Raw genomic sequence first — 43,054 nt, forward strand, 5'->3', positions numbered from 1 at the left:
GGCTTGACTGCCATCAGCTTTCGAGACCCGTGCGTATCCGATCAACAATGTCATTTATACGTCCGTTTGTGTGACATTCTTCATTTGGTCGCGCCAAAGTCTGTAGATTGTCACATAACCCGTCTTGCAATGTAAGCTCCATGAACGGTTATCTCCGATCTTTTTGTGACGAACGGAGTACCCATGCCCCGCCGGATGATTTTGACGGATGCCGAACGGCAGAATTTCCTTGCTCTTCCCATTGATGACGACACTCTGATCCGGCATTGGTGCCTCGATGACGATGATCGCCATCTTATCGAAACTCGACGCCATGATGACACTCGGTTGGGATTAGCGCTTCAGCTCTCTGCTCTTCGTTATCCCGGCCGCCTGATTCAGCGGGGGGAAGTCATCCCTTCTGTGGCGCTGTCGTTTCTGGCCGAACAACTCGGGATCGAGCCAGAGGCACTTTCCACTTTTGCACGGAGAGCACCAACCCGCTATGAGCAGCTCGCCATCCTGCGCCAGCACTATGGCTTCACTGAACTGTCACACCCGTTGCGCGCCGATCTGCTTGCATTTGCACGCGGCATTGCGATCGCTTCGACGAAAGACAAATTTGTCGTTGCAACACTGGCTGACGAGATGCGGCGGAGGCGCATCATTATTCCCGGCATTACCGTGCTCGAACGGTTGGCGGGGCAGGCTTGCACTGAAGCCGAGGAGGCGCTGTATACCGATGTCGCCGGAAGATTGACGCCGGACCTTGTTCTTCGGATGGAAACATTGCTCGGCGCGGGACGACGCGCAAAACAGAGCGGCATATCCTGGTTGCGAGAACCTCCCGGTAAAGCCGGGGCAACGGCCATGCGGGGATTGATAGATCGACTGGAGGCCGTGCGTCATGTCGGTGTCCCCAATGATGTGCTTCAAGCGATCCCGGCTCACCGTGTTCGTCGGATGGCACAGGAAGGTCGTCGTCTGACTGCCCAGAATTTTGAGCAGATGCGGCCAGGCCGCCGTCACGCGACATTGGCCGCGTTTTTTCTGGAAATGGAAATAGCACTCACCGACGCGGCGATCAGCATGTTCGAGACGTTGATTGGCAAGAGTTTTCGGCAGGCAGAGGCAGCCCGTGACAAGCAACTCCTCGAAACCGCATCGTCGGCGACATCCGCACTCGATTTCTTCGTCAATTTTGGCGAAGCCATAACCGCCCAACGCGAAGCTGGGCTTTCTCTTGATGAGGCGGTGACCACTGTCGCGAGCTGGGAAGAGCTCATTCAGGCAACAGCTTCGGCGAAGGCAGTGAGAAGGCCTCGCAGCGAGGATGATTTGATCACCTACCTGCCGGCTCAATATGCTCGCATCCGGCGGTTCGCGGCTGCATTTCTGGCCTCGTTCACCTTTGAAGGAAACCGCCGAAACGTACATATCATTGAAGCTATTGTGCAGATGGAAACTGCCTGGAGGAAAGGGGCCAGATCAAACGATCGGCCCTGGATCCGCAAGGCGTTGCTGCTGGCGAATGCGCGATGGCGCAAGGAAATCGTCGGCGCTGATGACGTGATCGACCGGAAGATGCTGGAACTCTTTCTCATCGTCGAGCTGAAAAACAGGATTGCCGCCGGCGACATATGGATCAGGGGTTCCCGCGCCTACCGCGCACTCGACGAGTACATGATCTCGCACCAGACGTTTGCCGTCATCAAAGCCGAGGCCCGCATTCCGGTCGCGATTCCGATCGATGTCGAGACCTATCTCGCCCAGAAGGCCGACGCTCTGGATCAAAAGCTGCGTGAGGCGACACGTCGCCTGGAAACTAGTCGAGGCGATACCCGCATCGGCGCAAAAGGATTGCGGGTCCCAGCGGTCAGAAGCACGGAAACCGAAGCCGCAATCGCGTTCGCAAGGCGGGTGGCGACAGCCATGCCGCCAATCCGGTTGACGGACCTTGTGGCCGATATCGACCGGATGACCGGCTTCAGTTCGTTATTCGAGCACCTCCAGACCGGTCGGTCACCTTCCGATCTGCGGGTGTTCTATGCGGCGCTGATCGCCGAAGCCACAAATCTCGGCTTCTCGAAGATGGCGCATGCCTGTCCCGGCATCACGCGCCGCCAGCTACAGCAGATGGCAATCTGGCATTTTCGCGAGGAGACATTCGCTCTGGCGCTCGCCAAACTGGTTGAGGCTCAACACTCTGCCCCGTTCTCAACAGTGTTCGGCTCGCACGCTGTTTCCTCGTCGGACGGACAACATATCCATCTTGGCGACGGCGGCGAAGTCGCAGGCGGCGTCAATGGCAGGTATGGAAACAACCCGATTATCAAGCTCTACACCGCAATCTCTGGTCGCTACGCGCCCTTTCATACCAAAATCATCGCCGCAACGGCAAGTGAAGCCGTTCACGTGCTTGACGCATTGCTGGAAACCGACGCTGGCCTTAATATTGTCCGACACCACGTCGATGGCGGCGGCGTCAGCGATCTTGTATTCGCCCTCTGTCATGCGCTCGGCTTCGCATTCGTGCCGCGCATCCCCGATCTCGACGGGCGATGCCTCTACGCCTTCGGACTGGCCAAACAATACGGAATTCTTCAGAATGTCATGGGTGACCGGATTGACGCCGATCTGATCCGGACGCATTGGGATGATATCTTGCGCCTGATGACCTCGCTACGCACGCGCACCGTCAGCGCCTCGCTCATGCTGAAGCGATTGTCGGCGACAACGAGGCAAAGCGGTCTTGCCCAGGCGTTGCGCCAGATGGGACGGATTGAACGAACCCTCTTCACCCTCGACTGGATCAACGACGAGCAATTGCGAAAGACAACTACCGCTGAATTGAACAAGGGCGAAAGCCGGAACAGCCTTGTTCGGGCAGTCAATCTTCATCGTCTCGGCCGTTTCCGCGATCGCAGTCAGGAAAACCTGTCGATCCGGGCATCCGCTCTCAATCTGGTTGTCACCGCCATCATTCACTGGAACACAATCTATATCGGCCGCGTCATCGATGCCCTGCGCAGTGCAGGACAGGCTATCCCGGATCATCTGCTGTCCAGCCTGTCGCCTCTCACATGGGAGCATGTGAACCTGACCGGCGATTACCTCTGGGAAGAAAAGCCGGCTCTCGACAAAAACGGGTTCCGAGCCATCCCGTTCAACCCATGATCCGCCTGCCGTATATCTGTGCCCCTTTAATGTTCAGGGGCCTCCGTTGCTTTCGCCTGGCGCCACGCCAACACCATGTGGCGCGCGACAGCGGACATCCCTAAGCGATGCGCTCTTCGATCGAGAACGCAGACGCGATGATGACTTCATGCCTTGTCAGAAGGCGGCGCAACGAATATCGTAATGGTCACTACACTTCACAAGGCGCGATACGCCAAAATATGTAGCGATCGATACATAACGGCAAGGTAGCTCGTTCGCTGACGGACAAAAAAGGCAAGGCGTCATGCGAGGTCCCACTAAGAACAGCACCACGCGAAACAGAAACAGAGGTCGCCCGCGGACATTCGATCGCGATGTCGCGTTGGCACGGGCTCTGAATGTCTTCTGGCTGAGAGGCTATGAGCCTGCATCCATCGCCGAGCTCTGTGCGGCGATGGAAATAAATCCGCCGAGCCTCTACGCCGCTTTTGGCAACAAGGCGCAACTCTTCCTGGAGGCCGCCAGACATTACAAGAATTTCTACTGGAGTGCCGCCTGGGATCGACTGGCGGCAAATCCGGATATTCACGAGGGCATGGCTGGCTTTTTCCACGAGGCCGCCAGCATCCTGACCTCGCAGGACGCGCCGTGCGGATGCCTGATCATTCTGGCCGCCACGAACGTCTCTGCCGAGGGGCAGACCGTCAACGACGCGCTCAAGGAATTACGCGAAGAAGGCCTTAATTGCTTTCTGACCCGCATCAAGCGGGCGATCGTCGACGGACAGTTGCTCCCCGACACGGATGCCATTGCCATGGCTGCGGCGTTCAACACCATGCTGGACGGCATGTCTCTGCGGGCGCGGGACGGCGCATCCCGAAGCGACCTTGAGCAAGTCGGCACTATTGCAATGAGCATGTTTCGCAGCGCCATTCCGTCATCATCCGATCCACTAGGAGTTCAGCCATGACGTCACCGGCAGCAATCCGCACCACCAATGGCCGAGGCCGGCTTTTCGACAGCGTCGTCGACACGGTCGGCGATACGCCCGCGATCCGGATCAACAATCTGGGTGTTGAGAACCGCACCCTCTATGTGAAGGCCGAATTCTTCAATCCGGCGTCCTCTGTAAAGGACCGTCTCGCGCTCAACATCATCGAGGATGCCGAGCGCCGTGGCCTTCTCAAACCGGGGCAAACGGTGGTCGAGGCCACCAGCGGCAATACGGGCATCGGGCTCGCCATCGTTTGCGCCCAGAAGGGCTATCCGCTGGTCGTGACGATGGCTGAAAGCTTCTCGGTCGAGCGGCGCAAGCTGATGCGCATGCTGGGCGCAAAAGTGGTGCTGACGCCGCGCGCGGAAAAGGGTTTCGGGATGTATCGCAAGGCGGTCGAGCTGGCCGAGGCCAATGGATGGTTCCTTGCCCGCCAGTTCGAGACCGAGGCCAACGCCGACATTCACGAGGCGACCACGGCGCGTGAAATCATCAACGATTTTGCCGGATCGCGTCTCGACTTCTTCGTCAGCGGTTATGGCACCGGCGGCACGGTCACCGGTGTCGGACGCGTGCTGCGGCGCGAACGGCCGGAAACCCGCATCATTCTGGCCGAACCCGAGAATGCGCAACTCATCGGCAGCGGCAAGGCCCAGGAGCGAGAGAAGAACGGAGCCCCGGCGGGCAGCCATCCGGCCTTCGAGCCGCATCCGATTCAGGGCTGGACGCCCGACTTCATCCCCGAAGTCCTGCAGGAGGCGATCGACGCGCATCTCTATGACGAGGTGGTGTCCGTGTCGGGTGCCGATGGCCTCAAATGGACACGCGAACTGGCAAGCAAGGAAGGCATCTTCAGCGGAATCTCCGGAGGCGCGACCTTCGCCGTGGCACGGCAGATCGCCGAACGCGCACCGGCCGGTTCGGTCATCCTGTGCATGCTGCCCGACACCGGCGAGCGCTATTTGTCAACGCCGCTGTTCGAGGGCATCGAGGCGGAGATGGACGCCAACGAGATCGCCCTTTCACGATCCACACCGGGATTCCAGTTCACGTCATGAGCGGACCAGGGATGCCCTGAGTTCTTTGATGAAGCTGCGCACGCGTGACGGCATGTGGCGGCGGGTGGGCAATACGGCCCAGATGGCGAGGCTGACCGGATCTGCGTCCTGCAATGTGACCTCGACCAGGTCGCCACGGGCGAGGTCGTCCACGATGTCCCAATAGGTGAGCAGTGCTAATCCGGAGCCCGCCAGGCAGGCGGCGCGCAGGGCATCCGCGCTACTGGCCGACAAGCGGCCGCTAATCGGCCGGGCGATCTGTTGCGCATTGTGCAGGAACAACCAGGAGCCGATGCCGTGGAGTGTCAGGCAGGCGTGGTTGTCGAGATTCCCCAGTGTCTGCGGATCTCCATGTGTTTTGAGATAGACCGGGGATGCGCAGAGCATCCGTGGGTTGTCGGCCAGTTTCACGGCGATCAGTTCCGAGGCCTGGAGGGGCGCGACACGGATGGCGACATCAATGCCGGCCGCGACGATATCGATGATCCCGTCGGACAAAGTGACGTCGGCCTGCAGCAACGGGTTGGCGGCCATCAACCTCGCGACCACCGGAACGACCAGCGCGCGCCCGATGACGTTCGGGGCGGTCAACTTGAGCACGCCGCTTAGCCCTTCAGCCCGTTCGGCGAACGCCGTGACAGCGGCGTCCTTGGCGTCGAGCATGGCCTGCGCCAGCGGCAGGAAGGTTTCGCCATCTGAGGTCAGCGCGAGTGATCGCGTGGTGCGATGGACAAGGCGCACGCCGAGTTCGGTCTCCAGCGCGGCAAGCCGCCGGCTGACAGCCATTGGTGACAGCCCGCTCTGCCGCCCAGCGGTGGAGAGGCTGCCGGCCGAGACGATCGTGCAGAAAAGGGCGACATCTGAAAGGTCCATCATTATAACAATAAACGATAAAGTGCCTATCGTCTAGCCCCGTCTAATTCGCCGCCTCCGGGGTGCCCATCTACGTCTCCGACGTGCAATTCCGCTCGCCCTCATAGGGTGCGAGCGTTGCGTGCGCCTTTTGTACGGAGGACCAATTAATGAGCAATGCCGCCAACGCAATTTTCACGAAGATCGATATAAATGGGCTCACGCTTCGCAACCGCTTCGCCCTCGCGCCGATGACCCGCGTCAGCGCCACCGCCGACGGCAAGGCGACGGAGGAAATGAAGTCGTATTACGAACGCTTCGCGAAGGGCGGCTTCAGCCTCTTGATCACTGAGGGCCTCTATACCGACAAAGCCTGGTCGCAGGGTTATATCCACCAGCCCGGGATCAGCGACGACGCCCAGGCGCTTTCATGGCGGCCCGTCGTCGAGGCTGCCCACAAACACGGCGGGCGCGTTTTTGCGCAGATCATGCATTCGGGTGCGCTCAGCTACGCCAATGGGTATCGCGAGGGCACCGTCGGTCCCTCGGCGATCAAGCCCAAGGGCACCCAGAGCGAATCTTACTACGGCAAGGACGAGTTCCTGACGCCGCGCGCCATGACCGACGAAGAGATCGCCGACGCGGTCGACGGTTTCGCCGACTCCGCTCAGCGCGCAATCGAAGTCGCGGGGTTCGACGGTATCGAACTCCACGGCGCCAATGGCTACCTCATCGATCAGTTCCTGACCGATTTTTCCAATGAACGCACCGATCACTGGGGCGGAAGCACCGAGCGCCGCGTCGAATTCCTCCTTGCTGTGTTCAAGGCTGTTCGCGCCAAGGTCGGCGATGCCATTCCGCTCGGCGCGCGCATCTCGCAGGGCAAGACCAACTATTATTATCACAAGTGGCAGGGTCGCGAAGCGGACGCGGAGATCATCTTCGGCGCGCTTGCTGACGTTGGCGCTGACTTCATCCACGTCACCGAATTCGAAGCCTGGCAGCCGGCTTTTGAAGGTGGCAGCGAAAGCCTCGCTGCGCTGGCGCACCGCTTTGCGCCCCATATCCCGATCATCGCCAATGGCAGCCTGCATGATCTCGTCCGTGCCGAGGAAATGATTGATCAGGGCATGGGCCTGGTCGCAATCGGCCGTGGTGCGCTGGCCAATCCCGACCTGCCCCGCCGCGCCGAGGCGACCCTTGATCTTGTCGAGTTTGACCCTGGCCTTCTCGTTCCCGTCGCCAACCTCAAGGCGCGCGAACTCGAAATGGCCTGACGAGATCTGGCTGGCCCCACCAGAAGGAAAGGACGGAACGATGACCAACGAGCAATCAACAACGCTGAGGCTCGTCATGCCGCAGATCGTCGCCGCCCGTGCGCCGCCGAGCCGATCCGGAACCGCCCCGAAGAAGACGCGCGCCACCATCAGCGCGATAGCGAAGGCGGTGAAGGGCAGCCAGGCCGGTTGCCAGCCCCGTTGCGCGAACAGGAGCACGGCGAAGGAACACAGCCGATTGTATTGTCATGTGCCTCACCGGGCGTGAGAGCGAGATGGACCGGCATGCCATTGGTGTCCACCACCGCGTGAATCTTGCTGGTCAGGCCCCTCGCGAGCGACCCACACCCTGGCAACGACGCTCGCCAACGACGTTCCGACGGTCTGCATTTCCCTTGACGGGGCCTGGCTCAGCATATACTTTAAGAAAAAATAATTGCCTATACGATACACAGCCAGGACGAGGATCGCGTTATGAAGATTGTTGTGGTCGGTGGTGGTGCTGCGGGTTTAGGAGCTGCGGGCGCGGCGTTAGGTGTCGATCCTTCTGCCGAGATGGTTGTTTACACCCAGTTCGAAGACGTTGCCTACAGTCCTTGCGGTATTCCCTTCGTCCACGGGAAGGAAATCGAGTCCTTCGATCGGCTGTTTCTCGCCACGAAGGAGCAGTATCAGAAGCAGGGCATCGATGTGCACTATACGACCACGGTCGAGAGCATCGACGTCAAGCGCCATGTGATCAAGGTCGCTGGCGAAGGCGAGGTTCGATACGACAAGCTCGTTCTCGCCACCGGCTGGAATTACCGCGATCCCAATCTTCCCGGCGGCGATCTCAAGGGCATCTACCGGGTCAAGAACATCCAGCGCGCCAGGGAGTGGGACTCGTTCCTCGACACGGTCAAGTCGGCCGTCGTGGTCGAATGCGGCCTGATCGCGGTCGAGATGGTAACTGCCCTGGTCCACCGCGGCATCAAGGTGACGGTGGTTGATCCCGGCCCCTGGCCGATGGCTGAAGTGGTGGACCCCGACATAGTCGATCCGGTTCGCGCCGGCTGGGCGGAAGCAGGCGTGACCACGCTCTGGGGTGAGCAGGTGACCGCCTTCGGCGGCGATGGCACCCTTTCCTATGTCGAGACCACGGCAGGCCGCGTCGAGGCCCAACTCGCGATCATCGGCACCCGCAAGGTGCCCAATAGCGACCTGGCCCGGGCCGCCGGAATCGCGCTGGGCGGCACCGGTGGCATCGTCGTCGATGCCCGGATGCAGACCTCCGCGTCGGACGTCTTCGCGGCGGGCGACTGCACCGAGATTCCCCACGGCGTTTCCGGCGTGCCTCTGCAAGGCCTCTCCGGCAGCCATGCTTATGCGCAGGGCAAGACCGCCGGCATCAATGCCGCCGGCGGCGTTCGCGAATACGATCCGGTCTATGTGCCCTGGGCGATGCTCGCCGGCGAATGGATGATCGGCGGCGTCTCGTTTGGCGAGACGACGGCGAGCGCGGTGGGCATGAACTATGTCAGCGGCGTCGCGAAGGGGATCACCCGGGCGCGCTACTATCCGGGCGTGAAACCCATCACGGTGAAGCTGCTCGCAGATCCGGGCACGCGCTGTCTGATCGGCGCGCAGATCGTGGGCGGCGAAGGTGTGAAGGAGCGTGCCGACTTCCTGGCGGTCGCCGTACGCGCGGGCATCACCATCGACGATCTCGCGACGATGGAGAACGTCTATTCGCCGGCGATCGGTGCGCTCAATGAGCCGATCCAGATGGCCGCACTCGCCGTCCAGCAGAATATGCGGAGGTAAGCATGTCATTCTCGCAGTGGCTGCGCACCAATTCGCAGCAATATCTTCTTGCCGATGCCCAGCAGCGCATCGGCCGGAAAAACGGCGTCACTGTCTACGGCAAGCCGCGCTCCCTGAAGGACCGCTTCTGGCGCTACATTTTCGTGCCGACATACAAGATTCTGCCGGACGGGCTGCGCCGGAGTCTGATCCACGCGATGCCGGGGAGCCATCGCCAGGCCTGGCCCAAGCAGAGCGCGCGCCCCCGTCCGCCTCATCCGTTCGTGCGGAGCAACGGGCAGGACCGATCGCCCAAGAAATGAACCCCTGAACTGCCACCCTCGGGCGATGCCCCGACGATTCTTGTAAGGAGAGACCAATGCCGAAGACAGTGAAGATCCCTGCTGCGAAGGAAGGCGATATCCTCTTCAACGTGGAGGAGAAGGTATTTCCGGACGTCAAGGCCAACGAGGGCGACAAGGCCTTGATCCTCATGCACACCGTCCCGTTCGAGGGCTCGGTGGGCTTCGTGAACATGCTGACGGCAACGCGCCTGCGCCGCAAGGGTTTCGAGCTGTCGTTCGTGCTCTACGGCCCGGGTGTGCTAATGGCCGCGGCGACGCGCGGTTATCCGGCCGTGGGCGCCGAGGCTTTCCCTGGCAATCTCCAATATAATCGCCAGATCAAGACACTGATCGACGAAGGCGCAAAGGTCTATGCCTGCCGCTTCGCGATGGGCGCACTGTACGGCATGCGCGAGGACGACCTGATCCCGGGTGTCATCCCGATCAACCCGCTCGACGTCCTCGACATCAACATTCAGGCATGGCGCGACCGCGCTCTGATCTTCTCGACCTGGACGGTCTGAGTTCAGCCCCCTGCCTGCAAAAAGCAGCAAGCCCGCCCAGGCTTGCTGCTTTTTCTTTGTCGCGGGTGCGTTATCCTCTGCTGAAGATCTCGCGTTTTTCGTATCGGTATCCTCCCCCCGTGCATAAGACGATCGAACGATGAACCGCCACGACCAAGGCCCAGAGGCTCGCTTGCCCGGTGAGGTTCGCGTTATCAATATCGGCTTACCCATTTTCGCGGATGTGCTGCGCGATCAGGGCACGCCGGTCGTGGATGTCGACTGGCGCATTCCTGGCGGCGGCGACAGCAAATTGGTCGCCGCGCTTGCGCGGCTGCTCGGACCCAAAGCGGCCCGGATCGACGCGGCGAATACCCAGGTGCTCGGCCATCTGCGCGCCAGCCCTATCGTCAGGACCATCGAGCGTGCGGGCGCGGTGATCGCGGGACTTGGCGAGCGGACCCTCCTGCATTGCGGTCCAGCGATCACCTGGGACGACATGATCGATCCGCTGCGTCGGTCGGCGACCGCCGCGATCGTCGCCGAAGGCTGGGCCGATACCGTCGCGGCCGCGGCGGAACTCGCGCAGGCTGGCGAGATCGCATTGAAGCCCGCCAATGATCACCAGACCGTGGTTCCGATGGCCACCGTGATCGGTCCGTCCGCACCAGTCTATGTCGTGGAAAACGCGCACGGCGGCACAACCGCCTTCTCGAGCATTAATCAGGGCGCCGGCGATGCCCCCTGGTTCGGGGTCAACAGCGATGCCGCCATCCAGCGGCTGAAGCTTGTGCGTGACGTGGTTGGACCGGTGCTGGCGGAGGCGCTGAGGCGCCGCGGCGGTATAGAGATCCTCGACCTCGCCGCACAGGGGGTCGCCATGGCAGACGACGTCCACATGCGCGTCCAGGCCACTACCAACCTTCTGCTGCGCGACCTGTTGCCTGCCCTGCTCAGATCGGCCCATCCGCTGACTGCGCTCGCCGCAGATTTCCTCGCCAGTAATCCGCTCACGACGCTGAACATGGCGATGGCGGCTGCGAAGGCGTTGGCTGATGCGGCCGCGAAGGTCGATGGCGCCAGCCTCGTGACGACCATGGCGCGCAACGGGTCGTCGTTCGGGATACGGCTGGGCAATCGTCCCTGGGTCGTGACGGACGCCCCCCCGGTCCGGAGCGCGCTGTTCCGACCCGGCTTCGGCCCGGAATGCGCGGCTCCCGACATCGGGGACAGCGCGGTTCTCGAGCTTATCGGGCTTGGAGCCGCGGTCGCGGGAAACACGCCGGCCGTGGCGGCCTTCCTAGGCGGATCCGCCGATGCGCTCGCACTGACCCAGGCCATGGAGACAATCAGCGCGGGCGAGAGCGACCGTTTTCGGATGCCCTATCTGTCGAACAAAGGGTCGCCCGTGGGTCTCGATGTCCGGCGGATCGCCGAGCTGTCGATCACGCCGGGGATCAGCACCGGGATCGTGCATGCGACAGATGGCCTCGGCCAGATCGGCGCGGGCATCGCCCGCGCGCCGCTCGCTTGCTTCGTGCAAGCGGCACTTGAGCTTGACGAGAGGATCGTCTGAGTGCCGGATGCAGCACGTGCGGTCCATCAGGGCGAGGCGATCACCGAACTATGTGCCGAGGCAGCTCATAGCGATCGGTTGTCCGGGAAGATCGTGGGGCGTTTCACGGGCGGTTTTTACGCTAGGGTCGATGACAGCATCTTCGCCGTCGCGGGATCGCGGATCTGGCCGGGTCCGATCCACCTGGTCCTCGATCGCGATCCTCCGGCAGTTGCCGAGGGCGCAGACGTCCATCTGGATCCCCTTCGTCTCTCATTTCCTGGGGGGACGATCGATCTCGCGCCGGCAATTCTCTACTTGCCGCGCGCGCCTTCGGCGAGCGATCTCGGCATCGCCGCCCCATGGATGGCATCATGGGCCGCTGCGAAGCACCGCCCCGATGATCTTGCCGCGGTCTGGAATGACACGCGAGCCGCGGTTGAAAATGGCGACTTGGAAAGCGCGGCGGCGGCCCTTGAGGGACGCGGGACCGGTCTAACGCCTTCGGGAGACGACGTGCTCGCGGGCCTCCTCCTGTTTTGCAGTTGGTCCGGACATTCGCTTGAGCGGCTCATCTCGATCGCAGCGCGCGCCCGGACCACGGACCTCAGCCGAAACTTCCTGCGATGGGCCGCACGCGGGCAAAGCGTCGCGCCGGTCCATATGCTCTTCACGGACAGCAGCGATGCCCTCTGCCGACACGGCCCGCTACGCCGTGAAGCGTTCGAAGAGGCGGCGCACATTGTGCGCGGCATAGGCCACCGGTCTGGAGCCGCGCTGCTCGCAGGACTCGGGCTGGCGGCCACAACCTGGAAAGATCGGGGCCGCGACGCTCTATGAATGCGTGTCGCCGCCCCCGGAGTGCGTGACCTTTAAGGCGGAAAGGCTGACCCGGTCGGGCGCGCCCATCTCGCCCCAGATCCGCTCATAGTGCGCGATATGCTGGCGCGCGGTCCGATCCCAACCATAGTTGCCGACGAGCGCCGTGCCTTCCGCGGCGAGCCTCTGGCGTGTCTGCGGCTCGTCCATGAGCCGTGCCATGCCGAGGGCAAGCGACGCACTATCGCCTGCGCCTGTGAGGATGGCGTTCTCGCCATCGTCCAGAAACTCCCGAAAGACGTCGATGTCGGACGCCACCACAGGGAGGCCGGCACTGGCCGCCTCCATGATGACCAACCCCCACCCCTCGTTGATCGAGGGGAAGACGAAACCATTGGCGACCGCCAGCCATTCGACCAGCTCGGCCTGGGCAACGGTCCGGAGCAGCACGACATCGCGTCCGAGCTCGAGCCCCAGTCCGGGCAAGGAAGCGAGCACCTCTTCGCTATAGGCCGAATAATCCTGGAAGCTGTGGCCTCCGATGATGGCCAGCACCGGCGAGACGGCGCGCTGCGCCTTGATCTGGGAAAGCGCCTCGACCAGGAATCGGCTTCCCTTGCGCGGCTCGATCCCGCCGATCGTGAGAAAGAGGAAGCGGTCTTCGGCGCCGACCCTGCGTCGGAGCTCCTTGCGGCGGGCATCGTCGAGCTCGCAGCGGAAATTTTCGGGCCAGACCCCGTTCGTGACGATGCTGGCATCCACGCCATATTCGGCACGCAGGCGATCCTGCCAGACCTTGCTCACCACCAGGACGTCGTCCGGCTCGAGGATAGCCTGGCGCTGGCATTCGATGAGCGCCTCGGTGGTGAAATCGTCGACATGATGCACCGTGCGCATCAACCGAAAGGGAGCGCCCGCGTCACGGATCCGGGCTGCCGCGCGCGCCGAAATGCAATCCTGACTGTGCACGATATCGAAACGGTCGCGCAGGGGCTCCAACCCCTTGATCAGCGTGTCGATCCAGCTGAAGACGCGCGCCTCGAGCGTGTCCTTCACCTCGGGCGGTCGAATATATTCGACCGGAACGCTGACCTCGCGAAACAGTGAGCCCCGCTCCCCCATCGTGACCACCGTCACATCGATTCCCTGCGCCTGCAGCGCCTCGGCCAACTCCAGCGTATGCACGACACCGCCGCGCGGCTTGGTGGAATAGGTGGTGAGCGCAATGCGCGGGCCGCGCGCGGAGTGGGAGGAAGGCAGAGAAGACATTGCGGGTTGGTCCATTCGGATATCGGGATCAGGAGTGTCGAGTTTCGGTCTTGCTCGCGATCGATGGCTTGCGAAGCGCGATCGCAAACGCGGCATATGCCGCGCGTGCGGTGGTGGGGGCCAGGATGCAGCCTGCGCCTTCGAGTTGATGGCGCTGCTTGTTCAGATCCTGCGGATCCGCCGCAGTACCGATGACACAGACGATAACAACCGCGCCGGATTCAACGACCCTGGCCGCCGCAGGCGCCAACACATTGGCCGGATCAGGGTGAGAACCTTCACCGATGACGAGGTCCAGAAGAACGACTGCGACCGTGGGGTCTGCCGCCTGCTCCAACAGGAGTGCCGATCGCGCCGCGGCGTCGATCATCGGGTGCGGCCTGCCGCGCGTATGATCCTCATCGCCCAGATCGAGCAGCAGATGCGCGTGACGTGCATTAGGATCGAGTGGTGGCGGTGCGGTGCGCGCAATCGGCGCGAGATGGCGGACCGCGATCGCTGCTGCCTCCTCGCAGAGAGTTCCACCGCTGAACAGGCCGACCACACGCGTCCGATCCGGCGACAGTCGCGTTGCAGCCGCTTCGATTTGGTCGACGAGATGGGCATCGAGCGTTATTTGCGGCGCATATCCGAGCAATCCCGCGACCGCGTATGCGCCCTGCTCAAGCGTGGAATAGACGTCCTTTCGCGCCATCAGGCGAACGTCGCCCGTGCCTAGTAGAACTGCCACGATCGGTTTGCTCGCGCCGTCGAGCAGCCTGGCCGCCGCCGCCGCGTCGGTCTGCTTCGATATGAGAATGATGGCGTGCGTCTTCTCGTCGGCCTCGAAGGCCTCGAGCGCCATCTGCGCGGAAAGACCGCCTATCTCGGCCGTGAGGTCGTGCGCGCCGACTCCGATCACCTGCGATATTCCGATCCCCATGTGATCGAGGAGGCACATGACCGCCTGCGCACCCGTGCCGGAGGCGGCGATGATGCCGACCTGGCCGGATCGGACGCGGTTGGCGAATCCGAACCCGATGCCACCGATCCAAGAGGTCCCGGCGCCAGGTCCCATGACGAACAGGCCGAGCGTCCGCGCACGCTGCTTGAGGGCGAGCTCGTCTGCCAGGTCGACGCCATCGCTGAACAGCATCACATGGAGCCCCTCGGAAAGCGCCTTCTGGGCTTCCAACGCGGCATAGGGTCCGGGCACCGAAATCATCGCGATATTGGCGGTGCGATCCTCGCACAGCGCTGCCCGCAGATCTGCCGGAGGCGACTCCTGGACGCGGGTGGTATCAGCCCCAGCGGCGAACAGGCCGGCCTCGGCCAGCGCCAATGCGCGCTGTGCCGAAGCCTTATCCTCCGCCCGAACGGCGAGAACGAGATCATTCGCCTGCGCATTGATCTCGGTGTCCGCGAAACCCTCGGCGTGCAATTGTTGAAGATTGGCTGGGGTCGCCATGAAGGCCCCCGCCCACTCCACGCCGCTGGCCTCCAGCATCGCGCGGGTCGCGGCCATCTGACGGACGCTGTCCTTGTAAGCGCCTCGGCGCACGGTGAGGAGAAGGGTCAAGGCTGCCGCCATCATGGCCAACGGACAGAGATTGAGCTGGTATTCATGGCAACGATGCGCCTCGCCTTTCCCGCCACTGGAAATCTCGCCGTCGGCTCTTCTGTTCCAGCGCTGCGCGCCCCCATGACACGGAGCGTATCTTATAGTGACTTAACTTTTCCTATGCGATATTAGGATGTCAAGTCAAACGTGGTTGCGGTCGTGCGGGATGGCCGGACCACCAAGGAGACTCCGCTTCATGCACGGCGCGTCGTCGACCATAACCAGGCCTGTTAAAGACGAGTGGGCGGAGTGCGAGCGGGAATTGCACGCGACCGCGATGCCCGACGTGCAGCGTTACGAAAGCGATCTGAGAACGCTGCGCGCGGAGGTCGATCAATTGCAGGGTCTGGGGACGCTCGATCAACTCATCAGCGCCTGGCCGATCACCTTGGATGGCACCGCCGATCGGCGGATGAGGCTGATCCGGGGCGCAGCCTTCGCGCTCCGCGCCCGGGAGATCCAGGCGCTCGCGGACGCGCGTGCGACCGAAGACCGTATCGCCCGCGCCCGCGCCGCGGGTGAGACCTGGGTGGTGCTTCAGGAGACCGGAGATCCGAGCGCCCTCGAGGGCGCTGCGTTCAGCATCGCGACCATGCATCTCGCCAGCGGCCTGACGACGCTTTCGATGGCGCAACATGCGACCATGGCCATAGGCCTCGTCTATTCGCTCTCGGTCATTCGCCTCGAGACGAAGTCCGGCGTGCTGATCGATGCGACGCCGGGGCTCGAAGATTGGCTGGAGATAAAGGATCGCAGTGAGTTGGACGCCGCGACCGAACGGTGGCGTCGGAGCATCGAGGCCGGAGATTTCCAGCTTTGAGCAGGCGACACGAGCGATTGCCGCGTCCGTCCGGCCTCTGCGGTAGCCCGGTGGCTGACGTTTCGCTGCACCGGCCCTTGCTTCACCGCGTTGAATGACGCACGTCTGCAACATTCACAGACCGTTGGATTGCCCTGGAGAGAATATTGGCGACACGCGCAAAGAAGGAAGGCGGGACCAAGCCGCGAGCCAACGCTCCTGAAAAGGCGCCAGCGCCCGCGGCCAGCGAAAATGTCGACGTCATCGTCAGCAAGGTCGGCGAGAAGATCGCGGCGCTGCGCCGCAAGAAACGGCTCTCGCTGCAGGGTCTCGCCGATGTCAGCGATGTGGCGCCCGCGACGATCCACAAAATCGAGCGCAGCGGGATGGTCCCCACGATCACCACGCTGCTGAAGCTCGCGACCGCGCTCGGTGTGACCGTCGGTTATTTCGTGGAAGAGGACGAGAATGCGTCGGCCCCCTTCCAGTTCACGCCGACGGATCATCGTCAACCCATCTACACGCCCCACAAAGGGCTGAGCCTTGGCAATATCTCCGGGTCCTATCGCCAGTTCGTGACCGCCGCCGCGGTCGCGACCATGGCGCCAGGCGCGTCCAGCGGCGACCAGATCCTGCACCACACCGGCGAGGAGCTGATCTTCGTGCTGTCCGGAGAGGTCGTATTCCGGATGGACGAGGACGACTATGTCCTGAAGACCGGTGACTCGCTCCATTTCCAGGGAGGCGTTCCTCACCACTGGGAGAACCGGAGCAAGGAACCTGCCCAACTCATCTGGTATGTCTTCCGCAACCGCGAGAATGCCTGAGCTTCGAGGAAATGCCGCCGATCGTCCGCCGCGATGCGAACGACCGGCGGCGTGAGTCCCGCTATAGCGTTTTCGAGCGAAGCACGTTCTCGGGCTTGACCCGAGGATGGATACCGGTTCGCGTGAAGAAAACGCGTCAAAACAATATCCAGAGCTTCGCTTCTGATTCAATCAGAAGCGAGAATGCTCTAGCCGTTGACGAGGGTCTCGACGCGCTGGAGCAACTGCTGCTCTACCTCGTCGAAATGAGCAAGCTGCGTGCCGGCCTGGCACCCCAGTTCGGTCGCACTCTGCGCAAAGCGAGCCGCCATGTCGGCAACGACCGCCGGTGCCGCTCCACCGTGGGCAGAGCGACTGGCGACGATTTGGCGCGGATCCAGCGCGGCGGCGAGCTTGCCGGGGTCAAGCGCAAGGTCGAGGCCGGCCACCTGTTGCGCGGCCCGCCTGATCCCTTCGGCATCGACATCGACGCCGCGCCGGCCGGCGGCGCTGGCTTCGCGGACGGCCTGGCCGACAATCTTGTAGGCGCTCCGGTAATCGATACCGCATTCGACCATGACATATTCGGCCAGATCCGTCGCCTGGCTGAAGCCGGCCTCGAGCGCCTTCCACAACCGATCTTCGTTGACCGTCAAGGTCTTGACGACGCCGCGGCTTAGGTTGCTGATCTTGACCGCATAGTCGAGCGCACGGGGCAACTCGCCATAAGCGAAAATCAGGTTGTCGCTGCGCGCCGAGGGGGTCTTCACGACCGCGAGGAAACCCGACAGGCGGCCGATGAGCATGCCGCTGCCGCCGCGGATGATGGTGAGCGCATAGGGGTTGCGCTTCTGCGGCATCAGCACCGACGAACGGGTATAGGGACCGGCCAGGTCCACATAGTTGAACTCCTGGCTCGACCAGATCTCGAGATCCTCGGCGAGCTTGGACTGGTTCGACAACAGGCTGACGCCGGTCGACAGGATGTCGATGAACGTGTCGACCTGCCACATCGCGTCGCGGGTATGCTCGATGACCGCCTCGAAGCCAAGCAACGAAGCGAGATAGCCGCGATCCGCGAGCAGATGGCTGCCATTGACGCAGCCGGCGCCGCCCGGGCTGCGATTGACCGCGTGAAGCGCCGACAGCAGCCGCTCACCATCTCGCAATGCCGGCGGGACGAAGCCGAGCAGATAATGTCCGAAGGTCGAAGGCTGGGCCTGCTGAAGATAGGTCTGGTCCGCCATGAAGCTTTCACGATGGCGGTCCGCGACGGCGCAGGCGGCCTCGGCGAAGGACGCGCCTGATTTTAGCAACTCCGCCGTCAGCCGACGCAGAACGATGCGGAAGGCGACGCGAGCCGCCTCGCGGCGCGGCCGGCCGGCGTGAAGCCAACCCGCGCAATCGCCTATGCGCTCCGCGAAGAAGCGCTCGCGAGAATTATAGGCTTCTCCATGATGGGGATCATAGGGGAAGTCGCTCGCATCCCTGCGATGGGCCTCCAGCAGCACCGAGAGGAGCTCGCGCGCCACATCGTCGGAGATGATCGCGCGGTGATGCAGGTCGAGAACATGCGCGAAATCGGCGATGTTCAGGCCATGATGCAGCACGCCCGCATCGGCGATCTCCCATCCGAATCCAGCTTCGATCAGCTCCGGCGCCGGCCCATCGGCGGAAGGGCCTTCAACGCGGGGGGCGGCCCGTTTTTCTCCGGCGGCGAGCATGGTCATTTGGTCTCCTGATGATAAGGCGAAGGATGGCGGGGGCTTCCCAGCCGATCGGCGACCGCGAGCGCACCGCCGGTATGCCAGTAGAGGATCGACCGGTCGGTTTGTGGCAGCAGGTCGCGCAGCCAGCGCAGCGCCTTGCCGTTATAGGTCGTGTCGATGAGCAAGCCCGACCGGCGCATCAGCTCGTCGACGAATGCCGCGTCGTCCGCGTCGTAGCGATTGAAGCCCGCGCCGCGTCCGTCCACCAGCTCCCAACGGCAGCGCACGTTCGCGAGGCGCAAACGCCTCTCCCCGCATCCCCGCGCCTTGGCGTCGATTTCGTCGCGCAGCGCTTCAGGCGGACGAGAGACGCTGACGCCGATCAGTTCGACGTCGAGCGGGCTTTCTTTGTCGTCGCCTTCAAAGTCAAACAGAAAGCCGGCGAGCAGCCCAGCGATGCTGCCGCCCGATCCCACGGGGATGACCAGCGTGAGGGCATCGATGCCGGCCAGTCGTAGTTGGCGGCGGACTTCGCCCGCTGCATGGGCATATCCGAGTGCACCGATCACCGTGGCCCCGCCGCGTGGTACCGGATAGGGACGCCGGCCCTGCGCCCGCAGGACATCCGCGAGCGCGTCCGCCGCGTCCTCCATGGTCGAACGATCAACGGATCCGGTATAGCGGATCGTAGCGCCTGCCGCCTCGCCTACCGCGAGCGCCGCGGGCTTTGGGCTGGGTTCGGTTCCATAGCTGACCTGGACGGTCTCCAGACCATGCGCGGTGCATGCGGCCGTCATCAGCGCCGCGAAATTCGATGTCGGGCCGCCGCAGAGCACGACCATGTCGCAGCTCTGCGCTTTGGCATCACCCAGCAGATATTCGATCGTCCGGACCTTGTTCCCGCCCCAGGAATGGCCGGTGAGATCGTCTCGCTTCACCCAGAACGCCTTCCGCCCCAGCGCAGCGCCAAGATCGGGACGATGCTGAAGCGGGGTCGGCAGGGCGGCGAGCGGCAGGTGTGGCGGCACGATCATTGCCAATGTTCCGGTTCGGTCTCGCGGCGTTGCCGGGAGGCCGCGACCACGCGATCGACCATCTCCGGTCCCGCGCCCAGATCGACATCTGCGATTGCCGCGAGTTCGGCCGGCGTCGCCACGCCGTCCAGCGCGTCCGCAAGCGAGAGCCGCTCGTCGCGAGCACGCCGATAGGCCTGTTGAAGCGTCTGCTGCGCGGCATGTTTGCCCAGGCGTGTCGCCATGAGGCTGAGCAGATGCTCCGATGCCGGTACGAGCGCGAGATTGCGCGCCATGGCCTGAGCGTCGACTTCGAGCCCGTCGAGCAGGGTTCGGGTGAGCGAACAGGCAGCGAGGACGGAATGGGAAAGCGTGGGAAAGACCGACCATTCGAGCTTCCAGGCGCGACCGTCGCGTTCATGCTCGTGAACCATGGCGTCAGCGAGAAGCGCGTTTTGTGCGCGCGCCAGCTGGGCGAGCGTAACAATCTGTTCGCTGTTCTCCGGATTGCGCTTGTGCGGCATGGTGATGCTGCCGACCGTGCTGGCGGACGGGCGCTCGCCTAGCTCGCCTATTTCGCGGCGTTGGAGGCCATAGACCTCGTTGGCGATCCGGGCGAGTGTGTTGGCCGCCATCGCGGACACGCTCGCGAATTCGACGAAGCGGTCCCTGGCCGACAGCCAGGAAATGGACGGTTCGGCCAGCCCGACATGCCGGCAAAAGGCTGCGCGCAGCGCCAGACCCTGGGGTTCGAAGAAGCCGAGCGTCCCGACCGCTCCCGCGAACTGTCCTGTCAGCCAGCGGTCGCGGCCGTCGTGCAATCTGGACAGATCTCGGCCGACCTGGTCGGCCCAGCTCGCGATCTTGAAGCCGAGCGGGATGGGTGAGCCGAGCTGGCCATGGGTTCGGCCCGCCATCGGCGTCTTCCTATGCGTCACGGCGAGATCGAGAAGCCTGTCTTCGATCGCACGCAGGTCCCGCCAGAGGACCAGGCCGGTCGCGGCGAGCTCAAGCACCTGCGATGTGTCGGTGATGTCCTGGACGGTGGCGCCATAATAGACGAACGGCGCCGCCGACGGCGGCAGCAGATCCTGCAGGACTTGGATCATCCCCAGGGTCGAGTGGCCTGTCGCGCGCGTCGCCTCGGCGATGCGATCAATCGGGAGATCGCGATCCTGAAGCGCGGTTATATCGCGCGCGGCCGCTGCCGGGATGAGGTCCAGCTCGGCTTGCGCTTGTGCCAAGGCGATGATGACGCCGAGCCAGCGGCGAGCCCTGGCCGGTTCGTCGAAGATGGCGTGGCTTTCCGGCGTCGACCAGCGATGGCCGAAAATCCGGGAGTCGATCAGGTGCGCGTCCACGGCACATCCACCTTGGAAAGGATATGGACGAGCGCCTTGCGCACCTCATCCAGGGACGAACCCCAGGGGACATAGGTAGCGAGGTCACGTGCCTCGACGCCCTCCTGAATCAGGCAGCAGCGGGTGATGGTGCGTGCCGGATCGAGGTGCTTGCCGAGAAAGCGGGTCGGGCAGATGTCGACCACCGGTGCGTTCGCGCCATAAAACCAGCGGTGGATCTGCTGGGAGCGGTCGCAGCCGAGCAGGATCCAGTCGACCTTGCGCGGGCGCTCATCAAGATAGGCGACCTTGGTCTCGGCAAATTCGAGACCCGATCCCCGGCAGGGCACCAACACCTCGGCGGGCAGCGGGCTGACATGAGCCGCGAGTTCCTCGCGGCTGTCGATCAGCATCGGCACAGGCACGATCGGCGGCAGATCTTCGGCAACCGCGAGAACGCGCTCCACCTGATCCAGCAGCTTCGAGGGAAAGGGCGGGACGATGTCGAAGACATTGAGGAGCAGCGGCGCGGGATTGAGGATGAAGCTCACATGGCCGTACTCGCCCTCGACGATCACGCAGGGCACATCCGGGTTCTTGACCGCCACGAGTGCGAGCTGGGAGGGAATGGCCGTGTCGATATCCGGTTCGTAGAAATATCGGCAGCTCGCCGCCGGAGCGAGAACCCTGACGGCCTGGATCACCGAGAAGATCGCCTTGCTCTCGGGTCGGTCCACCTCGATCAGCGCGCATTCCTCGCCGAGCCGGGCGACGATGAAGCGCGTTCGCATATAGGCTTCGCGCCCGAGGAAATGCTGTTCCAGCCAGGCCGGTTCGAGGCTCTCGACATCGCTGCTGATTGCGACCTGCCGATAGCGTGTCGGCATGATGTTCCGGGCTGAAGGGTCAAGCGCGAACAAGGTGGGGGCCCTCGCTATCGGCGTCGGCCAGCAGTTCGAGCGTGTCGGCGCGCAGCCCGAGGCGGAGAGTCTCGAGGCTGATCACGTCGCCGGGCAGGATGTTCCCCAGATTGACCTCCGGACCGAACTCCCGGATCAAAAAGGCCTGTTGCGCCCGCTGCGGCGCCTCGAAGACGAGCTTGTCGGCGAACATGCTACGCGTGATCGCGTGGAGGATGTCGTTCCTGACCTTGCCATATTCGTCATAGAGCCCGACGGTTCCGCTTTCGCGCCCTTCGATCACGATCCAGCGCGCGCCGGCACGGGCATCCGTTTTGAGCTGATTGACCCATTCTGCCGAGCTCAGCTGCTTGGTGGGATCCTTGCTTCCGATTTCGGAGAGAACCTCGAAGCCCAGGGCATTGGCACGCTCGATGAGCGCGAGCTTGTCGCGCGAGGGCATATGGGTCGCGCCATCGGATACCTCGACGCAGTCGAAGCCGCGTTCAGCTGCAAACTCGAAAAACGCCTCGGTGCGGCCTCGCAACCATGCGATTTCGAGCAACGTACCTCCGGGACACGTCTTGATGCCGGTGGTTTTCAGCAGCGCTATTTTCGCCGTTACTGTCGGGTCGACATAGGAGATGCCGAAGCCGAACTTCCAGATGTCGATATAGCCGGCTGCGGAGGTGAGGATCGCCTGGATATCCGCCGTGGTGCTGCCTTTATCGAGGATATGGGTGATACCGGCCTTGCGCGGCTGCGTTGATCTTGCCGGGAGGTCAAGGAAGGTGGGAAGCTGGTCGGCGGACATGAGCGCCGCTCTCCTTGCGCGATATTTTACTATAGTGTATAAGATAATCCTCATACGACATATCGTCAATGGCGAGACTCGGGACCAGCACCCAAAAATCCCTCTCGCGGCATCGCCTCGACTGGCGGCCACTCCTATCGAGCCATTGCTGTTTCCTCGAATTCCCAAGTCCGGGGTGCACGCGGACTCGCACATCCGCCGGCCGAGGATCACTATAGGAAAAATGCGATGACAGTCGTCGGGACATACGTGGAGGTATCTCGCCCTCTCGCTGCAAGACCGATGCAGACATGCTCGGCTTCGGTCACCTTGAGTGGAGCTTAGGCCGTAATCAGTTGCGGGGCGATTACAATGTCCAGATCGGATTTCAGCGTATTGGTGAAGTAGCAGACGCGCTCGGCCTGTCGGATAAGGCCATCGAGCGCGGCGGGGTCGCACGCGACCCGCGCATCGATCCGGACGGCGCGGAAACGCGGCCCATCATAGAAGCCGGTCGCCGTGACATTGATCGCGTCCACCGCGATCGACCGGCGGCGCGCGCTGAACGCCAGGGCCAGCGTGAAGCAAGAGGCGATCGAGGACAGGAAGAGTTCGGTAGGTTGCGGTCCGCGGTCCGTACCGCCGACGCTTTCAGGCTCGTCCACCACCAGGGTGAAACGTCCTGCCTGGACTTCGCAGGAGAGGCCTCCTCGCCATTCGCTGACAACCGACCGCTCATGGTTCGCGGACATAGTCTCTCCTGATTATGAGCGGGCTTCCGGCGCGCGCAGCCATTTCGCTCGGCTGCGGGTCGGGTCCGCCCGTTATAGGAAGGAAGTCACTGTTGCCGGCATCACCTCAAGTGCGTGTGCCGCGCATTCGAGCGCTCGTTTTATGGTCGAGCGAGGTGCTGGTCCTCCAAGGCAGATGCGCACCGCTTCGGGCGGAATTCCGGACACGGTGAACGCGTCGCTCGGGACGATCCCCACACCAGTCGAGCGCATGTGACCGACAAAGGCAGACCGCGTCCATGCGGCGGGAAGCGACAGCCAGATGTTGAAACTGTCAGGATCGCCTTCGAAGCGTTGGTCGGCAAGGATCCGATGCGCGAGTTTCTGCCGCTCCTCGGTCTCGACGCGGACGGCGCGCAGGATGGCGTCGGCAGTTCCATCCTCGATCCATTGCGTCGCAAGCGCCAGGGTGATCGGCGAGGCAATGACAGCGGCGGAACGCACCGCCGAGGCGAACGCCCAGGCCGACCGCTTTTCAGGCACCATGACATAAGCGGTGCGCAGGCCCGCCCCGATGCATTTTGCGAGCGAGGCGACATACCAGGTGAGATCGGGCGCAAGCGACGCGATCGTTGGCGGCGGTCCCGGCGCGATAAAGCCATAAGCATCGTCTTCGATGATCGCGACGCCGAAGCGGCGCGCGATCTCGACGATCTGCTGGCGGCGCACAAGGGAGATGGTGACGTTGGTCGGGTTCTGCAGCGTCGGATTGAGATAGAGAGCCTTTGGCGCTAGGCGCTTGCAAGCCTCCGCAAATGCTTCGGGCTCGATTCCTTCCTGATCCATCGACAGGCCGTGTAGGTCGACCCCGACCAGCGCCACGACGGCCCTGATGCCTGGATAGGTCAGATTTTCGCTGAGCAGGACATCGCCTGGCTTGGTGAGTGCGCTCAATATCCCCAGCAACGCAGCATGTGCGCCCGGGGTAACATAGATCTGTTCGATCGCCGGTACGAGCCCTCGACGCGCCAGCCAATGCTGCGCCGCCTCCTTGTCACGCACTCCCCCGCCGAAAGACTGGTAGCGCAGCATCGGAAGGATATCGCGTCCGATCATGTCCCAACCAGCGCGCATGCGCTCGATCAGTTCAGGCGAGTGCGGCTCCGGCGGCAAATTCATCGAAAGATCAGCGTCGTCGCCATGCGTGCGCGACGGCGCGGTCATGTCGGCGTGCAGGTTTGCGCGCTGGATCGGCAACACGAATGTTCCGTGCCCCTGCCGGGCCTCCACGAGGCCGCGTTTCTGGGCTTCGCCATATCCTCGGGCCACTGTCGTGAAATCGATCCCGAGGCGCTCTGCAAGCAAACGCTGCGCCGGCAACCGGTCTCCTGCGACCAGACGACCGGCCTGCATGTCGGATGCAATACGATCGGCGAGAGCAAGATAACGGGGCTTCGCTGAAGTGGAGAGATCGGGCGTCCAGTCGTGCATGAGCTCAGTGTTTCGAAACCTCGGATGGATTGACTGTACAATGTTGCACGCGCGAAAGCCAGCCCGTTGACCGCCTCGCGTGACAGGACTGAAACCCGCCAATGACTGGATGGTGCGGTGCGGAATGATAAGAAGCAAAGGCAGTTGTTGACGGCATTCTGCAAAGTGTTTACGCTAGATGATCGGATAGTGAATGGACGTAAAGACAGCATTATGAGCCGATACATCAGCAGATATGATGCGTATATTGAATGCATTATATCCGATCATGTTCCAGTCTCCAGATCACGGGTCAGTTGCCCGTGCCAAAAGAGGCAAATTGTCCCCGCATCACGAGAGGAAAGCCATGTCTGAAAAACGTGTGATCCGCGCTGCCGCCGTACAGATTGCCCCCGATCTCGAGACTCCGTTGGGCACGCTCGACCGTGTCCTCGCAGCGATCTCGGACGCCGCGGACAAGGGCGTCCAGTTTATCGTCTTCCCCGAGACATTCGTTCCCTATTATCCCTATTTTTCGTTCGTGCGCCCTCCGATGACCAGCGGCGGCGATCACATGCGCTTTTACGAGAACGCCGTCGTGGTGCCAGGTCCCGTCACCGAGGCCATCAGCCAAGCCGCGCGGCGCCACAAGATGGTGATCGTGCTCGGCGTCAATGAGCTGGACTATGGCTCGATCTACAACGCGCAGCTGATTTTCGACACCGACGGCAAGCTCCTGCTGAAACGGCGCAAGCTCACCGCCACGTTCCATGAGCGCATGATCTGGGGCGGCGGCGATGGCGCCGGGCTCAAGGTCGTCGATACCGCGGTCGGCCGCGTCGGCGCGCTTGCCTGCTGGGAGCACTACAATCCGCTCGCCCGCTATGCGCTGATGGCGCAGCACGAGGAAATTCACGCGGGCCAGTTCCCGGGCTCGCTGGTGGGTCAGATATTCGGCGAGCAGACCGAGGTGACGATCCGCCACCACGCCCTCGAGAGCGGTTGCTTCGTCGTCAACTCGACCGGCTGGCTGACCGAGGAGCAGATCGCGTCCATCTCGCCCGATGAAGGCCTGCAGCGCGGCCTGCGCGGCGGCTGCATGACCGCGATCATTTCGCCCGAGGGCAAGCACCTCGTCGATCCGCTGACCTCTGGCGAAGGTCTCGTGGTGGCCGACCTCGACATGAGCCTCATCATCAAGCGCAAGCGCATGATGGATTCCGTCGGTCACTATGCTCGCCCCGAGCTTCTGTCGCTTCTCATCAACGACCAGCCGGCCGTGACGATGCGAAGCGCCGAATCCATTCGCTCCGTCCCGCACGCGACGCACGCGGAGGCAAGCGAAGATCAGGGGGCGCTCGAGAATGTCGACTGAGTCCTTGATCAACGATCTGCAGTCCTTCGGGATCCGGCTCGTCGATCCCAGGAGCTCGGGGGTTAGCCGGCGCGGTGGCGCCGGCCCTTCCGACCACATGGCGGTGACGATCGACGGGACCACTGTCATGGTGCCGGTCCACAATGCGCCAGCTTTCGAGAGCCCTTATCAGGCGGCCCGCCCTGATGCGGCCGGCGTAAGCCGATTGAGCCGCGACGGCGTGGAACTCGCGGCGATTTCCTTCCCCACGAAGCCGAAATTCTACGAGCTTTCGACAGCGGACGGGATCCCCTATTCGCATATCGCGACCCTCCACGGCCGCGATGTCCTGGCCACGACCATCCTGCAGACCTGCATCCGTTATCAAAGCCGGACCAAGGCCTGTCAGTTCTGCGCGATCGGCCAGTCGCTGGCGGCTGGCCGCACGATCGAGCGCAAGACGCCCGCGCAGCTGGCCGAGGTTGCCAAGGCCGCCGTCGAACTGGATGGCGTGCGTCATATGGTCATGACGACCGGGACGCCGCCGGGGCCTGATCGCGGCGCAGCGATCCTCGCGGAGAGTGCTGCGGGTGTGAAGACGGCGGTCGACCTGCCGATCCAGGCGCAGTGCGAGCCGCCGGACGACGATCTCTGGTTCACGCGCCTGAAAGACGCCGGTGTCGACTCGCTCGGCATGCATCTCGAGGTCGTGACGCCGGAAGTTCGCGCTCGGATCATGCCCGGCAAGGCACAGGTGTCCCTCGAACGCTATTTCGACGCCTTCGAGGCGGCGATTGAGGTATTCGGCCGAGGACAGGTTTCGACCTTCATCCTCGCGGGCCTGGGAGATAGCCGCGAGGCGCTCCTCGACGTCTGTCGACGGCTGGTCGCCAGCGGCGTCTATCCGTTCGTGGTGCCCTTCGTTCCGATCGCGGGCACCCCGCTTGAGAGCCATCCATCGCCGAAGCCAACCTTCATGCACAGCGTTCTCCAGCCGCTCGGAGCAATGCTCCGTGAAGCCGGAATGCAGTCGAGCGACATCAAGGCCGGCTGCGGGCGATGCGGGGCGTGCTCGGCCCTCTCGAGCTATGAGCGGCGCGCGTCATGAGCGCCGTAGCCAAACAGGCTGTGCCGGCGCCTTCGTTGCGCATCAAATGGGCGACCGCGGAGTGGGAGCGCTCCGCGGCGTTCGCGTTGCGCCGCGAGATCTTTTGCGAGGAGCAAGGGGTCTTCGTGGCGGATGATCGGGACGAGATCGACGAGTTCGCAATCGCTCTGGTGGCCGTCATGCAGGACGAGGACGGACTTTCCCGGGTTGTCGGCACGGTGCGGATTCACGAGGATTTGAACGAGCACAAGACCTGGTGGGGATCCCGTCTCGCCGTCACTCAGGCCTATCGCGGCCGCGCCGGTGGGCGGATCGGCCCCGACCTCATCCGCTTGGCCGTCTCCTCGGCGCATGCCCGTGGATGCACACGCTTCCTGGCCAATGTGCAGAGCCAGAACGCCCTTCTCTTCAAACGGCTGCATTGGCGCTCGCTCGAGGAGTTCGACCTGTTCGGCAGGGCGCATCACCGAATGGAAGCGGATCTGGAATATTACCCGCCTTTTGGCACGCCCCAGGTGGGCTTCCTGTCCCGAGCGCGCTGATGAGCCGGGCAGACATCAACCTGGCGGCGCTCGCTCAGTCGCTGCGCCAGAGCCGCAGCTTCGCCGCAAAGGCGGACATCGCCTGCGTGGTGAAGGCTCTGGGAATCGAGACAGGTGCGATCGCGGTCGGTGACGATTGTGCCGCGATCCCCGATGGGGACGGCTATCTGCTGTTCGCCATCGAGGGATTCATCAACGAGTTCGTTGCCAGCGATCCTTGGTTCGCAGGCTGGTGCGGCGTGATGGTCAACGTCTCCGATATCGCAGCGATGGGCGGTCGTCCCCTGGCAACAGTGAATGCCATCTGGTCGGACGGACAAGACGGGGCCCTGCCCATCCTTGAGGGCTTGCGCAACGCATCGCGCGCCTTCGGGGTCCCCATGGTCGGTGGGCACAGTAATCTGCGGATGAAGAACAGTCAGCTTGCGCTTGCGATCCTCGGTCGCGCCAAGAAGCTGCTAACCAGCTTCGACGCGACGCCGGGCGATCATCTGGTGGCCGCCATCGATCTGCGTGGCCGATATCGCGAGCCATATCCGAACTGGGATGCCGCCACCTCCGCCCCACCCACGCGCCTGCGCGGTGATCTCGATCTGTTGCCTGAGATCGCCGAAGCCGGGCTTGCAAGAGCTGCCAAGGACATCAGCCAAGGCGGGATTATCGGCACCGCGACGATGCTCGCGGAATGCTCAGGCGTTGGCGCGGTGATCGACATCGATGCGATTCCAATGCCGGCGGACGTCGCGATCGAGCGCTGGCTCCAGACATTCCCGAGCTTCGGCTACCTGCTCGCGGTCGGCGCGGCGGAACTGGACGAAGTCCTGGCCAGGTTTCGTGCGAGAGACATCGCGGCGGCGGCGATCGGAACGATCACCGAGGATCCGCGCGTGCGAATCGAGTGCGCGACGCAACGGGAAACCGTCTGGGACTTGTCGGACCGGCCGCTGATCGGATGCGCGCCAGCTTCGGCCACGACCCGCGACGAGGTTCGAGCATGAACGGCGTAGCCCTGACCGCCGCCAAGGCGCACCCTGATGCCTTGCGGGAGCCCTGCACGGCGTGCGGGCAGAAATGGTTGCGGAGCGCCTTCGGTCGGTTGCAGGATCGCTGCGAGCATTGCGGCTATGATCCGGTGTCAGCCTCCGCCGAGCCGCTCGAGCCTTTCGCCGATGCGCCGCCGCGCCCCTCGTTTTGGCTGCGGAACCGAAGCGAGACAATTCTCCTGGGCATGCCACAGCTGAGCTTGCACGGCCTCTCGGAGACTTGGCTGCTGAAGCAGCTCGGGCATCAACACTGGATGATGCTCGCGAGCTTGGCCGGCCAGAAAGTGCCGAGCTTCATCGATGAGCGCGGAAAACCAGTCTATGCGGCCTTTTCCGCGATTTCGATTCAGGATGGCGACTTTGGCTCCGTCCGTGAGAATGATGAGTTGGTCGTACGATCGCGGGTGCGGCGAGTGACGCAGACGCAGATGCTGAGCCGCCACCGTCTGGTGGTGGGCGGTCGCTACATCGGGCAGGTGGAGATGGTCTCGGTCTTCGTGCGCCGCGGCCAGGATGGTGGCAATCGCAGCGTCTCCCGGTTCGTCGTGCCAGGTCTGCCGAAGCCGGAGCCGTTCCGGAGCCGAGAAGATCTGCCGGGCTGGGCGGCCGCTGTGCGTGCCGGTCGCGTGAGCGAACATCTGGGCTTCGCGCTGCACCAGGCGGCAGTCGGACCGGTCGTCGCCATCGACCCTTGCCCCGCCCAGGACTTCAACGGCGCAGGCTTCCTCTATTTCAGCAGCTTCGTCTCTTTCGTGGATCGCGCTGAATGGCAGTTCGCCCGCGATTTCGCTCGAACGGCAACGACATTGCGGCGGGATATCCTCTTCGCGGGCAATCTCGACCCAGGCGAAACACTGTTGGTCGGGCTGGTCGACCGGAAGGATTGGCATGTGCCCGGCGATCCGACTCCTGGGACCAGGACGTTGTCGCATCATTGTCGTCTTGTACGAACCGGCGACAATGAGCCGATCGCCGAGGTTTTCACGATCCGGCATATCCACTAATTTATGGAGGAGCCCAACAGACGGGAACCTCGACGATGAGCTTTCCGGACAATCCATTTGAGGAAGCCGGACCGGGCAAGCTCCTTGTCGCGAATCCAGATGCGGTTGAGCCATTTCGCTGACAGCGAGCCCGGCCAGCCGGGATGATGAGCCGCACAGGCCCGCCGTTGATGTTGGGAAGTGCTTCGCCATTGACCTGCCAGACGATCAGGTTGCTGGCGCGGGGGGACTGCGCAAACGCTGCCGGAAACAATCCGCCAGGAGATCGGCGCGGGACTGCGCACCACGGTCGTTTCTGCCTGAGTACATGCGACCCGTGTTGGACGACGCCCGGACGCGTGCATGACGATGGCCATAGTGAAGTTGCCGCCGCACTCGTCTGGTAATCCGCGCGCGGCACCGTCGTTCCCTGGGTGGTGCAGGTCGACCGCCTCGGCCCGGCGCAGACCGTGGCTGCGGCGACGGCCGATTATCGCGCGGCCGACCGCGGGGCAGCACGCTCAACGACTATTCGGCTTCGATTCGGTCGTATTCGTCGCGGAGCGCCTCACGAGTGGCCGCTCCTCCTCGGTGAGGTCGACGGCCGTGCGGCGAGTTCACGAAGGCCATGATCGTGAACGTAGCGGAAGCTCACGGCGACCTCGATCCATTTCCAGCCTTCCTCTGCGAGTTGGTCCGCAAGGCCTTCAGCTTTTCGGACACGAGCCGGTCGTGCAGGACGGAGTCCTGTAGCCAGCCGCCGTCGTCGTCTTGGAACAGATCGCGCAAGATGCAGACGCCTGGTAGGCATCGACGCCGACGAAGATGGCGCGCTTGCAGGGGTGCGCGGTCGATATTCTCGATCAGCGAAACCTCGTGGATGCTGACGTCGCTGTTCGGGTCTGGAGGGGGTCTGTCTGTTTCTTTTCCCTATCTGCTAGAGTCCTATCGGACGCAGCTCGCGAACGAGGTCGATCAGAAGACGCAGCCCGGTCGGGACTTGTCGACGGCTCGAATAATAGATGTGAAAGCCGTCTCCCCGCGACGCCCAGTCCACGAGCACCAGACGCAGTCGTCCGTCCGAAACATACGGGGCAACGAGGGGTTCAGGAAAGTACATGAGACCGCCGCCGCGGAGCACGGCAACAAGCCCCGTCTCCGCCTGATCGACCGTGATCGATGTCGGCACCGTCACCTGCAATTCCTCTCCATCGTGCTCGAACTCCCATCGATAGACACGGTCATCTCCGAGCCGGTTGCTGATGCATCGGTGCTGAAGCAGATCGTTGGGATGTTCCGGCGTGCCGAACCGATCTAGGTATTCAGGCGAACCCGCTACCACCCAGCGCACATCCGCCGACAGCCTTTGCGCAATCATGTCCTCCGGCACCGTGCCCCCATATCGGATGCCGGCATCAAAACCTGCGTCCGTCATATCCACCATGCGATTGTTGGCAACGATATCGATCTCGATGTCAGGATAACGCTCCATGAACACGGGCAAGACCGGGGCCAAGAGCAGATTGGCTGCCTCAACGGCGACGTTCAGCCGGATTCGGCCCGATGGAGCGTCGCGAAAACGGTTCAGCGTTTCCAACGCAACGTCGATCCGCTCGAATGGTTCTCCGATCGCAACGGCAAGAGCCTCTCCGGCGGCCGTGAGAGTGACACTCTTTGTCGTCCGATTGAGAAGCCGAATACCTAGCCTGCCCTCCAAGCCTTTGAGTGCATGGCTCAAGGCAGAGGCGCTCACGCCGATTTCGATTGCAGCGCGGCTAAAGCTTCGATGCCTTGCGATCGCCAGAAAGTAGGTTAAATCGGCGACGTCGGCACGGTTTGTTTGCATGCTAATTTCTTCCGATAAAGCCGTATACTTTCACCAAGGCGCGCTCCTCTCCACTGTGCTGACTTGAAAGCGGCAGCCCTGCCGCCGCGGATTCGCGCACTTTGGCCACGTTAACATCCGAAACTGTTGAATCGTCCTCACAAGACCATGCAACATACCCCGATAACGAAAGTGCCGTTTCCAGTTTAGTGTCGCACCCAAAGATCGGCGCAGCCACCCAAGAAGTAGAATGTGCCGCTGGGGATGCGACGGCGTGTACGCCCAAATTCCCCCTACGGCATCCACACCGTACGATTGAACGTCCCTCAAAGAACGATGAAGGGAATAATGTAATGCAATATACCCATCTGGGCCGTTCGGGGTTGAAGGTCAGCCGTCTGTGCCTCGGCACCATGAATTTCGGCGAGTTGACCGACGAGCCGACCAGCTTCCAGATTCTGGATGAGGCGGTAGAGGCTGGGATCAATTTCATCGATACCGCCGATGTCTATGGCGGCCCTCAATCTCCCGACATGGAGAAGGGGTTCGGTCTTTCGGAGGAGATCATCGGGCGATGGATGGCAGACCGCGGAAGCCGCAACGAAATCGTGCTCGCGACCAAGGTCTATCAGCCGATGGGACTCGGCCCGAACGATCGTCGGCTTTCAGCGCTCCACATTCGCCGTGCGTGTGAAGATAGCCTTCGGCGACTGCGGACCGATCACATCGATCTCTATCAGATGCATCACGTCGATCGCTTCACGCCTTGGGAAGAGATCTGGCAAGCGATGGAACTGCTGGTGCAGCAGGGGAAGATTATCTACGTCGGAAGCAGCAACTTCGCGGGATGGGATATCGCCACCGCGCAAAGTGCAGCCAACCAACGCCACTTCATGGGTCTGATCGCGGAACAAAGCCTCTACAATCTTTCGGCCAGAACCGTTGAGCTTGAGGTCATTCCGGCCTGTCGTCACTATGGCCTTGGTCTCATTCCCTGGAGTCCTCTCGGAGGCGGCTTGCTGGGGGGCGTGTTGCAGAAAATGGCTGGCGGCCGCCGGACTACTTCCATGATGAAGGAAAAGATCGAACGGTATCGTGCGCAACTCCAAGCCTTTGAAGCCCTTTGTGAAGACCTTGGCGAGCGGCCAGCAGACGTTGCGTTGGCGTGGCTCTTGCACAATCCCGCAGTCACGGCACCGCTGGTCGGGCCGCGCACAGCCGAACAGATGACACAGACGCTGCGCGCCGCGGAGATTTCGCTTTCCGACGATACCATGCGGTGCCTCGACGAGATATGGCCCGGTCCCGGTGGAGACGCGCCCAAAGCCTACGCCTGGTAGCGTCTTGGCAAGGTGCCATACCGCTGTCGCTGATCCACCCGGCGTCCCTTGTTTCGTGAGCGCCATTCATAAGTCCATGTAGCACCCTCGGGGTAACCGTGCCGCCGTCCCACGCTAGATTTTACGATGAAGGCGTGAGTCATAAGGAGGCGTAAAATGGTGCGTTCACCTGGGAAAGGCATTTCCTCTCCCGCTTGCGGCGCAGCCAGCCGCCGCACTTTCCTTGGCGCGGGTCTCGGCCTCGCAACCGCTTCACTCATGAACGTCAGAGGTGCTTTCGCTCAAAGTCCAGACGTCCATCTGCAAGATCGTAATGCTTCGATTCCACGCAGGGAGAAGTCTATGGGTAGCCGCAAACTCGGCAATTTGAAGGTCTCCGCCATCGGCCTCGGATGTCTCCCGCTGGTAGGATACTATGGTAACGGACCGCGCGACCGCAAAGCCAGTGTGGCGCTCATTCGCGCCGCGTTCGAACTGGGTGTGACATTTTTCGACACCGCCGAAGTCTATGGCCCTCATCTCAGCGAAGAGTTTGTCGGCGAAGCGCTTGCTCCGGTCCGCGATCAGGTCGCCATCGCCACCAAGTTCGGTTTCGGGGTGGAGGAAGGCCAGCCGACGGCGCTGAACAGCCAGCCGGACCATTTGCGGCGCGCCGTCGACGGCTCGCTGAAACGACTGAGGACCGACCATATCGATCTGCTCTACCAGCATCGCCCCGATCCCAAGGTGCCGATCGAGGACGTCGCTGGCGCGGTCAAGGATTTGATTCAGGCCGGGAAGGTGAAGCACTGGGGTCTCTCGGAAGCGAGCGCCACCACCATCCGCCGTGCCCATGCCGTCCTGCCGGTCAGCGCCGTGCAAAGCGAATACGCCATCTGGTGGCGCGAGCCGGAGACCCGGATCTTCCCGACGCTCGAAGAACTCGGCATCGGCTTCGTGCCCTATTGCCCGGTTGGACGCAGCTTTTTCGCCGGAGCAGTCAACGCTGCCAGCCGCTTCGACTCGACGGATCGCCGCCATAACCTGCCACGATTTGTCCCCGACGCGCTCGCGGCAAATCTGGCTCTCTTCAAATATGTTCGTGACTGGGCCGAACGAAAGAACACAACACCGGCACAGTTCGCCCTGGCATGGGTGCTGGCGCAGCGGCCGTGGATCGTGCCGATCCCCGGCACGACGCAGTACATGCACCTTGCCGAGAACGTCGGCGCTCCGACCGTGCATTTGACCGCTGACGAGCTGCGCGAATTCGACGTCGGCGCAGAGAAGATCACCTTGGTCGGCGGCCGCGCCGATCCGTTCACCGAAAGCCAGTTCGACCACGGATAAGGGACGTTCGTCGTCGAAGGGGGGCTGTTCCCTCGTCGCACACGGCCTCTCAAGCTGGAATTCACAAACACCAACGCCGGGAGACCGAATTGAAACGCTTCATCGCACCAGTCTTAGGATTTATCATCATGACAACCACCGCACATGCTCAGCAGCCCAATCCCGAAGGCCGCCGCTTCTCGCCGGATCAGGTTCGCTCCGTCGCGCCGGCGCTCGAGCATTACACGGACGCGGCCACAGCCTCCGGGGTGGACGACTCCATGACAATCCATATCTAAGCTCAGTACGGCCTTGATCGGGCGGGCCAATTGAGGCTGACTACTCTCGTGCATCTTATGCTCACTTCGCGATGAATAGGTGGGCTCACAATTCTTCGGGGTCACCGTACGATTTGAGAACCGCAAACGCTGTAGCCCGTTTGTTCCCATCTGTGTTTTAGATTTAAAGCGATAGCGGCGGCCTGCCGTAACGATCGTCAGGAGATATGACAGTCATGCGCGCCCTTTCATCGGTCAACACCATCGTTGCTGGAACGTTTCTGTTGGCAACATCCGCGATTGCGCAAGTGAACCCTAGTGCACCCCCGGCAGTCGGGGTTGTCACAGCTGAATTCAAGCCGATGGCGGAGAGCACGGAAATCAACGGCCGCATCCAGGCCCGGGATCGCGTTGATCTGGTTGCGCGCGTGACCGCGTTCATGAACGAACGCCTCTTCACGGAAGGCGCGGATGTCAAGAAGGGGCAGATTTTATATCGGCTTGAGCGGGCGCCGTTCGAAGCCGACGTCGAGGCTAAAGAAGCGGCTGTTGCACAGGCTCAGGCCCAACTGGAGAATGCTGATCTCGCGCTTTCCCGCGCGCAGGAGCTATTGCGGAAAAATTCCGGTACCCAGGTCACAGCCGACAGCGCATTGGCGACGCAGCGCGTCGCGGCAGCCCAGGTGAAGGCCGCGCAGGCGCAGCTCCATCAATCGCAAATCAATCTCGATTATACCGAAATAAAAGCGCCGATCGACGGCCTCATTGGCCGAACCTCGATCACGGTCGGTAACGTCGTCAGCCCCACCAGCGGGTCGCTGGCGACGATTGTCAGTCCGGACCCTATGTATGTGACCTTTCCCATCTCGGTGCGCCGCGTTCTCGAACTAAGGGAACGCTATGCCGACAAGGGCGGCTATCATGCCGTCCAGATTCGCGTGCGTCTGCCAAACGGTGAAATGTACGGTCAGACCGGCAAGCTCGATTTCGTCGATATCGGCGTTGCCAAGGATACCGACACCATCACCCTGCGCGGCACGATCCCCAATTCGATGATTCAGACAGTCGGGGAGAACAAGCTTTACGAGTTGACGGACCAAGAGTTTGTTACCGTATCGCTTGAGGCTGTCGAACCGCTCAAGGTGCTGGCTGTTCCACGCGCCGCGATTCTGGCCGACCAGCAGGGTGACTATGTCTTCGTGGTCAACGGCAAGAACGTGGCCGAGCAACGCCGCGTGAAGCTGGGCCAATCAACCCCTGACATCGCGGGGATAGTCGATGGTTTGAAGCCGGGCGAGAAGGTCGTCGTGGAGGGAATCCAGCGGGTGCGGCCAAATCTTGTGGTCGCGCCGGCGCCCGCTTCGCCGACACCTGCCGGGAGATAAGCCATGCTCTCCGCATATTTTATTGATCGCCCTCGCATGGCGATCGTCATTGCCATCGTCATTTCGCTCGCGGGCCTGTTGGCGCTCTCGCGCATCCCCGTGGCTCAGTTGCCCGACATCGTTCCGCCGCAGGTTGAGGTCTCGGCGGTCTATCCGGGGGCCTCTGCCTCGGTGCTGGAAGCGACCGTGGCGCAGCCGATCGAGTCCAAGGTCGTCGGCGTCGACAAGATGATTTACATGAAGAGCAGCAGCGGGGCCGATGGAAGTTACAATCTCACCGTCAGCTTCGCCCTTGGCACCGATCCGGACATCAACACGGTCAACGTCAACAACCGCGTTCAGACCGCGATGGCGAACTTGCCCACCGAGGTGCAGGTTCAGGGATTGACCGTCCAGAAGCGGTCGTCGTCGATCCTGCAATTCATCGCCCTCTACAGCGAAGGCGGTAAGCTCGATCCGCTGTTTATCACCAATTACGCCATCATCAACGTCATGGACGAGTTGTCGCGGACGCCGGGCGTCGGGCAGGCGACCCTGTTCGGCCGCGAAGACTATTCGATGCGAATCTGGTTCGACACGTCGCGGCTGACCAACCTGGGTCTTGCGCCCTCTGACGTCATTCGCGCCGTGCAGGCGCAGAACGTCCAGGCGCCGATCGGTCGTCTTGGAGCACGTCCGGTTCCTGAAGACCAGCAGTTCCAATTGAACCTGCAGACCCAGGGGCGCCTCACCACGCCGGAGGAATTCGGCGCGATCGTCATCCGCGCCAATCCGGATGGTTCGGTGCTGCAGGTCAAGGACGTCGCCCGGATCGAATTAGGAGCGCAAAATCAGGATACCTTCAGCCGGCTGAATGGTAGCCCGTCGGTCGCCATCGGCATCTATCTCGCACCTGGCGCCAATGCCATCACCGTATCGAAGGCCGTGAACGCAACGCTGGAAAAGCTGCGAGGGCGCTTTCCCGCGGGGCTGCAGGCGCGCGTTGTCCATGATTCCACGATTTTCGTTACCGATACGATCAGCGCCGTCATTCACGCGCTTATCGAGGCATTTGTTCTGGTCGCCATTGTCGTGTTCCTGTTTCTCGGCAATCTGCGCGCAACGTTAATTCCGATCATTGCCATTCCGGTCAGTCTGGTTGGAAGTTTCGCCGTTCTCCTTGCGCTTGGCTATTCTGCCAACACCGTCTCGTTGCTGGCGCTGGTGCTCGCGGTTGGCATCGTGGTGGACGATGCGATCGTCGTGGTCGAAAACGTCGAGCGCGTGATGGAGGAAGAGCCGGACCTTTCGCCTGCGGACGCGACCAAGAAAGCCATGACGCAGGTGACCGCGCCGATCGTCGGCATCACCCTGGTGCTGCTATCCGTGTTTGTGCCCATCGCCTTTATCTCGGGTATTTCAGGCGAGCTGTTTCGCCAGTTCGCCGTAACGATCAGTGCTTCGGTGCTCATCTCGGCGGTCAACGCGCTGACCCTTTCTCCGGCGCTGTGTACGGTGTTCCTCCGTCACTCCCCGCGTCGCGGAATCATGGGACGCATCGGGCAAGGGATCGACAAAGTGCGCGACGGTTATGCCACCGTCGTGCGCAAGACATTGCGGTTGTCGATCATTTCAATGGTGCTGGTCGCCGCATTCGGTCTGGGTATTTTTGGCCTGATGCGAATTACCCCTACGGGCTTCCTGCCGGAGGAGGATCAGGGCGCATTCTTCATCAACGTGCAATTGCCGGATGGTGCTTCGGTCAACCGGACCAGCGAAGCCGTAAAGCAGGTGGAAAACGTTCTGAAGTCGATGCCTCAGGTGCAGGATACCATTTCGATTATCGGCTTCTCGCTGCTCGACAGCTATTCCGCCAGCAACAATGCGTTTCTGATAGCCAAGCTGAAGCCATTCGAAGATCGCACCAAGGCGGCCGATTCCGCGCAGGCTTTGATCGCGCATGTCTTCGATGCAGCCCAGCAGATTCGTACGGCGAATGTACTGCCGTTCAATCTTCCCCCTGTCGTGGGTCTGTCAACGACGGGCGGTTTCGAATATCAACTTGAGAATCTGGAAGGCGCCGATCCGAAAGCAATGGGTGCGGTGGTTCAGGGGCTCGTCGCCGCGGCCAATCAGGACCCGCGTCTTTCGCGCGTCTTCTCGACCTACGGCGCCAATGCGCCTTCCATCTTTCTCGATATCGATCGCGAGAAGGCGCAGTCGCTTGGTATCACTCTCAACGATGTTTTCACCACGCTGCAAACCACGCTGGGGGGCTACTTCATCAATAACTTCAACCTGTTTGGCCGCACCTGGCAGGTTAATTTACAGGCCGAGGCGGCGGATCGGCGCGATGTGTCCGCGCTCTCGAAGATATTCATTCGCAACTCGAAAGGCACGATGGTGCCGCTACAGTCGATTGCGTCGGCGCGTACCGTCACCGGGCCGCAAGTGATCACGCGGTACAACAATTACCGCTCGGTGACCATTAATGGCGGCCCGGCTCCGGGCGTCGCCTCGGGTACCGCATTGGCCGCCATGGCCGAGGTGTCGGCCAAGACGCTCCCCCCAGGCTATGCGTTCGAATGGACCGGTACAGCCTATCAGGAGCAAGGCGCGAGCGGCCAGACCTTGATCGTGCTGGGCATGGCGTTACTGTTCGCATTTCTGTTTCTGGTCGCGCTCTACGAAAGCTGGATCATCCCGATTCCGGTGCTGTTCTCCGTGGTGGCGGGCGTTTTTGGCGCCATTGGCGGCGTCCTGATCACGCACCTTACGCTCGATCTTTATGCGCAGATCGGGCTCGTCGTTCTGATTGCGCTGGCGGCGAAGAACGCCATTCTGATCGTTGAGTTTGCCAAGGAACAGCGTGAGCAAGGGTTGGGCCTTGAACAGGCCGCAGCTCTCGGCGCCGAGATGCGGTTCCGTGCTGTGCTTATGACGTCCATTGCTTTCATTCTTGGATTGGTGCCGCTGGTCTGGGCGACCGGCGCATCGCAGATTGCGCGGCACGCCGTCAGCACGCCGGTATTCGTCGGCATGATCGCTGCGAGTAGTATCGGGCTGTTTTTGATTCCGATGCTCTATGTTTTTTGGGAATCCATCAGAGAGCGAACGAGTGAATTCTTCAATCGAAACAAAATGGCCGATGCCGATCCGGCAGAATAGCTGAGTAATTCTGCTAGACGCTGCTCAGCGTCAGAAATCCGGCAACTGCTACAAACCGGGCAGCACTTGCAGGTGTCGCACGCACGGATTGTTGCTGAATACCTCGGAACGACCTAGCGTTACAGTCGTAATTTGTATGGCTCGTTTTAGCGAGTTCTGACTCGATGCATCACCGGCGCGCTGCTCGACAGGCTGACCCATCACGTCCACATCCTGGCCATGGACGGCGACAGCTATCGGCTCAAGCAATCCTCCGGTCGTCGCCGGTCAGCCGCCGTGGCTGTCGCGGCGGAGCAAAACCAGACCCCCGCCTGACCCCTCATTCTGCCAAATCCAAAAGGCCGCTCGCTCGCTGCGGCGCCATTGAAAGCGCGCTTCGCGAGTGGCCTGCGCCGAACCCCCACTGGCCGGCTTTTACTCCGCCCCAGTGGCCCGGTTTTGCTCCGCCGTTAACAAAACCGCTCAAACGCGCTATTTCCTGATCGAAAAGTTCAAAGGGAATAATCTGATCGAGCGGGTGCATAAGGATCAAGGATCGCCCTGCCTGCCTGAAAAAGTTGAGCGCGGTCGCAAACAGGACGTGCGCTAGGCCTGAATCCTAATCCGTTGCCGCACGCGTTCGTACAGCTGCACCTCGGCTTTGTGGAGCAGCTCGACGACGAGCGCGAATTGCTGGCGATCTATATGCGTCGCCCATCCGCTCTCACAGCGCACGACGAGATAAGAGTCGTCGCCGTATTCTTCGACGTCACGCCTGAACGTGGCGGTCGCGCACTGGACGCTTCCCTTCTCCCGGGCCTGTGGGCCTGGAACGAGATTGCAATTATATCGTGCTGCGAGTTCGGGGAATGGACCATCCGCCTGCTCACGCTTGCGGTAATGATCGAAGATCAGATCGGGCTGGCAGCCGCGGACCAGCCGGAAGCTCATGCCGACGCCCGCATAATCGTTGCGCGTGTGCCGCACCGGCGGGTCGAATGCCAGCGTCACGCGAATGCACCGCTCGCCATTCCCGGCCTGGAACGCTTCCGGGACCCTCGGCGCCGCATAGGACGTGCCCGAGCCGGCCGTAAACAGCTGATCGAGATAGCTGTGATACAACGTCAGGACTCCAGCACTGCCGACATCCTCCCCGCCCCGCAGCCGCGCGACGACGGGATCGAAAATCAGTGTGCCGCCGATCTCGACGACGTCCGGCTTTGTTGCGCCCCCCGGGCCCGGCCCGGTGCGGGAGAATGGCGCCGGCTCATGCAACTTCGTGATCGGCCGCACGCGGACGTCGTTCGCTCGCTCGGCATCGAGACCCTCGCCATGCGCGAGCGCGCCAACGGTGATGACGTTCAAAGCGCCAGCTGGTTCGAAGAACCGGTTGGCGTCCTCCAACAAATAGCCCGGATATTCGGTAACAGCCTGTTCGAGGCGGTTTCCGCCGCGCGGGTGCCGATTTCCGGACGACACCACGATGACGACGTCGAGTTCGCGTGCCAGTTCGTCCAGCGTCGCGGCCCATGTGCCGACCTTGCCGCCATCGTAAACCCGCCGACGGTCGGCAAGCGCGATGACGAACACCCGGCAGCCGAAGCGCTGGTTCAACGTCATGATCGCTTCGCGCATCTGCGATGGCACCAGGCGGCGATCGTCAAAATCGCCATGGTCATTCACGACCTTCGCCGCGCAGATCCGGGCCCCCCTCTGCAGGGCTCCCGCATTGAGTTGTGCGCGAAGGTCGCCAAACACGGCGATGCCGGCAACGCGGGTCCCGTGTCCCCAGACGTCGGCCGTCCCGAGGTTCTCAGGGACGGCGATTGATCCGGCGATAACGTTGGCGAGGAATGGATGATCGTTGACACCGCTGTCGATCACGCCGATCAGCGGCGCGTCGTCACCAAGCGCGTTCAACGGTGGCGCATTGGCCAGAGTCAGATCGAGGGCTTCAGCCGTGGTCACGTCTGGCGCAGGCGGCAGATCGATGGCCGCAATTTCCTCAATCGTCAGGAGCGTGCGAACGAGCTCGCCGGTCAGACGTGCCCGGAACATGCTGATCGAGGGGCCAACGTAGCGATCGAAGACGTCACCCGCCCGCGCTTCGACGTACCGGATCACTTCCTCGATCTTACGCTCGCGCAGGCGGCGTTCGCCGAGATCCCAAAGCTCGATATCGACCAGGTAGGACGTTCGCGCGACGAAACTCTTTGACCAGTCCTAGCAGGACGCGCACGTTCGTTGCGCCCAGGATAATGTCGTTCCGGCTATGGCTTGGCTCGACGCGCTCTATGAATTCCGCGGCGGCCTCGGGAAACGGGATAAGGGGCGCAAGCGCCTTTGGGCCCGCCGGCCGGCTGGGACCCGTCTCAAGGGTCTTGCGCAGGCTACGCGCCAGAACGCGATTGTTCTTCTTTTCCTCTTCGTTGATGATTTGCTCCGCCACGGCACGGAACTCATCGTCCCGACCGTAACTGGCCAGCAATTTTTTCATCAACTCTCCGGGGCCATGGCTCTGGTTTACTTTCTCCTGCTGGGCGAATCATAACCGCAACGCAGCGTTTCACGATGGGGTTACTGCCCGATTTAAACAACGCAAATGGCTGTTGATGACCATCGGCTATAGAACCCCCCACGCCCGGTATCGTCCCCGTCCCGTCGCCTCCCGCAGCCCGAGTTCACCGACCAGGTCCTGTGCGGCACGCGGCGTGATCTTTAGCTCCTCCGCGATCATGCCGGCCGAGACGATGGGCCGGGTCAGGACATAATCCAGGAGTGCCGGCAGCCGGGAAGTGGAGCGGCGCCCGGCGAGCTTGCGCGCCAGCAGGATGCGGGCGGCCAGCCAGCGGTCATGATCCTTCAGCCCGGCTTCGGCGGCTGCCGCGATCGCTTCGAGCTGGACCGCAAGGCGGCCGGCCGGGTCCCGCGGTTGCCGCCGTTCGCGCGGAATCGCCTTCAAGCCCTCATGCAGGCAGGGAAGGTGCGCGCGGGCCTTGCCGCGCGCGCGGAGCAGGCTGGCGGCGAGCAATCGGCCAAGCCACGGCGTGTGCTGCAGCGGCTCGACGGCACTCCATGCGTCGGTGGCGATCGCCGCCGCCAGCGTCGGCGGCAGCGGCCAGGTCTGGTCGACGACGGTACGCCATTCGACGAGACGTTCGTCCTCGTCCCAGTCGAGGTCGTAGACCAGCGGGTCGCGCTCCGGCGCGCGCCGCGCCTGCGTCGCCGCCCCGCCCGCGAGCGTGCGGTCGGCCTGCGCGATCGCCGCGTCGACTGCGGCGAACACCTCGGCCATCCGGTCGTCCACGGGAGCGAGGCGTGGCTCGGCTGCATCCGCCTCGCCGCCCTTGTCATCGACGTGGCGCGGTTCATCCGAATCTTTCTCCGGGTCGTTCGCCTCTTCATCATCCCTGGCGCTTGCCTCATCCTCGTTAGCGCTCCCTCCCCTGCCCCGCAGGCCGGCGAGGCTTGTCGCCGACAGCGGCCAGTCGGGCTTGGCGGCGGCGATGCGGCGGCGGGCGCGCAACACGACGTTGGCGCGGGTGAGTTCAAAGGTCGGCGCGCGGACGTCCCTGCCGGCGTCGTGGAGAACGAGATCCTCGAGATGGACGAGTTCGCCGTCCAGCCACAGGCAGGCCGCAGCATCGGTGAAGTGAGTCCGGGCGATCCACCCCTGCCGGATCGGGCTTTTGGCGAGCCGCTCGTCGAGGCGCGCCAACGCATCCTCGGCGGCCGCGAGCGGCCCGGCGATTTGGCTCCAGGGCATTGGATCGGGGATCTGGTAGGCTGACGACAAGGATTTGATAACCTTAATAGGAATCGCCGCAACAGAAGCTAACATAGACATAGCTTCCGTCATAGCAAAGTCCGGCACACGACGTGTGTCACCATCGATAATTATCCGTTATCGATAGTGTTGGACGTGACAGCGCAAATCAGCGATGTCACTTGGCCGAGATCGCTGGAATCGCCCGGAAACATGCGGTTTTTCGGCGCCGCTCACCGCAAATC

General features: G+C 62.5%; 38 protein-coding genes and 4 pseudogenes. 24 read left to right on the forward strand and 18 right to left on the reverse strand.

Annotated elements, in window-relative coordinates:
• The first annotated feature begins 183 nt into the window (after nucleotides 1-183).
• The 3 genes from BGO16_RS07770 to cysK all read left to right on the forward strand — a co-directional run bounded on the left by BGO16_RS07770 (nucleotide 184) and on the right by cysK (nucleotide 5,190).
• Nucleotides 184-3,156, forward strand: coding sequence for a Tn3 family transposase (locus BGO16_RS07770; RefSeq protein ID WP_006023681.1), 2,973 nt, complete (start codon nucleotides 184-186; stop codon nucleotides 3,154-3,156).
• Nucleotides 3,157-3,520: 364 nt separating this feature from the next.
• The gene (locus BGO16_RS07775; RefSeq protein ID WP_292618046.1) at nucleotides 3,521-4,108 is read left to right on the forward strand and encodes a TetR/AcrR family transcriptional regulator; all 588 of its coding nucleotides are present in this window, start codon (nucleotides 3,521-3,523) and stop codon (nucleotides 4,106-4,108) included.
• Complete coding sequence (gene cysK, locus BGO16_RS07780; RefSeq protein WP_292618047.1) at nucleotides 4,105-5,190, forward strand: cysteine synthase A; 1,086 nt, start codon at nucleotides 4,105-4,107, stop codon at nucleotides 5,188-5,190. The genes BGO16_RS07775 and cysK overlap by 4 nt, the downstream gene beginning before the upstream one ends.
• Here cysK and BGO16_RS07785 read toward each other — a convergent pair.
• On the reverse strand, nucleotides 5,185-6,066 hold the full coding sequence (locus BGO16_RS07785; protein WP_292618048.1) for a LysR family transcriptional regulator: 882 nt from the start codon (nucleotides 6,064-6,066) through the stop codon (nucleotides 5,185-5,187). The two genes, cysK and BGO16_RS07785, sit on opposite strands and share 6 nt — an antisense overlap.
• A 146-nt stretch (nucleotides 6,067-6,212) precedes the next feature.
• On the opposite strand from BGO16_RS07785, the gene BGO16_RS07790 reads away from it, so the two are divergent.
• Together BGO16_RS07790 and BGO16_RS07795 are read left to right on the forward strand one after the other, a co-directional pair.
• Nucleotides 6,213-7,319 carry an NADH:flavin oxidoreductase gene (locus BGO16_RS07790; RefSeq protein ID WP_292618049.1) on the forward strand — a complete coding sequence of 369 codons (1,107 nt, stop codon included), beginning with the start codon at nucleotides 6,213-6,215 and terminating at the stop codon, nucleotides 7,317-7,319.
• Between the two features lie 40 nt (nucleotides 7,320-7,359).
• Nucleotides 7,360-7,587, forward strand: a complete 228-nt coding sequence (locus BGO16_RS07795; RefSeq protein ID WP_292618050.1) for a hypothetical protein — start codon at nucleotides 7,360-7,362, stop codon at nucleotides 7,585-7,587.
• On the opposite strand, the pseudogene BGO16_RS07800 reads toward BGO16_RS07795, so the two are convergent.
• A pseudogene (locus BGO16_RS07800) lies at nucleotides 7,565-7,674 on the reverse strand (IS5/IS1182 family transposase); the annotation flags it as partial. The gene BGO16_RS07795 and the pseudogene BGO16_RS07800 sit on opposite strands and share 23 nt — an antisense overlap.
• Nucleotides 7,675-7,793: 119 nt before the next feature.
• Here BGO16_RS07800 and BGO16_RS07805 point away from each other — a divergent pair.
• The 5 genes from BGO16_RS07805 (at nucleotide 7,794) to BGO16_RS07825 (ending at nucleotide 12,343) form a co-directional block, all read left to right on the forward strand.
• The gene (locus BGO16_RS07805; RefSeq protein ID WP_292618051.1) at nucleotides 7,794-9,122 is read left to right on the forward strand and encodes an FAD-dependent oxidoreductase; all 1,329 of its coding nucleotides are present in this window, start codon (nucleotides 7,794-7,796) and stop codon (nucleotides 9,120-9,122) included.
• Between the two features lie 2 nt (nucleotides 9,123-9,124).
• Nucleotides 9,125-9,424 carry a hypothetical protein gene (locus BGO16_RS07810; RefSeq protein WP_292618052.1) on the forward strand — a complete coding sequence of 100 codons (300 nt, stop codon included), beginning with the start codon at nucleotides 9,125-9,127 and terminating at the stop codon, nucleotides 9,422-9,424.
• 56 nt (nucleotides 9,425-9,480) lie between these two features.
• Nucleotides 9,481-9,969 (forward strand): MSMEG_0572/Sll0783 family nitrogen starvation response protein, encoded by a 489-nt coding sequence (locus BGO16_RS07815; RefSeq protein WP_292618053.1) that lies wholly within the window; start codon nucleotides 9,481-9,483, stop codon nucleotides 9,967-9,969.
• A gap of 172 nt (nucleotides 9,970-10,141) precedes the next feature.
• Nucleotides 10,142-11,524 carry a DUF1116 domain-containing protein gene (locus BGO16_RS07820; RefSeq protein ID WP_292618054.1) on the forward strand — a complete coding sequence of 461 codons (1,383 nt, stop codon included), beginning with the start codon at nucleotides 10,142-10,144 and terminating at the stop codon, nucleotides 11,522-11,524.
• Nucleotides 11,525-12,343, forward strand: a complete 819-nt coding sequence (locus tag BGO16_RS07825; protein WP_292618055.1) for a DUF2877 domain-containing protein — start codon at nucleotides 11,525-11,527, stop codon at nucleotides 12,341-12,343. It abuts the gene before it with no gap.
• Here BGO16_RS07825 and BGO16_RS07830 read toward each other — a convergent pair.
• Both BGO16_RS07830 and BGO16_RS07835 read right to left on the reverse strand, forming a co-directional pair.
• Nucleotides 12,338-13,606 (reverse strand): MSMEG_0565 family glycosyltransferase, encoded by a 1,269-nt coding sequence (locus BGO16_RS07830; protein ID WP_292618056.1) that lies wholly within the window; start codon nucleotides 13,604-13,606, stop codon nucleotides 12,338-12,340. The two genes, BGO16_RS07825 and BGO16_RS07830, sit on opposite strands and share 6 nt — an antisense overlap.
• 13 nt (nucleotides 13,607-13,619) lie before the next feature.
• Nucleotides 13,620-15,149, reverse strand: coding sequence for an oxidoreductase (locus BGO16_RS07835; RefSeq protein WP_292618057.1), 1,530 nt, complete (start codon nucleotides 15,147-15,149; stop codon nucleotides 13,620-13,622).
• A gap of 238 nt (nucleotides 15,150-15,387) precedes the next feature.
• On the opposite strand from BGO16_RS07835, the gene BGO16_RS07840 reads away from it, so the two are divergent.
• The gene (locus tag BGO16_RS07840) at nucleotides 15,388-16,011 is read left to right on the forward strand and encodes a hypothetical protein (RefSeq protein ID WP_292618058.1); all 624 of its coding nucleotides are present in this window, start codon (nucleotides 15,388-15,390) and stop codon (nucleotides 16,009-16,011) included.
• A gap of 146 nt (nucleotides 16,012-16,157) precedes the next feature.
• Nucleotides 16,158-16,817 carry a cupin domain-containing protein gene (locus BGO16_RS07845; RefSeq protein ID WP_292618059.1) on the forward strand — a complete coding sequence of 220 codons (660 nt, stop codon included), beginning with the start codon at nucleotides 16,158-16,160 and terminating at the stop codon, nucleotides 16,815-16,817.
• 188 nt (nucleotides 16,818-17,005) lie between these two features.
• Here BGO16_RS07845 and BGO16_RS07850 read toward each other — a convergent pair whose 3' ends face one another.
• The 7 genes from BGO16_RS07850 to BGO16_RS07880 form a co-directional block, all read right to left on the reverse strand.
• Entirely contained in the window at nucleotides 17,006-18,526 is a 1,521-nt protein-coding gene (locus BGO16_RS07850; protein ID WP_292618060.1) for a lyase family protein, read from the reverse strand.
• Nucleotides 18,523-19,539 (reverse strand): pyridoxal-phosphate dependent enzyme, encoded by a 1,017-nt coding sequence (locus tag BGO16_RS07855; protein WP_292618061.1) that lies wholly within the window; start codon nucleotides 19,537-19,539, stop codon nucleotides 18,523-18,525. The genes BGO16_RS07850 and BGO16_RS07855 overlap by 4 nt, the downstream gene beginning before the upstream one ends.
• Complete coding sequence (locus BGO16_RS07860) at nucleotides 19,536-20,879, reverse strand: adenylosuccinate lyase family protein (protein WP_292618062.1); 1,344 nt, start codon at nucleotides 20,877-20,879, stop codon at nucleotides 19,536-19,538. Before BGO16_RS07860 ends, BGO16_RS07855 begins: the two co-directional genes overlap by 4 nt.
• Nucleotides 20,864-21,745, reverse strand: a complete 882-nt coding sequence (locus tag BGO16_RS07865) for a hypothetical protein (protein WP_292618063.1) — start codon at nucleotides 21,743-21,745, stop codon at nucleotides 20,864-20,866. The genes BGO16_RS07860 and BGO16_RS07865 overlap by 16 nt, the downstream gene beginning before the upstream one ends.
• A 19-nt stretch (nucleotides 21,746-21,764) precedes the next feature.
• The gene (locus BGO16_RS07870; RefSeq protein WP_292618064.1) at nucleotides 21,765-22,571 is read right to left on the reverse strand and encodes a phosphosulfolactate synthase; all 807 of its coding nucleotides are present in this window, start codon (nucleotides 22,569-22,571) and stop codon (nucleotides 21,765-21,767) included.
• A 320-nt stretch (nucleotides 22,572-22,891) separates the two neighbouring features.
• A complete protein-coding gene (locus BGO16_RS07875) occupies nucleotides 22,892-23,302 on the reverse strand; it encodes an OsmC family protein (protein ID WP_292618065.1) in 411 nt (136 codons plus the stop codon).
• Between the two features lie 72 nt (nucleotides 23,303-23,374).
• Complete coding sequence (locus BGO16_RS07880) at nucleotides 23,375-24,772, reverse strand: PLP-dependent aminotransferase family protein (RefSeq protein ID WP_292618066.1); 1,398 nt, start codon at nucleotides 24,770-24,772, stop codon at nucleotides 23,375-23,377.
• Between the two features lie 346 nt (nucleotides 24,773-25,118).
• Here BGO16_RS07880 and BGO16_RS07885 point away from each other — a divergent pair, with 346 nt between their 5' ends.
• The 5 genes from BGO16_RS07885 to BGO16_RS07905 are packed head-to-tail and all read left to right on the forward strand — an operon-like array spanning nucleotide 25,119 to nucleotide 29,802.
• Nucleotides 25,119-26,126: a Nit6803 family nitrilase gene (locus BGO16_RS07885; RefSeq protein WP_292618067.1), complete on the forward strand. Its 1,008-nt coding sequence runs from the start codon at nucleotides 25,119-25,121 to the stop codon at nucleotides 26,124-26,126.
• Nucleotides 26,098-27,213: an MSMEG_0568 family radical SAM protein gene (locus BGO16_RS07890; RefSeq protein ID WP_292618082.1), complete on the forward strand. Its 1,116-nt coding sequence runs from the start codon at nucleotides 26,098-26,100 to the stop codon at nucleotides 27,211-27,213. Before BGO16_RS07885 ends, BGO16_RS07890 begins: the two co-directional genes overlap by 29 nt.
• Nucleotides 27,210-27,755: an MSMEG_0567/Sll0786 family nitrogen starvation N-acetyltransferase gene (locus BGO16_RS07895; protein WP_292618068.1), complete on the forward strand. Its 546-nt coding sequence runs from the start codon at nucleotides 27,210-27,212 to the stop codon at nucleotides 27,753-27,755. Before BGO16_RS07890 ends, BGO16_RS07895 begins: the two co-directional genes overlap by 4 nt.
• Nucleotides 27,755-28,753, forward strand: a complete 999-nt coding sequence (locus tag BGO16_RS07900; RefSeq protein WP_292618069.1) for a sll0787 family AIR synthase-like protein — start codon at nucleotides 27,755-27,757, stop codon at nucleotides 28,751-28,753. Before BGO16_RS07895 ends, BGO16_RS07900 begins: the two co-directional genes overlap by 1 nt.
• Nucleotides 28,750-29,802, forward strand: coding sequence for a Pnap_2097 family protein (locus tag BGO16_RS07905; protein ID WP_292618070.1), 1,053 nt, complete (start codon nucleotides 28,750-28,752; stop codon nucleotides 29,800-29,802). The genes BGO16_RS07900 and BGO16_RS07905 overlap by 4 nt, the downstream gene beginning before the upstream one ends.
• 1 nt (nucleotide 29,803) lies before the next feature.
• Here the strand turns inward: BGO16_RS07905 and BGO16_RS18130 are convergent, their stop codons facing one another.
• Complete coding sequence (locus BGO16_RS18130) at nucleotides 29,804-30,055, reverse strand: molybdopterin-dependent oxidoreductase (protein ID WP_363091665.1); 252 nt, start codon at nucleotides 30,053-30,055, stop codon at nucleotides 29,804-29,806.
• Between the two features lie 112 nt (nucleotides 30,056-30,167).
• On the opposite strand from BGO16_RS18130, the pseudogene BGO16_RS07910 reads away from it, so the two are divergent.
• Nucleotides 30,168-30,278: pseudogene (locus BGO16_RS07910) on the forward strand (VirB8/TrbF family protein); the annotation flags it as partial.
• A 34-nt stretch (nucleotides 30,279-30,312) separates the two neighbouring features.
• On the opposite strand, the pseudogene BGO16_RS07915 reads toward BGO16_RS07910, so the two are convergent.
• Together BGO16_RS07915 and BGO16_RS07920 are read right to left on the reverse strand one after the other, a co-directional pair.
• Nucleotides 30,313-30,617 (reverse strand): annotated as a pseudogene (locus tag BGO16_RS07915) (DNA-binding protein); the annotation flags it as partial.
• Between the two features lie 101 nt (nucleotides 30,618-30,718).
• Nucleotides 30,719-31,627 carry a LysR family transcriptional regulator gene (locus BGO16_RS07920; RefSeq protein ID WP_292618071.1) on the reverse strand — a complete coding sequence of 303 codons (909 nt, stop codon included), beginning with the start codon at nucleotides 31,625-31,627 and terminating at the stop codon, nucleotides 30,719-30,721.
• Between the two features lie 101 nt (nucleotides 31,628-31,728).
• Between BGO16_RS07920 and BGO16_RS07925 the strand changes: the two genes are divergently transcribed.
• From BGO16_RS07925 to BGO16_RS07950, 6 genes and pseudogenes are all read left to right on the forward strand, one after another.
• Nucleotides 31,729-32,946 (forward strand): aldo/keto reductase, encoded by a 1,218-nt coding sequence (locus tag BGO16_RS07925; RefSeq protein ID WP_292618072.1) that lies wholly within the window; start codon nucleotides 31,729-31,731, stop codon nucleotides 32,944-32,946.
• A 342-nt stretch (nucleotides 32,947-33,288) separates the two neighbouring features.
• Nucleotides 33,289-34,275: an aldo/keto reductase gene (locus tag BGO16_RS07930; RefSeq protein ID WP_292618073.1), complete on the forward strand. Its 987-nt coding sequence runs from the start codon at nucleotides 33,289-33,291 to the stop codon at nucleotides 34,273-34,275.
• 128 nt (nucleotides 34,276-34,403) lie between these two features.
• Nucleotides 34,404-34,553 (forward strand): hypothetical protein, encoded by a 150-nt coding sequence (locus tag BGO16_RS07935; RefSeq protein WP_292618074.1) that lies wholly within the window; start codon nucleotides 34,404-34,406, stop codon nucleotides 34,551-34,553.
• A gap of 215 nt (nucleotides 34,554-34,768) precedes the next feature.
• Nucleotides 34,769-35,917, forward strand: a complete 1,149-nt coding sequence (locus BGO16_RS07940) for an efflux RND transporter periplasmic adaptor subunit (protein WP_292618076.1) — start codon at nucleotides 34,769-34,771, stop codon at nucleotides 35,915-35,917.
• 3 nt (nucleotides 35,918-35,920) lie between these two features.
• Nucleotides 35,921-39,064 carry a multidrug efflux RND transporter permease subunit gene (locus BGO16_RS07945; RefSeq protein WP_292618077.1) on the forward strand — a complete coding sequence of 1,048 codons (3,144 nt, stop codon included), beginning with the start codon at nucleotides 35,921-35,923 and terminating at the stop codon, nucleotides 39,062-39,064.
• Nucleotides 39,065-39,232: 168 nt separating this feature from the next.
• A pseudogene (locus BGO16_RS07950) lies at nucleotides 39,233-39,379 on the forward strand (ATP-binding protein); the annotation flags it as partial.
• A gap of 4 nt (nucleotides 39,380-39,383) precedes the next feature.
• Here BGO16_RS07950 and BGO16_RS07955 read toward each other — a convergent pair.
• The 4 genes from BGO16_RS07955 to BGO16_RS07970 form a co-directional block, all read right to left on the reverse strand.
• Nucleotides 39,384-39,587, reverse strand: a complete 204-nt coding sequence (locus BGO16_RS07955) for a hypothetical protein (protein WP_292618078.1) — start codon at nucleotides 39,585-39,587, stop codon at nucleotides 39,384-39,386.
• Between the two features lie 62 nt (nucleotides 39,588-39,649).
• Nucleotides 39,650-41,167: a S8 family peptidase gene (locus BGO16_RS07960; RefSeq protein ID WP_292618079.1), complete on the reverse strand. Its 1,518-nt coding sequence runs from the start codon at nucleotides 41,165-41,167 to the stop codon at nucleotides 39,650-39,652.
• A 10-nt stretch (nucleotides 41,168-41,177) separates the two neighbouring features.
• Nucleotides 41,178-41,540, reverse strand: coding sequence for a hypothetical protein (locus tag BGO16_RS07965; RefSeq protein ID WP_292618080.1), 363 nt, complete (start codon nucleotides 41,538-41,540; stop codon nucleotides 41,178-41,180).
• 126 nt (nucleotides 41,541-41,666) lie between these two features.
• Complete coding sequence (locus tag BGO16_RS07970) at nucleotides 41,667-42,884, reverse strand: RHE_PE00001 family protein (protein WP_292618081.1); 1,218 nt, start codon at nucleotides 42,882-42,884, stop codon at nucleotides 41,667-41,669.
• Nucleotides 42,885-43,054 lie beyond the last annotated feature (170 nt).

Origin of the sequence: Nitrobacter sp. 62-23, assembly GCF_001897285.1 — a bacterium.
Taxonomy (GTDB): domain Bacteria; phylum Pseudomonadota; class Alphaproteobacteria; order Rhizobiales; family Xanthobacteraceae; genus Nitrobacter.

Coding starts and splice junctions, on each gene's coding strand:
- BGO16_RS07770 (WP_006023681.1), top strand. CDS start 184: ATGCCCCGCCGGATGATTTTGACGGATGCCGAACGGCAGAATTTCCTT.
- cysK (WP_292618047.1), top strand. CDS start 4,105: ATGACGTCACCGGCAGCAATCCGCACCACCAATGGCCGAGGCCGGCTT.
- BGO16_RS07785 (WP_292618048.1), bottom strand. CDS start 6,066: ATGATGGACCTTTCAGATGTCGCCCTTTTCTGCACGATCGTCTCGGCC.
- BGO16_RS07790 (WP_292618049.1), top strand. CDS start 6,213: ATGAGCAATGCCGCCAACGCAATTTTCACGAAGATCGATATAAATGGG.
- BGO16_RS07795 (WP_292618050.1), top strand. CDS start 7,360: ATGACCAACGAGCAATCAACAACGCTGAGGCTCGTCATGCCGCAGATC.
- BGO16_RS07805 (WP_292618051.1), top strand. CDS start 7,794: ATGAAGATTGTTGTGGTCGGTGGTGGTGCTGCGGGTTTAGGAGCTGCG.
- BGO16_RS07810 (WP_292618052.1), top strand. CDS start 9,125: ATGTCATTCTCGCAGTGGCTGCGCACCAATTCGCAGCAATATCTTCTT.
- BGO16_RS07815 (WP_292618053.1), top strand. CDS start 9,481: ATGCCGAAGACAGTGAAGATCCCTGCTGCGAAGGAAGGCGATATCCTC.
- BGO16_RS07830 (WP_292618056.1), bottom strand. CDS start 13,606: ATGGACCAACCCGCAATGTCTTCTCTGCCTTCCTCCCACTCCGCGCGC.
- BGO16_RS07840 (WP_292618058.1), top strand. CDS start 15,388: ATGCACGGCGCGTCGTCGACCATAACCAGGCCTGTTAAAGACGAGTGG.
- BGO16_RS07850 (WP_292618060.1), bottom strand. CDS start 18,526: ATGACCATGCTCGCCGCCGGAGAAAAACGGGCCGCCCCCCGCGTTGAA.
- BGO16_RS07855 (WP_292618061.1), bottom strand. CDS start 19,539: ATGATCGTGCCGCCACACCTGCCGCTCGCCGCCCTGCCGACCCCGCTT.
- BGO16_RS07865 (WP_292618063.1), bottom strand. CDS start 21,745: ATGCCGACACGCTATCGGCAGGTCGCAATCAGCAGCGATGTCGAGAGC.
- BGO16_RS07870 (WP_292618064.1), bottom strand. CDS start 22,571: ATGTCCGCCGACCAGCTTCCCACCTTCCTTGACCTCCCGGCAAGATCA.
- BGO16_RS07875 (WP_292618065.1), bottom strand. CDS start 23,302: ATGTCCGCGAACCATGAGCGGTCGGTTGTCAGCGAATGGCGAGGAGGC.
- BGO16_RS07880 (WP_292618066.1), bottom strand. CDS start 24,772: ATGCACGACTGGACGCCCGATCTCTCCACTTCAGCGAAGCCCCGTTAT.
- BGO16_RS07885 (WP_292618067.1), top strand. CDS start 25,119: ATGTCTGAAAAACGTGTGATCCGCGCTGCCGCCGTACAGATTGCCCCC.
- BGO16_RS07895 (WP_292618068.1), top strand. CDS start 27,210: ATGAGCGCCGTAGCCAAACAGGCTGTGCCGGCGCCTTCGTTGCGCATC.
- BGO16_RS07900 (WP_292618069.1), top strand. CDS start 27,755: ATGAGCCGGGCAGACATCAACCTGGCGGCGCTCGCTCAGTCGCTGCGC.
- BGO16_RS07905 (WP_292618070.1), top strand. CDS start 28,750: ATGAACGGCGTAGCCCTGACCGCCGCCAAGGCGCACCCTGATGCCTTG.
- BGO16_RS07920 (WP_292618071.1), bottom strand. CDS start 31,627: ATGCAAACAAACCGTGCCGACGTCGCCGATTTAACCTACTTTCTGGCG.
- BGO16_RS07930 (WP_292618073.1), top strand. CDS start 33,289: ATGGGTAGCCGCAAACTCGGCAATTTGAAGGTCTCCGCCATCGGCCTC.
- BGO16_RS07935 (WP_292618074.1), top strand. CDS start 34,404: ATGACAACCACCGCACATGCTCAGCAGCCCAATCCCGAAGGCCGCCGC.
- BGO16_RS07940 (WP_292618076.1), top strand. CDS start 34,769: ATGCGCGCCCTTTCATCGGTCAACACCATCGTTGCTGGAACGTTTCTG.
- BGO16_RS07945 (WP_292618077.1), top strand. CDS start 35,921: ATGCTCTCCGCATATTTTATTGATCGCCCTCGCATGGCGATCGTCATT.
- BGO16_RS07955 (WP_292618078.1), bottom strand. CDS start 39,587: ATGCACCCGCTCGATCAGATTATTCCCTTTGAACTTTTCGATCAGGAA.
- BGO16_RS07965 (WP_292618080.1), bottom strand. CDS start 41,540: ATGAAAAAATTGCTGGCCAGTTACGGTCGGGACGATGAGTTCCGTGCC.
- BGO16_RS07970 (WP_292618081.1), bottom strand. CDS start 42,884: ATGTTAGCTTCTGTTGCGGCGATTCCTATTAAGGTTATCAAATCCTTG.